General features: G+C 70.5%; 64 protein-coding genes (2 of these 64 only partly in view). 27 read left to right on the forward strand and 37 right to left on the reverse strand.

Annotated features, from left to right (window positions below):
• On the reverse strand, window positions 1-1,094 hold the 5' portion of the coding sequence (locus tag K1T34_RS03045) for a hypothetical protein (RefSeq protein ID WP_220242774.1). Its footprint begins 16 nt before the window's first position; only the first 1,094 of its 1,110 coding nucleotides appear in the window; the start codon lies at window positions 1,092-1,094; its stop codon lies beyond the left edge, outside the window.
• 280 nt (window positions 1,095-1,374) lie between these two features.
• On the opposite strand from K1T34_RS03045, the gene K1T34_RS03050 reads away from it, so the two are divergent.
• Both K1T34_RS03050 and K1T34_RS03055 read left to right on the forward strand, forming a co-directional pair.
• Entirely contained in the window at window positions 1,375-1,776 is a 402-nt protein-coding gene (locus tag K1T34_RS03050; protein WP_220242775.1) for a metalloregulator ArsR/SmtB family transcription factor, read from the forward strand.
• Between the two features lie 2 nt (window positions 1,777-1,778).
• Entirely contained in the window at window positions 1,779-2,222 is a 444-nt protein-coding gene (locus tag K1T34_RS03055) for a Fur family transcriptional regulator (RefSeq protein ID WP_255638274.1), read from the forward strand.
• Between the two features lie 6 nt (window positions 2,223-2,228).
• On the opposite strand, the gene K1T34_RS03060 is transcribed toward K1T34_RS03055, so the two are convergent.
• The 18 genes from K1T34_RS03060 to hrcA all read right to left on the reverse strand — a co-directional run bounded on the left by K1T34_RS03060 (window position 2,229) and on the right by hrcA (window position 17,248).
• A complete protein-coding gene (locus K1T34_RS03060) occupies window positions 2,229-3,008 on the reverse strand; it encodes a TIGR03943 family protein (RefSeq protein WP_220242776.1) in 780 nt (259 codons plus the stop codon).
• Window positions 3,005-4,024 carry a permease gene (locus K1T34_RS03065; protein WP_220242777.1) on the reverse strand — a complete coding sequence of 340 codons (1,020 nt, stop codon included), beginning with the start codon at window positions 4,022-4,024 and terminating at the stop codon, window positions 3,005-3,007. The genes K1T34_RS03060 and K1T34_RS03065 overlap by 4 nt, the downstream gene beginning before the upstream one ends.
• A 129-nt stretch (window positions 4,025-4,153) precedes the next feature.
• Window positions 4,154-4,570: a YbjN domain-containing protein gene (locus K1T34_RS03070; protein ID WP_220242778.1), complete on the reverse strand. Its 417-nt coding sequence runs from the start codon at window positions 4,568-4,570 to the stop codon at window positions 4,154-4,156.
• Entirely contained in the window at window positions 4,567-5,403 is an 837-nt protein-coding gene (locus K1T34_RS03075) for an isoprenyl transferase (RefSeq protein ID WP_220242779.1), read from the reverse strand. The genes K1T34_RS03070 and K1T34_RS03075 overlap by 4 nt, the downstream gene beginning before the upstream one ends.
• A 43-nt stretch (window positions 5,404-5,446) precedes the next feature.
• A complete protein-coding gene (gene recO / locus K1T34_RS03080) occupies window positions 5,447-6,208 on the reverse strand; it encodes a DNA repair protein RecO (RefSeq protein WP_220242780.1) in 762 nt (253 codons plus the stop codon).
• Between the two features lie 57 nt (window positions 6,209-6,265).
• A complete protein-coding gene (locus tag K1T34_RS03085; protein ID WP_220242781.1) occupies window positions 6,266-6,727 on the reverse strand; it encodes a CD225/dispanin family protein in 462 nt (153 codons plus the stop codon).
• A gap of 121 nt (window positions 6,728-6,848) precedes the next feature.
• The gene (locus K1T34_RS03090) at window positions 6,849-8,054 is read right to left on the reverse strand and encodes an RDD family protein (RefSeq protein WP_255638275.1); all 1,206 of its coding nucleotides are present in this window, start codon (window positions 8,052-8,054) and stop codon (window positions 6,849-6,851) included.
• Between the two features lie 195 nt (window positions 8,055-8,249).
• Complete coding sequence (locus K1T34_RS03095) at window positions 8,250-8,699, reverse strand: DUF2752 domain-containing protein (RefSeq protein ID WP_220242782.1); 450 nt, start codon at window positions 8,697-8,699, stop codon at window positions 8,250-8,252.
• Window positions 8,696-9,055, reverse strand: a complete 360-nt coding sequence (locus K1T34_RS03100) for a CD225/dispanin family protein (RefSeq protein WP_220242783.1) — start codon at window positions 9,053-9,055, stop codon at window positions 8,696-8,698. The genes K1T34_RS03095 and K1T34_RS03100 overlap by 4 nt, the downstream gene beginning before the upstream one ends.
• Before the next feature lie 61 nt (window positions 9,056-9,116).
• A complete protein-coding gene (gene era, locus K1T34_RS03105; protein WP_220242784.1) occupies window positions 9,117-10,016 on the reverse strand; it encodes a GTPase Era in 900 nt (299 codons plus the stop codon).
• Window positions 10,016-10,351 (reverse strand): cytidine deaminase, encoded by a 336-nt coding sequence (locus tag K1T34_RS03110; protein ID WP_220242785.1) that lies wholly within the window; start codon window positions 10,349-10,351, stop codon window positions 10,016-10,018. Before K1T34_RS03110 ends, era begins: the two co-directional genes overlap by 1 nt.
• Window positions 10,344-11,693 (reverse strand): CNNM domain-containing protein, encoded by a 1,350-nt coding sequence (locus K1T34_RS03115; RefSeq protein WP_220242786.1) that lies wholly within the window; start codon window positions 11,691-11,693, stop codon window positions 10,344-10,346. Before K1T34_RS03115 ends, K1T34_RS03110 begins: the two co-directional genes overlap by 8 nt.
• 9 nt (window positions 11,694-11,702) lie before the next feature.
• A complete protein-coding gene (gene ybeY, locus K1T34_RS03120; RefSeq protein ID WP_220242787.1) occupies window positions 11,703-12,275 on the reverse strand; it encodes an rRNA maturation RNase YbeY in 573 nt (190 codons plus the stop codon).
• Complete coding sequence (locus K1T34_RS03125) at window positions 12,272-13,351, reverse strand: PhoH family protein (protein ID WP_220242788.1); 1,080 nt, start codon at window positions 13,349-13,351, stop codon at window positions 12,272-12,274. The genes ybeY and K1T34_RS03125 overlap by 4 nt, the downstream gene beginning before the upstream one ends.
• A 90-nt stretch (window positions 13,352-13,441) precedes the next feature.
• On the reverse strand, window positions 13,442-13,798 hold the full coding sequence (locus K1T34_RS03130) for a histidine triad nucleotide-binding protein (protein ID WP_220242789.1): 357 nt from the start codon (window positions 13,796-13,798) through the stop codon (window positions 13,442-13,444).
• A 463-nt stretch (window positions 13,799-14,261) separates the two neighbouring features.
• Entirely contained in the window at window positions 14,262-15,014 is a 753-nt protein-coding gene (locus K1T34_RS03135; protein WP_220242790.1) for a 16S rRNA (uracil(1498)-N(3))-methyltransferase, read from the reverse strand.
• Between the two features lie 3 nt (window positions 15,015-15,017).
• Window positions 15,018-16,187, reverse strand: a complete 1,170-nt coding sequence (gene dnaJ / locus K1T34_RS03140; protein ID WP_220242791.1) for a molecular chaperone DnaJ — start codon at window positions 16,185-16,187, stop codon at window positions 15,018-15,020.
• A 35-nt stretch (window positions 16,188-16,222) separates the two neighbouring features.
• Window positions 16,223-17,248, reverse strand: coding sequence for a heat-inducible transcriptional repressor HrcA (hrcA, locus tag K1T34_RS03145; protein WP_220242792.1), 1,026 nt, complete (start codon window positions 17,246-17,248; stop codon window positions 16,223-16,225).
• A gap of 249 nt (window positions 17,249-17,497) precedes the next feature.
• On the opposite strand from hrcA, the gene K1T34_RS03150 reads away from it, so the two are divergent.
• Genes K1T34_RS03150 through K1T34_RS03170 form a run of 5 tightly spaced genes read left to right on the forward strand, consistent with a single transcriptional unit; the run spans window position 17,498 to window position 20,613 of the window.
• Entirely contained in the window at window positions 17,498-18,058 is a 561-nt protein-coding gene (locus K1T34_RS03150) for a YbaB/EbfC family nucleoid-associated protein (protein ID WP_255638276.1), read from the forward strand.
• Window positions 18,058-18,381 carry a type VII secretion target gene (locus K1T34_RS03155; RefSeq protein WP_220242793.1) on the forward strand — a complete coding sequence of 108 codons (324 nt, stop codon included), beginning with the start codon at window positions 18,058-18,060 and terminating at the stop codon, window positions 18,379-18,381. The genes K1T34_RS03150 and K1T34_RS03155 overlap by 1 nt, the downstream gene beginning before the upstream one ends.
• Complete coding sequence (locus tag K1T34_RS03160; RefSeq protein ID WP_220242794.1) at window positions 18,378-19,628, forward strand: hypothetical protein; 1,251 nt, start codon at window positions 18,378-18,380, stop codon at window positions 19,626-19,628. The genes K1T34_RS03155 and K1T34_RS03160 overlap by 4 nt, the downstream gene beginning before the upstream one ends.
• Window positions 19,625-20,122, forward strand: a complete 498-nt coding sequence (locus K1T34_RS03165) for a hypothetical protein (protein ID WP_220242795.1) — start codon at window positions 19,625-19,627, stop codon at window positions 20,120-20,122. Before K1T34_RS03160 ends, K1T34_RS03165 begins: the two co-directional genes overlap by 4 nt.
• Complete coding sequence (locus K1T34_RS03170; protein WP_220242796.1) at window positions 20,119-20,613, forward strand: hypothetical protein; 495 nt, start codon at window positions 20,119-20,121, stop codon at window positions 20,611-20,613. Before K1T34_RS03165 ends, K1T34_RS03170 begins: the two co-directional genes overlap by 4 nt.
• Here the strand turns inward: K1T34_RS03170 and K1T34_RS03175 are convergent.
• The 4 genes from K1T34_RS03175 to K1T34_RS03190 form a co-directional block, all read right to left on the reverse strand.
• Window positions 20,600-21,178 (reverse strand): TetR/AcrR family transcriptional regulator, encoded by a 579-nt coding sequence (locus tag K1T34_RS03175; protein ID WP_220242797.1) that lies wholly within the window; start codon window positions 21,176-21,178, stop codon window positions 20,600-20,602. The two genes, K1T34_RS03170 and K1T34_RS03175, sit on opposite strands and share 14 nt — an antisense overlap.
• A 16-nt stretch (window positions 21,179-21,194) precedes the next feature.
• Window positions 21,195-22,022: an oxidoreductase gene (locus K1T34_RS03180; RefSeq protein WP_220242798.1), complete on the reverse strand. Its 828-nt coding sequence runs from the start codon at window positions 22,020-22,022 to the stop codon at window positions 21,195-21,197.
• Window positions 22,019-22,885 carry an aldo/keto reductase gene (locus K1T34_RS03185; RefSeq protein WP_220242799.1) on the reverse strand — a complete coding sequence of 289 codons (867 nt, stop codon included), beginning with the start codon at window positions 22,883-22,885 and terminating at the stop codon, window positions 22,019-22,021. Before K1T34_RS03185 ends, K1T34_RS03180 begins: the two co-directional genes overlap by 4 nt.
• A gap of 115 nt (window positions 22,886-23,000) precedes the next feature.
• Window positions 23,001-24,491 carry a CoA-acylating methylmalonate-semialdehyde dehydrogenase gene (locus tag K1T34_RS03190; RefSeq protein ID WP_220242800.1) on the reverse strand — a complete coding sequence of 497 codons (1,491 nt, stop codon included), beginning with the start codon at window positions 24,489-24,491 and terminating at the stop codon, window positions 23,001-23,003.
• A gap of 146 nt (window positions 24,492-24,637) precedes the next feature.
• Between K1T34_RS03190 and K1T34_RS03195 the strand changes: the two genes are divergently transcribed.
• The gene (locus tag K1T34_RS03195) at window positions 24,638-26,287 is read left to right on the forward strand and encodes a PucR family transcriptional regulator (RefSeq protein ID WP_220242801.1); all 1,650 of its coding nucleotides are present in this window, start codon (window positions 24,638-24,640) and stop codon (window positions 26,285-26,287) included.
• A gap of 28 nt (window positions 26,288-26,315) precedes the next feature.
• A complete protein-coding gene (locus K1T34_RS03200) occupies window positions 26,316-26,687 on the forward strand; it encodes an SSI family serine proteinase inhibitor (protein WP_220242802.1) in 372 nt (123 codons plus the stop codon).
• Between the two features lie 15 nt (window positions 26,688-26,702).
• Here the strand turns inward: K1T34_RS03200 and K1T34_RS03205 are convergent, their stop codons facing one another.
• The 3 genes from K1T34_RS03205 to K1T34_RS03215 form a co-directional block, all read right to left on the reverse strand.
• Entirely contained in the window at window positions 26,703-28,262 is a 1,560-nt protein-coding gene (locus K1T34_RS03205) for a DUF4153 domain-containing protein (protein WP_255638278.1), read from the reverse strand.
• A gap of 71 nt (window positions 28,263-28,333) precedes the next feature.
• Window positions 28,334-29,380, reverse strand: coding sequence for a HAMP domain-containing sensor histidine kinase (locus K1T34_RS03210; protein WP_220242803.1), 1,047 nt, complete (start codon window positions 29,378-29,380; stop codon window positions 28,334-28,336).
• Window positions 29,377-30,072, reverse strand: a complete 696-nt coding sequence (locus K1T34_RS03215) for a response regulator transcription factor (RefSeq protein WP_220242804.1) — start codon at window positions 30,070-30,072, stop codon at window positions 29,377-29,379. The genes K1T34_RS03210 and K1T34_RS03215 overlap by 4 nt, the downstream gene beginning before the upstream one ends.
• A 230-nt stretch (window positions 30,073-30,302) precedes the next feature.
• Here K1T34_RS03215 and K1T34_RS03220 point away from each other — a divergent pair, with 230 nt between their 5' ends.
• Genes K1T34_RS03220 through K1T34_RS03240 form a run of 5 tightly spaced genes read left to right on the forward strand, consistent with a single transcriptional unit; the run spans window position 30,303 to window position 35,585 of the window.
• A complete protein-coding gene (locus tag K1T34_RS03220) occupies window positions 30,303-31,847 on the forward strand; it encodes an NCS1 family nucleobase:cation symporter-1 (protein WP_220242805.1) in 1,545 nt (514 codons plus the stop codon).
• On the forward strand, window positions 31,798-32,640 hold the full coding sequence (locus K1T34_RS03225) for a nitrilase-related carbon-nitrogen hydrolase (protein ID WP_220242806.1): 843 nt from the start codon (window positions 31,798-31,800) through the stop codon (window positions 32,638-32,640). The genes K1T34_RS03220 and K1T34_RS03225 overlap by 50 nt, the downstream gene beginning before the upstream one ends.
• Complete coding sequence (gene hydA, locus K1T34_RS03230; protein ID WP_220242807.1) at window positions 32,640-34,022, forward strand: dihydropyrimidinase; 1,383 nt, start codon at window positions 32,640-32,642, stop codon at window positions 34,020-34,022. Before K1T34_RS03225 ends, hydA begins: the two co-directional genes overlap by 1 nt.
• A 10-nt stretch (window positions 34,023-34,032) precedes the next feature.
• A complete protein-coding gene (locus K1T34_RS03235; protein ID WP_220242808.1) occupies window positions 34,033-35,031 on the forward strand; it encodes a TIGR03842 family LLM class F420-dependent oxidoreductase in 999 nt (332 codons plus the stop codon).
• 38 nt (window positions 35,032-35,069) lie between these two features.
• Complete coding sequence (locus tag K1T34_RS03240; protein WP_220242809.1) at window positions 35,070-35,585, forward strand: pyridoxamine 5'-phosphate oxidase family protein; 516 nt, start codon at window positions 35,070-35,072, stop codon at window positions 35,583-35,585.
• Between the two features lie 114 nt (window positions 35,586-35,699).
• On the opposite strand, the gene K1T34_RS03245 is transcribed toward K1T34_RS03240, so the two are convergent.
• The 4 genes from K1T34_RS03245 to K1T34_RS03260 all read right to left on the reverse strand — a co-directional run bounded on the left by K1T34_RS03245 (window position 35,700) and on the right by K1T34_RS03260 (window position 39,484).
• Window positions 35,700-36,920: a serine hydrolase gene (locus tag K1T34_RS03245; RefSeq protein ID WP_220242810.1), complete on the reverse strand. Its 1,221-nt coding sequence runs from the start codon at window positions 36,918-36,920 to the stop codon at window positions 35,700-35,702.
• Between the two features lie 10 nt (window positions 36,921-36,930).
• The gene (locus K1T34_RS03250) at window positions 36,931-37,746 is read right to left on the reverse strand and encodes a siderophore-interacting protein (protein ID WP_220242811.1); all 816 of its coding nucleotides are present in this window, start codon (window positions 37,744-37,746) and stop codon (window positions 36,931-36,933) included.
• 94 nt (window positions 37,747-37,840) lie between these two features.
• Window positions 37,841-39,040: an amidohydrolase family protein gene (locus K1T34_RS03255; RefSeq protein WP_220242812.1), complete on the reverse strand. Its 1,200-nt coding sequence runs from the start codon at window positions 39,038-39,040 to the stop codon at window positions 37,841-37,843.
• Window positions 39,041-39,076: 36 nt separating this feature from the next.
• On the reverse strand, window positions 39,077-39,484 hold the full coding sequence (locus K1T34_RS03260; RefSeq protein ID WP_220242813.1) for an SgcJ/EcaC family oxidoreductase: 408 nt from the start codon (window positions 39,482-39,484) through the stop codon (window positions 39,077-39,079).
• Window positions 39,485-39,580: 96 nt separating this feature from the next.
• Here K1T34_RS03260 and K1T34_RS03265 point away from each other — a divergent pair, with 96 nt between their 5' ends.
• On the forward strand, window positions 39,581-40,288 hold the full coding sequence (locus tag K1T34_RS03265) for a TetR/AcrR family transcriptional regulator (protein WP_220242814.1): 708 nt from the start codon (window positions 39,581-39,583) through the stop codon (window positions 40,286-40,288).
• Here the strand turns inward: K1T34_RS03265 and K1T34_RS03270 are convergent.
• Window positions 40,278-41,198, reverse strand: coding sequence for an NADP-dependent oxidoreductase (locus tag K1T34_RS03270; protein ID WP_220242815.1), 921 nt, complete (start codon window positions 41,196-41,198; stop codon window positions 40,278-40,280). The genes K1T34_RS03265 and K1T34_RS03270 overlap by 11 nt on opposite strands.
• A gap of 72 nt (window positions 41,199-41,270) precedes the next feature.
• On the reverse strand, window positions 41,271-42,479 hold the full coding sequence (gene hemW / locus K1T34_RS03275; protein WP_255638279.1) for a radical SAM family heme chaperone HemW: 1,209 nt from the start codon (window positions 42,477-42,479) through the stop codon (window positions 41,271-41,273).
• Between the two features lie 269 nt (window positions 42,480-42,748).
• Here hemW and K1T34_RS54595 point away from each other — a divergent pair, with 269 nt between their 5' ends.
• The 9 genes from K1T34_RS54595 to K1T34_RS03315 all read left to right on the forward strand — a co-directional run bounded on the left by K1T34_RS54595 (window position 42,749) and on the right by K1T34_RS03315 (window position 49,841).
• Window positions 42,749-42,835 carry a putative leader peptide gene (locus K1T34_RS54595; RefSeq protein ID WP_354874210.1) on the forward strand — a complete coding sequence of 29 codons (87 nt, stop codon included), beginning with the start codon at window positions 42,749-42,751 and terminating at the stop codon, window positions 42,833-42,835.
• Window positions 42,836-42,962: 127 nt separating this feature from the next.
• Window positions 42,963-44,654, forward strand: coding sequence for a nitrite/sulfite reductase (locus K1T34_RS03280; RefSeq protein ID WP_220242817.1), 1,692 nt, complete (start codon window positions 42,963-42,965; stop codon window positions 44,652-44,654).
• Window positions 44,651-44,809: an Insertion element protein gene (locus tag K1T34_RS03285; protein WP_220242818.1), complete on the forward strand. Its 159-nt coding sequence runs from the start codon at window positions 44,651-44,653 to the stop codon at window positions 44,807-44,809. Before K1T34_RS03280 ends, K1T34_RS03285 begins: the two co-directional genes overlap by 4 nt.
• A complete protein-coding gene (locus tag K1T34_RS03290) occupies window positions 44,806-45,501 on the forward strand; it encodes a phosphoadenylyl-sulfate reductase (protein WP_220242819.1) in 696 nt (231 codons plus the stop codon). Before K1T34_RS03285 ends, K1T34_RS03290 begins: the two co-directional genes overlap by 4 nt.
• 20 nt (window positions 45,502-45,521) lie before the next feature.
• Window positions 45,522-46,430, forward strand: a complete 909-nt coding sequence (cysD, locus tag K1T34_RS03295; protein ID WP_220242820.1) for a sulfate adenylyltransferase subunit CysD — start codon at window positions 45,522-45,524, stop codon at window positions 46,428-46,430.
• Window positions 46,430-47,692 carry a sulfate adenylyltransferase subunit 1 gene (locus tag K1T34_RS03300; RefSeq protein ID WP_220242821.1) on the forward strand — a complete coding sequence of 421 codons (1,263 nt, stop codon included), beginning with the start codon at window positions 46,430-46,432 and terminating at the stop codon, window positions 47,690-47,692. Before cysD ends, K1T34_RS03300 begins: the two co-directional genes overlap by 1 nt.
• Entirely contained in the window at window positions 47,689-48,417 is a 729-nt protein-coding gene (locus K1T34_RS03305) for a sirohydrochlorin chelatase (RefSeq protein WP_220242822.1), read from the forward strand. The genes K1T34_RS03300 and K1T34_RS03305 overlap by 4 nt, the downstream gene beginning before the upstream one ends.
• A gap of 188 nt (window positions 48,418-48,605) precedes the next feature.
• On the forward strand, window positions 48,606-48,914 hold the full coding sequence (locus K1T34_RS03310; RefSeq protein ID WP_370643613.1) for a hypothetical protein: 309 nt from the start codon (window positions 48,606-48,608) through the stop codon (window positions 48,912-48,914).
• 144 nt (window positions 48,915-49,058) lie between these two features.
• Window positions 49,059-49,841, forward strand: coding sequence for an enoyl-CoA hydratase-related protein (locus K1T34_RS03315; protein ID WP_220242823.1), 783 nt, complete (start codon window positions 49,059-49,061; stop codon window positions 49,839-49,841).
• Window positions 49,842-49,885: 44 nt separating this feature from the next.
• Here the strand turns inward: K1T34_RS03315 and K1T34_RS03320 are convergent, their stop codons facing one another.
• The 3 genes from K1T34_RS03320 to K1T34_RS03330 are packed head-to-tail and all read right to left on the reverse strand — an operon-like array spanning window position 49,886 to window position 50,921.
• A complete protein-coding gene (locus K1T34_RS03320; RefSeq protein WP_220242824.1) occupies window positions 49,886-50,251 on the reverse strand; it encodes a barstar family protein in 366 nt (121 codons plus the stop codon).
• A complete protein-coding gene (locus tag K1T34_RS03325) occupies window positions 50,248-50,712 on the reverse strand; it encodes a ribonuclease domain-containing protein (RefSeq protein WP_220242825.1) in 465 nt (154 codons plus the stop codon). Before K1T34_RS03325 ends, K1T34_RS03320 begins: the two co-directional genes overlap by 4 nt.
• An 11-nt stretch (window positions 50,713-50,723) precedes the next feature.
• Complete coding sequence (locus tag K1T34_RS03330; protein WP_220242826.1) at window positions 50,724-50,921, reverse strand: hypothetical protein; 198 nt, start codon at window positions 50,919-50,921, stop codon at window positions 50,724-50,726.
• A 60-nt stretch (window positions 50,922-50,981) separates the two neighbouring features.
• Between K1T34_RS03330 and K1T34_RS03335 the strand changes: the two genes are divergently transcribed.
• From K1T34_RS03335 to K1T34_RS03345, 3 genes are all read left to right on the forward strand, one after another.
• Entirely contained in the window at window positions 50,982-51,947 is a 966-nt protein-coding gene (locus K1T34_RS03335) for a zinc-binding dehydrogenase (protein WP_220242827.1), read from the forward strand.
• Between the two features lie 160 nt (window positions 51,948-52,107).
• Window positions 52,108-53,136, forward strand: coding sequence for an alpha/beta fold hydrolase (locus tag K1T34_RS03340; protein ID WP_220242828.1), 1,029 nt, complete (start codon window positions 52,108-52,110; stop codon window positions 53,134-53,136).
• A gap of 107 nt (window positions 53,137-53,243) precedes the next feature.
• Window positions 53,244-54,692, forward strand: coding sequence for an amino acid permease (locus tag K1T34_RS03345; RefSeq protein ID WP_220242829.1), 1,449 nt, complete (start codon window positions 53,244-53,246; stop codon window positions 54,690-54,692).
• Window positions 54,693-54,743: 51 nt separating this feature from the next.
• On the opposite strand, the gene K1T34_RS03350 is transcribed toward K1T34_RS03345, so the two are convergent.
• A complete protein-coding gene (locus tag K1T34_RS03350) occupies window positions 54,744-54,929 on the reverse strand; it encodes a hypothetical protein (RefSeq protein ID WP_220242830.1) in 186 nt (61 codons plus the stop codon).
• 26 nt (window positions 54,930-54,955) lie between these two features.
• Window positions 54,956-55,144, reverse strand: the end of a protein-coding gene (locus tag K1T34_RS03355; protein ID WP_220242831.1) for an amidase. The gene runs 1,191 nt beyond the window's last position; the window shows 189 of its 1,380 coding nt (coding positions 1,192-1,380); its start codon lies beyond the right edge, outside the window; its stop codon occupies window positions 54,956-54,958.

Raw genomic sequence — 55,144 nt, forward strand, 5'->3', positions numbered from 1 at the left:
CGCGCCGTGCGCCTGCGGCCCAGCCCGATCGCGAGCCCGCCGAACACCAGGCCGGCGACCAGCAGGCCGAGGCCCAGCGGCAGCCGGTAGTCGCTCGACGGGGCGGCCGCGGTCGTGCCGAGGTAACCGGCGGGGACCTCGGTGGGCACCGGCGGCTGCGTCGCGGTCGCGCCGTTGCCGTTGCCGCTGCCACCGGACACGGCGACGAAGTTCTTCGGGATCGAGCAGCTCACGCCGCCGAGCACCAGCGTGGTGCTCACGTCCGGCAGCGTCTCACCCGCATCGTCGCGCACGTGGGTGGTCACGTCGACGCGCCAGCCGGCCTGAGCCGTGACGTCGCCGTTGCGCCAGCCGTCCTGCCTGATCAGCTGGTCGAACGAGGACACGCGGGACACCACGACGTCCGAGAGCGACTTGGTGGGGTCGGCCCCGTCGATGACCCTGGGGGCGCCCATGCGCAGGTTCTTCACGCTCAGCGAGGCCGCGCCCGCGGGCATCGCGACCTGCTTGAGCGTGTCGTCCTCTCCGCGCACCCAGAGCCGGGTGAGTGTGGTGGTGCCGGTGGCCTTGTTCGGGGCCGAGCAGTCGGCGGCGCTGCGCGCGCTTTCCAGCACCAGCATCGTGTTGTCGACCGGGCGCGCCTTGCTGCGAGCGTTGTCGCGCAGGGCGTAGTTGGTCTCGGCGACGGCCGTCGGCACGTTCGTGGCCTGGAGGGCGGCGACGACGTTGTGGTCGCGGCTCGCGATCCCGGCCGGGTAGGGGCTCGTGGCCGCGGCGCCGAACTTGCCGAGGTCGACCTCCCAGTTGCCGCCGAACGTCGAGCTCTCGCCGTCGTTCTTCGGCACGGCCACGCGGTCGGCCGAAAGCTTCGACTGGCCGGGGGTGAGCGGTGAACGCTGCGTCTCGGTGATCAGCGAGCCGCCGTGCTGCGGGTCGGAGCCCAGCCGCACCGACGCCACGTTGGCGAACGACACGGGACCGGTCTTCTCGTCGACGGCCTTCACGGTCTGCGTCGTCTGGGCAGCTGCCACCGGAGCGAGCGCGGGCAACGCCGCCACCGCCAGGATCGCTGCCTTCGTAACGAAACGAGTCATTGTCTCCCCACTGCCTCCGCCTCGATTCGGGCGGATCGTCAGCGTACGAGAAGCGACGAAACGCCCCACGCCAACCTTGCACCGTCGGCCACCGGTTGCGAAGCCGAAGTGCCGATTCCTGACGAACTCACCCGATCGGGTGAGACTGGTGTGAGTGACCGGTGACCGACAGGGGCGACTGAGGGGAACACTACGATGACCGTGACCGTTGTCGACAATGACATCCGACTTCGGAACCCGCCGGCTCGTCCGGTGGCTTCGCGCGCAAGGGGAGGCAACGATGGCACCGGCCAGCACGGGCGCTCTTTCGGCCGGCACCGGCACGTCCGGTGATCCGGCGACGGCGCCGGCCGGCCCGCTCGAGGCTTCCGGTCCCTCGGCAGGTCCGCTAGGTCCGTCGGGCGCCGCGCTCGCCGACGCCGGCGACCTGCTGCGCGCGCTCGCCGCCCCCGTCCGGATCGCCATCGTGCTGCAGCTGCGCGAGGCCGACCGGTGCGTCCACGAGCTGGTGGACGCCCTCGACGTCGCTCAGCCGCTGATCAGCCAGCACCTGCGGGTGCTGAAGACGGCGGGTGTGGTGCAGGGCGAACGCCGGGGCCGGGAAGTCGTGTACCGCCTGGTGGACGACCACCTGGCCCACATCGTCGTCGACGCGGTCGCCCACGTGCAGGAAGGGAAGTGACCATGACCTCGACCCCCCACTCGGCGCCTCCACCGGCCCCCACCCCCAACTCCGCCCCCGTGCCCGGGCGCCGCTCGACCAAGCAGCGCACGGCGGTCGTCGACCTGCTCAACACGGTCGACGACTTCCGCTCCGCGCAGGAGCTGCACGACGAGCTGCGCAAGCGGGGCGACGGCATCGGCCTGACCACCGTGTACCGCACGCTGCAGTCGCTTTCGGAGGCCGGCGAGATCGACGTGCTGCGCACCGACTCCGGCGAGGCCATTTACCGCCGCTGCTCCACGCACCACCACCATCACCTGGTGTGCCGCGTGTGCGGGCGCACGGTGGAGGTCGAGGGCCCCGCCGTGGAGCGCTGGGCCGAGAAGATCGCCTCCGAGCACGGGTTCTCCGACATCAGCCACACCGTGGAGATCACGGGCACCTGCGCCGAGCACGCGAGCTGAGGTCGCTCAGTACTCGTAGGGGTCCTTCGGCTCGTCGATCCGCTCGACGGTCGCGGGCACGAAATCGGGCGTGTATGAGTTGTTCTCGTTGGCCGTGCCCGGCACGACCTGTCCGGTGACCCGCAGCCACGTGTCGCTCGGGAACCGGTCGGCGGCCCCGCCCTTCAGGTGCACGGTGACGGGTGCCGCGTCGGCGGCGCAGCAGCTGATCACCAGACGCGCCAGCAGCGTGGTGCTGCCCTCGTGCACGACGAACCCGGACATGCCGATGGTCCGGCCGTTCATCGTCCCGCTGGAATCCCAGCCCGCGCGCGTGACGACCTCGTTCATCGCCAGCTCCACGACCTTGCCCGCCGGCAACGGCGGGAACGCGGCCGCCGACGTGGTCGCGGCACTCTGCGGCACGCGAGCCGTGGTGCGCGTGACCGAGTCGGCGCCGAGCGCGGGTGGGGCCACCAGGAACACCGCGAGCACGGGCACCACCAGCAGCCAGGCCGAGCGCGCCGAATGGGCGTGCCCGTGGCCGTCGTCGACGTGGTCGTGTCCTTCAGAGGCTTCGTGGCCGGCTGTCTCGGACTCGAGCGCCGCCGCCTTCGCCGCGGCCCGCGCCGCCACGAGGTCACGCAGGATCGCGACCGTGCCGAGCACCAGCATCACCACGCCGCCCGCGATGATCCACGGCTGCTGCGCGGGTTTGACGTAACGCAGGTAGTCGCCGTTCACCGCGATCTTCACCAGCGCCCCGCCAAGGAGGATCAGCAGCACGTTCTGCGTCTCGCGCCTCATCGCGCACCACCCAGCAGCAGCGCGCCCACGACCGTGCCGCACGCGAGGGCGACCACGAACGTCGCCGGCGCGAACCGCACCGCGAACGACTTCCCGAACGTGCCGGCCTGCAGCGCGAACAGCTTCACGTCGATCGCCGGGCCGACCACGAGGAACACCAGCTTCGGCAGCAGCGGCACCGCGGTCAGCGAAGCGGCCACGAACGCGTCGGCCTCACTGCACAGCGCGAGCACCACGGCCAGCACCGCCATCACGATCACGCCGACCACGACCTGGTCCGCCAGCACCCCGAACCACTTCGCGGGCACGAGCACGTTGAGCGTCGCCGAGATCAGCGCGCCCAAGACCAGAAATCCGCCTGCCTCAACGAGATCCGTGCGCGCGGTCTCCGCGAAGACCTTCCAGCGTTGCCCCGGCTCGACGTCGGGCAGCCGCCGCAGCGCGCGTTCGGTGATCCACGAGAGCTTGCCCCAGCGGGCCCAGATCCAGCCCATCACCATCGACGTCGCGAGCGAGCCCAGGAACCGCGCCAGCACCATCTCCGGCCGCCCGGGGAACGCGACCGCCGTGGCCACCAGCACGACCGGGTTCACCGCGGGCGCCGCCAGCAGGAACGTGAGCGCCGCGGCCGGCGCGACCCCCTGGCCGATCAGCCGCCGCGCCACCGGCACGGACGCGCACTCGCACCCGGGCAGCGCGACGCCGGCGAGCCCGGCGACCCCCACCGCCGCGCTCGCGCGCTTGGGCAGCACGCGTTCCAGCACCCGCGCGGGCACGAACGCGGCGATCGCACCGCTGATCAGCACGCCGAGCACGAGGAACGGCAGCGCCTGCACGCACACGGCGACGAACACCGTGGAGCCGGTGCGCAGCGCGGGCACGTCGAACAGGTCCTGCAACCGGCCCTGCGCGAGGATCGCGACGAGCAGCACCGCGCAGAGGATCTCGATCGAGCTGACCCGGATCCGCCGCGCGCGCCGCTTCTGCTCGGGCGCGTTGTCGACAAGGGTTTTCACGAGGCCCGATGATGCCAGCCCGGGCCCGCCCGATCCCAGCGGGACACAGCACGAGGGGACCACTCGGACCGGTTTCGGCCCGAATCCGCCGTTCGCGCCCCCGTCAATCGGACAAGCCGGGCGCGAACCTCAGTCCAGACCCGGCAGTTCCGTCCGCAGCTGCGACGCGGTCGAGACCACGAGCATCAGCAACGTGCCCAGCGCCGACGGGTCCATGCCCTCGGCCGGGAACGCGTAGCGCAGCGTCACGTCGACTCCGCTGTCGGTGTGCCCGACGCCGAGCGTGCCGAACAGGCCCTGCCCCGCGCGTTCGGCCACGGCGACGGCGATCGCCGGGTTGTCCGGCAGATCCCACGCCACCACACAGGTCAGGCTCAGCACCGTGAGCCCGTCGGCCAGGCGCGTGGCCTGGATGACGCACGGGACCTCGGCGTGGCGGAAGGTGATCGCGCCGTCGTCGTCCACGTTGACGTCGAGGTAGCGCTCGAGGGCCTCGCGTGCGAGCCCGAGCAGCGCCGCCGTTTCGGCGGCCTCCGAGGTGCTCACGACGCTTCCCCGGCCGCGCGCTCGGCTTCCGCCTGGTCGACCGCGGCACCGAACCGGCGGTCGCGCTTGGCGAACTCGAGGCAGGCGTTCCACAGGTGCGTGCGGTCGAAGTCGGGGAAGAGCGTGTCCTGGAAGACCATCTCCGCGTACGCCGACTGCCACAGCATGAAGTTCGACGTGCGCTGCTCGCCCGAGGGCCGCAGGAACAGGTCGACGTCGGGCATTTCGGGCTGGTACAGGTACTTCGCGATCGTGCGCTCGTCGATCTTGTCGGCCTTGAGCTTGCCCTCGACCACGTCCTGGGCGATCCGGCGCATCGCGTCACCCAGCTCCGCGCGCCCGCCGTAGTTGACGCACATCGTCATGTTCAGCGCCGTGTTGTTCTTGGTCTTCTCTTCCGCGACCTGCAGCTCCTTGATCACGCTGGCCCACAGCTTCGGCCGGCGCCCCGCCCAGCGGATGCGCACGCCGATCGAGCCAAGGTAGTCGACCTGGCGCCGGATGGTGTCGCGGTTGAAGCCCATGAGGAAACGCACCTCCTCCGGGCTGCGCTTCCAGTTCTCCGTGGAGAACGCGTAGACCGAAAGCCATTTCACGCCGAGCTCGACGGCGCCGCTGGCGACGTCGATCATCACGGCCTCGCCGCGCTTGTGACCCTCGATGCGGGGCAGGCCGCGCTGGTTGGCCCAGCGCCCGTTGCCGTCCATCACCAGCGCCACGTGCTTCGGCACGAGATCCTTCGGGATCTCCGGTGGCCTGGCTCCCGACGGGTGCGGATCCGGTGCCCGCAGCTCGTACCCCGACGCCCGGACCTCGCGTCCCCTGCGCAGCACTTCGCGCCTCCTGGAAGAGTGAAAATTTCCTACGCGCAAGACCCTACTTGGCCGGTGTCACGGTCTCCCGGGCACGCCGTTCGACCAGTGGAAGCGAACGCAGCTGGCGTTCGAGGTGCCACTGCAGGTGAGCCGCCACCAGGCCCGACGCGTCACGCCGGGTCACGCCGTGCGAGGCCTCCGCCACCGGCCATTCGCCGTGCAACAGGGCCTCGAGCAGGGTGAGCACCTCGGGCGCGGGGTGCACGGAACCGGCGATGCGGCAGTCCGGGCACATCGAGCCGCCGGCGGCCACGTTGAACGCGGCGTGCGGGCCGGGCAGGCCGCAGCGGGCGCACTCGGTGATGGCGGGCGCCCAGCCGGCGTAGGCCATGGCCCGCAGGAAAAACGCGTCGAGGACGAGAGAGGCGTCGCGTTCACCGCCCGCGAGTGCGCGCAACGCGCCCACGACCAGCAGGTACAGCTTGAGGACCGGCTCGCCCTCTTCGGCCGAGAGCCGGTCGGCGGTCTCGGCGATCGCGCTGGCCGCGGTGTAGCGCTGGTAGTCGGCGACCAGCGGCAGCGCGAACGCGTCCACGGTCTCGACCTGGGTGATCACGTCGAGCGTGCGGCCGGTGTAGAACTGCACGTCCACGTGCCCGAAGGGCTCCAGCCGGGCCCCGAACCGCGACGAGGTGCGGCGCACGCCCTTGGCCACGGCACGGACCTTCCCGTGCCGGCGGGTCAGCAGGGTGATGATCCGGTCGGCCTCACCCAGCTTGTGCGTGCGCAGCACCACTCCGGTGTCGCGGTAGAGGTTCACCACCCCGACATCGTCCCACTTCCGGGCGATGCCGGGGCGGAGACACCCTGGTTCAGCGCGTCAGCAGCCGTAGTAGCCGGTGCAGTACGTGCTGACCGTGGTCGCAGCGACGATCCCGATGATCAGGAACGTGATCGCGAGGGCGTAGCCGATGCCGCCGACGATCGTGGCGATCAGGCACAGCGTCTTCGTGGTCTGCGACGCCTGCTGGGCCATCGCGTAGTTGCCCTGCATCTTGAAGGTGCGGACCTCGTTGGACTTCATGATCGCGAAGATCGCGAGGATCCACATCAGGAAGATGCAGCCGATCGCCCAGCCCTTGTACTCCTTGATGGCGTTGATGTCGCCGCCCGGCGGCATCCCCATGCCGGGGCCGAAGCCGGGCTGCCCGAACGGCGCCTGCTGGCCGTACTGACCCTGCTGGCCGTACTGGCCTTGCTGGCCATACGGCGTCGGCATCGGGCCGGACGGCTGCTGGCCGTAGGGCGGCTGCGGCTGAGGCTGACCGTACGGATTGGTCATGACTGGTTCCCCAAACTCCTCGTGCTTCCGGCGAGCTCCCCCCGCCGCGGGTCTTCGTCCGCACCCCTGCCCGATCGAAGCCGTGGCCCGGCGCTGTCGATCGGTGCAGCGGCTTCGCGGGTCAATGCTGCGGCGGCTGGCCGAACTCGCCCGGCTGGATCTTCTGCGTCTCTTCGGGCTGCGCGGGCGCTTCCGCGACCGGCGAACCCGGCTGCAGCATCTGCGTGCGCTCGGCTCCGTCGAACGCACCGCTCTCGGGCTGGGCAGCGCCGCCCGGCTTGAGCATCTGCGTGGGCTCGGCCTGCTCGAACGCGGTCGCGCCCGGCGACTCGGCGCCCGGCTGCGCGAACCCGCCACTGGCCGGGGCACCCGGCTGGCCGAAACCACCCGACGGCGCCTGACCCGGCTGCCCGAACCCGGGCTGCGCGCCGAACCCGCTCGGCTGCTGCCCGAACCCGGCGGGCTGCTGGGCGAACCCGGCGGGCTGCTGGGCGAACCCGCCCGGCTGCTGCCCGGCGGGCGGGAACCCGCCGCCGAAGGGCTGCTGCTGGCCGAAGCCCGGCTGCCCGAACTGGCCCGCGGGCGCCGCGTCGGCGGGCACCACGATCGTGCCGACGATCTTGTCCGAGAACGTCTGGGACTTGTCGTCCCACAGCGGCCACAGGTAACCGAGGGAGCAGAGGAAGCCGTCGAGGACGTGTGCGAGGTCGCGCAGGAACGCCATGCCGGCGCCGATGGGCTGGCCGGTGGCCTCGCTGACGAGCTTGATGCCGACGACGCGCTTGCCGAGCGACTGTCCCGTGTTTCCGGCCGTGATCCAGCGGTTGTAGATCTGCCAGCCGATGTTCCCGAAGATCGCGAGCCCGTAGATGATCGCCCCGGCGCTCCCCGAGGCGATCGAGACCAGCAAGGCGATGATGATGGCGGCGAGGAACGGCCCGAAGTCGATCAGGTAGGCGCCGGCGCGCTGGCCCCAGTTCGCGTAGGCGCCGCCGGGCGGGCCGTACGGGTTCGGCTGACCGAACCCACCGGGTTGCCCGAACGCGGGCGGCTGACCGAAACCACCGGCGGGCGGCTGACCGAAACCGGGCTGTCCGAAGCCCGGCTGGCCCTGCGCGTCCGGTTGACCGAAGCCCGGCTGCGCCTGACCTGGTTGCCCGAAACCGGGCTGTTGCCCGAAACCGCCGGGTTGCTGGGGGAACCCGCCCGAGGGCGGTTGCTGGCCGAAGCCGCCGGGTGTGCCGAACGGCTGCTGCCCTGAACCAGGTTGTCCGAAGGGCGGCTGGCCCTGCGGCTGCCCCATGGGCCGGCCGTAGGGATCGGTCATCGTGTTCTCCCCCTCGCTCGTCCTGACCCGCGCGCGGTGGCACGCGAGAACCGGCCGAGTCCGATGAGGACGGGCCGGTGCGCGGGAGCGTACCTGGTCCGGACGAGGTCGGCCCAGCTAGGCGTCCGCACCGGGTGGCGACCCGAAACCCGTACGACGAACGGGAAGCGAAGACGGTTCCGGCAGAAGGAAAACTCAGACCGACAAACCGGTGAACGGCGCGAAAGGCAGGTTCCGCACCACGAACCAGATCGCGAACACCACCGCCACCACGAGCGGCGTGCGGCGCCAGTGCAGCCACGACCGAACCGCCCGTCCGCGCAGCCGCCCGACGGTCCACGCGACACCGCTCCATGCGAACAGCGCCACGAACACGAGCGCCACCGCGTTGTAGTGCACGGCGCCGGCGAGGTCGCCGTGCATGAGGCTGTAGGCCATCCGCATACCGCCGCAACCCGGACAGTCGATACCGAAGAGGAACTTGGTGGGGCACACCGGCAACGGCCCGCCCGGCGTCGTCGGATCTCCTAGCCACACGGCGGCGCAGCACACGCCGAGCCCCGCGACCACGGCCGCCGGCCCTGCCAGCGCTCGCGCCGTGGCTCGCGCGCCCCGCACCGGGATTCCCGTGTAGACGGTGCTCACGACGACCAGAACCCGGCGGACGTGCCCGCGATCAGGAACACGAACAGCACCACCAGCAGGTACGCCACGATGCCGATGGGAATCGCCAACGCCGACCACATGGCCCACTTGCCCGCCTGGTCCGCGGCGTGCTGCGCTTCGGCGAAGCGGCCCTGGTACCACAGGGAGTTGACCTCATTGGCCTTCACGATGGAGACGATCCCGAGCGGCAGGCAGCAGAAGATCGTGGTGAGGATCCCCCACACGAGCCGGTTGTCCGGCGGCGGCGGGAAGTTCGGCTGCGGGCCGCCGTAGTAGTACGGGCCGCCGGGAGGCGGCGGGTACTGCCCGCCGGGTGGCGGGTACGGGCCGGTCATCGCGTCCCCCTGCTGTCCGTAGTGCGCTGAGGGTACTGACGCTACCTCCCGCGGCCGCCGCTCAAAAGCCGAGGCGGCGCAGCTGCTTCGGGTCGCGCTGCCAGTCCTTGGCCACCTTGATGTGCAAGTCGAGGTACACCTTCGAACCCAGCAGCCCCTCGATCTGCTTGCGGGCCGCGGCTCCGACCTCACGCAGGCGTTCACCCTTGTGCCCGAGGATGATGCCCTTCTGGCTGGGCCGCTCCACGTACAGGAACGCGTGCACGTCCACGAGGTCGTCGCGGCCTTCGCGCGGCAGCATCTCCTCCACCGTCACGGCGATGGAGTGCGGCAGCTCGTCGCGCACGCCTTCGAGCGCGGCCTCGCGGATCAGCTCGGCCACGAGCGTCATCTCGGGCTCGTCGGTGAGCTCGCCGCCCGGGTAGAGCTGCGGGCCCTCCGGCAGCCGCGCCACGAGCAGGTCGGCCACCGTCTGCACCTGGAAACCGTCCACAGCGGACACCGGCACGAGGTCGGCGAACTCCATCACGCCCTGCAGCGCCAGCAGCTGCTCGGCCACCTGCTCGGGCTTCACCAGGTCGGTCTTGGTCACCACGCCGATCACTGGCGTACGCCGCGCGATCTTCGTCAGCTCCGCGGCGATGAACTTGTCCCCGGGGCCGATCTTTTCGTTGGCGGGCACGCAGAACCCGACGACGTCCACTTCGGACCACGTCTCGTGCACCACGTCGTTGAGCCGCTGCCCGAGCAGCGTGCGCGGGCGGTGCAGGCCGGGCGTGTCGATGATGACCAGCTGCGCGTCCTCGCGGTGCACGATGCCGCGGATCGCGTGCCGGGTCGTCTGCGGCTTGCTGGAGGTGATGGCGACCTTCGAGCCCACAAGCGCGTTCGTGAGCGTCGACTTGCCCGCGTTGGGCCTCCCGACGAAGCACGCGAAGCCGGAGCGGTGCGCGTCGGCCATCAGCGCAGCACCTCGACGACGTCACCCGTCGGGTCGGCCAGGATGATCGGCGCGGTCTTCGCGACGTCACGCACGGCGTGCACCGAGGCCTCCTGCACCAGCACGTCACCCGTCACCACGGCCGCCGCCTCGAGCCCTTCGGCGCCGCTCGACAGCGCGGCGGCCACGGCGGCCTGCACGGCCGTGAGCTTGAACGAGGGCTGGTCGACGGTCACCGCGGTGTACGTCCGGCCGTCGGTGTCGCGCACGGCCGCGCCCTCCTCGGCGCCGACGCGGGCGCGCGACGACCGGGCCAGCGTGATGAGCTTCTGGTCCTCGGCGTCGAGGTCAGGCATGTTCGACTCTCCTGTCGCGTTCTTCGGGCTGGGGCACCCGGGTGCGCCGGCGCGTGCCGGACTCGGTCACGGCGTCCGCGTCGGCCGGGTGGACGACGACCGACGTGATCCGCATGCGGCCCCGGCGGTCCTTGCCCCCTTCGGCGAACAGCCGAAGACCGGCGACCTCGGCTTCGGCCCCCGGAAGGGGGACCCTACCCAGTCGTTCCGCGAGCAGCCCGCCCACGGTCTCCACGTCGTGGTCTTCGAGGTCGATGCCGAAGAGCTCACCGAGGTCGTCGACGCTCAGGCGCGACGACACGCGCACCGCGCCGCCCTCGAGCTCCTCGACGTCGGGCCGCTCGTCGGTGTCGGACTCGTCGGTGATCTCGCCGACGATCTCCTCGAGGATGTCCTCGATGGTCAGCAGGCCCGCGGTGCCGCCGTACTCGTCGACCGCGATCGCCACGTGGTTGTGGGTGAGCTGCATCTCCTTGAGCAGGTCGTCGAGCCGCTTGGAGTCGGGCACGAAGCTCGCCGGGTTCATCACCTGGTCCACGACCGTGCTCGGGCCGTCCGGGTCCATGTACGCCGGCATCAGGTCCTTGATGTTGACCACGCCGACGATGTCGTCCACGGACTCGTCGATCACCGGCACGCGCGTGAACCCGGTGCGCAACGCGAGCGCGAGCGCCTGGCGCACGGTCTTGGTGCGCTCGATCCACACGATCTCGGTGCGCGGCACCATCACCTCGCGCGCGACCGTGTCGCCCAGCTCGAACACCGAGTGGATCATCTCGCGCTCGGAGTCCTCGACCACGCCGCGTTCCTGCGCGAGGTCGACCAGCTCGCGCAGCTCGACTTCGGAGGTGAACGGGCCTTCGCGGAAGCCCTGACCGGGGGTGATCGCGTTACCGATCACGATCAGCAGCCGCGAGAGCGGGCCGAGGATCAAGCCGAGGACCCGCACGGGCCCGGCGACGATCGTGCCGACGCGGTAGGGGTGCTGGCGGCCGATGGTGCGCGGGCCGACGCCGATGAGCACGTAGCTCACCACCACCATCACCACGGCGGAGACGAGCACGGCGAGCCACAGCTTGCCGAACCAGGCGAGGAACGACACGGTGACGAGCACCGTGGCCGTGAGCTCGCAGCCGAGGCGCAGCAGCAGGAGCAGGTTGATGTGGCGGCGGCGTTCGGCGACGACGGCGGCGAGCTGGCGCGCACCGGCCCGGCCGATGCGCACGAGCCCTTCGGTGCGGGCCTGCGAGACGGTGCTGACGGCCGCGTCGGCGGCCGCGAACACCCCGGCCAGCAGCACGAGCGCCACCGCGACGACGAGCTGTGCCGTGGGACTGCCCATGATCGCTGCCTAGGGGGTTTCCTCGACCGGTTTCGGCGCCGCGGGCGCGGCCGACGCATCGAGGCCCGCGATGCCGAGCACGCGGTCGTCGGCGTTGCGCTGCGCGTTCTTCCGGTTCAGCTCGGCCACGGCCGACTGGAACTCGGTGAGGATGCGCTTCTGCAGGCCGAACATCTCGCGTTCCTCGGCCGGTTCGGCGTGGTCATAGCCGAGCAGGTGCAGCACGCCGTGGACAGTGAGCAGGTGCAGCTCGTCGGTCAGCGCGTGGCCCGCCGTCTTCGCCTGGTCCTTCGCGAACGCCGGGCACAGCACGATGTCGCCGAGCAGCGCCGGCGACGCGTCGGGCGCGTCGGGGCGGCGCGACGAGTCGAGCTCGTCCATGGGGAAGGCCATCACGTCGGTGGGCCCGGGCAGGTCCATCCAGCGTTCGTGCAAATCTTCCATGACCTCGAGCGTGACGAGCAGGATGGACAGCTCGGCGAGCGGGCTGACCTCCATCTTGTCGAGCGCGTAGCGCGCGGCCGAGACGATCGACGCCTCGTCGACGTCGACGCCCGACTCGTTGGCGATCTCGATGCTCATCGGCGGTTGCCCTTCCAGCCGCCCTGCTGCTGGTCCTGGGCGTCCTGCACCGCTTGCCACTTCTCGTACGCGTCGACGATGTCGCCGACGAGCCGGTGGCGCACCACGTCCTGGCTGGTCAGCTCGGCGAAGTGCAGGTCGTTGACACCGTCGAGGATGTCGCGGACCACGCGCAGGCCGCTCTTCTGGCCGTTGGGCAGGTCGATCTGCGTGATGTCACCGGTGACGACGATCTTCGAGCCCATGCCGAGGCGCGTGAGGAACATCTTCATCTGCTCGGGCGTGGTGTTCTGGGCCTCGTCGAGGATGATGAAGGCGTCGTTCAGCGTGCGCCCGCGCATGTACGCCAGCGGCGCGATCTCGATCGTGCCGGCCTGCATGAGGCGCGGGATCGAGTCGGGTTCGACCATGTCGTGCAGCGCGTCGTAGAGCGGGCGCAGGTACGGGTCGATCTTCTCGTTGAGCGTGCCCGGCAGGTAGCCGAGCCGCTCGCCCGCCTCGACGGCGGGACGGGTCAGCACGATGCGCGTGACCTGCTTGGCCTGCAGCGCCTGCACGGCCTTCGCCATGGCGAGGTACGTCTTGCCGGTACCGGCGGGGCCGATGCCGAAGACGATGGTGTGCTTGTCGATGGCGTCGACGTAGCGCTTCTGGTTGAGCGTCTTGGGCCGGATCGTCTTGCCGCGGCGGGAGACGATGTTGAGGCTCAGGACCTCGGCCGGGGACGCGTCGCCGGAGGACAGCATGCCGATGGTGCGGCGCACCGTGTCGGGGCCCACCTGCTGGCCGCCGGTGGCGAGCTGCACGAGGTCGGCGAAGACGCGTTCGGCGAACGCCACGTCGGCGGGCGCGCCGGTGAGGGTCACTTCATTGCCGCGGACGTGCACGTCCGCGGCGAGGAGCTCCTCGGCGACGCGCAGGTTCTCGTCACGCGAGCCGAGCAGGCTCAGGACGGCGGCTTCGGGGACGGGGAAGCGGGACTGGGCCACGGAGGTGGCGTCCTCGTTTTTCGACTGCGCCGCCTTGCCGGCGGTGGCGTCGGGTCGGGCGGCTCCACCCTGTGCGGTTCCGGCCACGTGGCCTCTGGCCTGCTTTCTGCTGCTTCGCCTGACGGACTTCTGACGTTGCCGATGCTACTTGCTCGCGCCTGGCCGCCGCAGGTCGGTTTAGGCGTGGCGCCCGAACAATCCGAGCTGCTCGCCGCCCAGCACGTGCGCGTGCACGTGGAACACCGTCTGCCCCGCGTCGCCGTCGGTGTTGAACACCACCCGGTAGCCGGACTCCGCGATGCCCTCGAGCTCCGCCACCTTCTTGGCCGCACCGATCACCGCGCTCAGCAGCTCGGGGTCCCCGGCGGCCAGCTCGCCCACGTTGCGGTAGCGCTTCTTCGGCACCACCAGCACGTGCACGTTGGCCTGCGGATTGATGTCCCTGAACGCGAACGTGTTCTCGTCTTCGTAGACAACGTCCGCCGGGATCTCGCCCGCGATGATCCGCTCGAACAACGTCTCCGCATCACTCATGGCCACACCCTACAAACCCGCCCACGACCACTCGCCATCAAGCGTCCCGAGCAAGACGGGATGGTCTGCCGTGCAGGTCGGGATGGTCTGCCATGCAGGTCGGCCGTGCAGGAATGGTCACCGATGGCACCGTGGGGGCTCCGGGGGCTCGGCCCCCGGGCAATATCCGCCTCCGCGCATCGGCGAAGGAGACCCGAAGGGTCTACGAAGTCGAAAGCGCCGCGGGGGCGGTGGACCCTGGGGGTCGGCCCACCGCGCCTCCGCGGCTCCGCCGGACCGAGGGGGGAGGTGCCCGGCGGGGTTCTTTTGGGTACGCGCGCCCACGGGTTACCCACCCAGTAGCGCGCCCAAACGTCTTTTTTGATGCCCAGTGTTGTCTTGCGCGTTGGTGACGAGCGTAGCTGCTCGGAGTGTGATCGCGCCATGACTCGCCGCAAAATGTGGCCGCATCCGTGTCCGGGGGCTACTTCCAGCGGCCGGTCAGCGCACCGAGGGCACCGAGGGCGACGGCGGCTGCGGTGGAGGTGCGCAGCACGGTCGGGCCGAGGCGGACGGTGGTGGCGCCGGCGGCTTCGAGGGTGCTGAGCTCGTTGTCGGTGATGCCGCCTTCGGGGCCGACGACGAGCAAGATGTCACCGGTGTCCGGGAGGTCGATCTCCGTGAGCCGGCTGGTCACGCCGGACTCGAGCACGAGCGTGCGGGACATCGTGGCAGCCAGCTGGGCGAGCTCCCGGGTGCCGACGGGTTCGATGACGTCGGGCACGTGTGCGCGTCGGGCTTGTTTGGCGGCGGCGCGGGCGGTCGCGCGCCAGCGGGCCAGTGCCTTGTCACCGCGGGTGCCGTCTTCCCAGCGCGCGACGCTGCGGGCGGCGCGCCAGGGCACGATCGCGTCGGCGCCGGCCTCGGTGGCGAGTTCCACGGCGAGTTCACCGCGGTCGCCCTTGGCCAGTGCCTGCGCGACGTGGACCCGCAGCGCCGGCGGCTCCTCCGTCCAGTGCTCGACGACTGTCAGGGTGAGGGAGGCGTCTCGCCCGGCCTGCACGGCGTCGACGGTGCAGCGGGCCATCGCGCCGGCGCCGTCGGAGAGCACGAGCTGCTCCCCCACGCGCAGCCGGCGCACGGTGGCGGCGTGCCGGGCTTCCTCGCCGTCGAGAACGGCCGAACCGCGGTCGGGCACGGCGGTGGCGAGGAAGACCGGCAGCGTGGTGTCGGGCACGGGTCAGCGGTGCTTCGTGCGCAGCTTGGAGAACAGGCCGCCGTGCTTGCTGCCGTTGGACGCCAGCGTGGGCACCTCTTCGCCGCGCTGCTGGGCCAGCTCCACGAGCAGGTCGCGCTGCGCCTCGTCGAGCTTGGTCGGCACCACCACGTCGATGTGCACGTGGAGGTCGCCGCGGCCGTCGACGCGCCCGGAGGAGCGCAGCCGCGGCATGCCCTTGCCGGTGAGCACGAGCTCGGTGTTGGGCTGGGTGCCGGGCTCGACGTCGAGCTCGTAGTCGCCGTCGACGAGCGTGCTGATCGGCACGGTCGCGCCGAGTGCCGCCGTGGTCATCGGGATGCGGAAGTTGCAGTGCAGCTCGTTGCCCTCACGCACGAACACCTCGTGGGGCAGCTCGTCGATCTCCACGTACAGGTCACCCGCGGGGCCGCCGCCGGGGCCGACCTCGCCCTGACCGGAGAGCCGGATGCGCATGCCGTCGCCGACGCCCGGCGGGATCTTCGCCGTGACGTTGCGGCGCGCGCGGATGCGCCCGTCGCCACCGCACTGGCGGCACGGGTCGGGGATGACCTCGCCGAAGCCGCGGCAGACCGGGCACGGGCGGGCCGTGACGACCTGGCCGAGGAACGAGCGCTGCACCGACTGCACCTCGCCGGCGCCGCCGCAGGTGTCGCACGTCTTGGTGGAGGTGCCCTCCGCGGTGCCCGCACCGCGGCACAGGTCGCAGACCACGGCCGTGTCGACGGTGATCTCGCGGTCGGCGCCGGTGGCGCATTCCTCGAGCGTGAGCGCCAGGCGGATCAGCGCGTCGGAGCCCGGCTGCACGCGGCTGCGCGGTCCCCGGCCACGGCCTCCGCCACCACCACCGGCGGCGCCGAAGAACGCGTCCATGATGTCGCCGAGCCCGCCGAAGCCGGCGAACGGGTCGCCGCCACCGCCACCGCCGCGCGCGCCCGAGTCCATCGGGTCGCCGCCGAGGTCGACGATCTTGCGCTTCTGCGGGTCGGAGAGCACCTCGTAGGCGGTGGTCACCTCGCCGAACTTGTGCTGCGCGTCCTCCGACGGGTTCACGTCGGGGTGCAGCTCACGGGCCAGCTTGCGGTACGCGCGCTTGATCTCCTGATCCGACGCGTTCTTGGCCACCCCGAGGATCCCGTAGTAGTCCCTCGCCACGTTTTCTGCCTTCTCCTTCTGCTCTGCCCGCGCCGTCAGCGGCCGGACAGGATCTGCCCCACGTAGTTGGCCACCGCGCGGACGGCCGCGATGGTGCCCGGGTAGTCCATCCGGGTGGGTCCGACGATGCCCATGCCTCCCAGCAGCATGTCGTCCCGGCCGTAGCCGATCGACACGACCGAGGTGCTGCGCATCTGCTCGTCTTCATTTTCCTCGCCGATGAGGACCGTCACCGCACCGGGGTTGCGAGCCGCGGCCAGCAGCTTGAGCACGACCACCTGCTCCTCGAGCGCTTCGAGGACCTGACGCAGCGAGCCGGGGAAGTCCGCGACGTTGCGGGTGAGGTTGGCGGTGCCGCCCAGCACCAGGCGTTCCTCCGGGTGCTCGACCAGCGACTCGACCAGCACCGTGCAGATGCGGGTGAGGCTGTCGCGCAGCTCGTTCGGCGCCACCTCGGGCAGCTCGGCCACCCTCGCGGCCGCCTCCACGAGCCGGCGTCCGGCGAGCGCGCCGTTGAGCACGGTCCGCAGGCGCAGCACGCTCTCCTCGGTGAGCACGTCGCCCAAGTCGACCGTGCGCTGGTCGACCCGGCCCGAGTCGGTGATGAGCACGAGCATGAGCCGCGCCGGCGTGAGCGGGACCACTTCCAGGTGGCGCACCGCCGCGTTGGTCAGCATCGGGTACTGCACCACCGCGACCTGCCGGGTGAGCTGCGCGAGCAGCCGCACCGACCGGCGCAGCACGTCGTCGAGGTCGGTGCCCGAGTCGAGGAACGTGGTGATCGCCCGCCGCTCGGCCGCCGAGAGCGGCTTGATCTCCGAGAGCTTGTCCACGAACAGCCGGTAGCCCTTGTCCGTGGGGATCCGCCCCGCGCTCGTGTGCGGCTGGGTGATGTACCCCTCTTCCTCGAGCGCGGCCATGTCGTTGCGCACGGTCGCGCTCGACACGCCCAGGTTGTGCCGCTCGACGATCGTCTTGGACCCCACCGGCTCCTGGTTCGAGACGTAGTCGGCCACGATCGCGCGCAGCACCTCGAAGCGACGCTCGTCCGTGTTCGCCACCGGCACCTCCCTGCTTTCGACCCGCTACTCACAACGAGTTTACGGAAGCCTGAGTGCCCGGCGCTCAACCCCGCGGACACGGTGGTGTCTCGGAGCGCTCCGAGACACCACCGCTTCAAGGTAAACGAATGGCAAATAGCCATTAATAACGGCGAACCGGACAAATCAAATCTTCGCTTGCTAGGGGAACCGTTAACCGGTTTGCTGCCTCAGAAGAACGTGGTGAATCCCCAAGAGCCGAGGGCAGTCGTGGACAATAACGGGCGCGCACCCGAAATCGCCGAAATCGGACAGCGAGCCGCGGAGGCCCAGGAGCGTCTCAAGCGCGTCGCCGCCACGGCGACGAGCAACGACGGGGCGGTCACCGTCACCGTGAACACCAGCGGAGCCCTGCAGCAGCTCAGCTTCGGCCCCCGCGCCGACGAGATCAGCCGCAGCGCGCTCGCCGCCGCCGTCGTCGCCACGGCGCACCGCGCCCAGGCCCACGCGGCCCAGCAGCTGCACGCCATCATGGCCCCGCTCATCGGCGAAAACAGCGACGCGATGAAATTCCTCGACGAGCAGATTCCCACGCCGGAAGTGCCCGAGGAACAACCGCCGGCACAGCAGGAAACGCGACAATTCTTCAATCGCGACGAGGATGGTGGCGCACCTCCGCCGGCCCCTCCGGCCCCTGGCATGCGCCCACCCGCACCCCCGGCCCCTCCGGCGCCCCCGGCCCGCCCCTCCCGCCCGGCCCGGCCCTCGGCCGACAACTCCGATGACGACGACTACTACAACGGCGGCTCGATCCTGGGGAGGGGTTACTGATGGCAGGCACGCAGCAGGTGAATCTCACGGCGTTGCAGACGCACAAGGGTGAGGTGCAGGACATCGGGGCGGGGGTGAAGACCGCCGCCGAGGCGACCGTCGAAGGCCAGGCGATGAGCGACGATGCCTTCGGGATCGTCGGTTCCCCGTTCGGCGCGGCGATGGAGCTCTGGACCGCCACCGCGTCGATCTTCATCAACGGTGTCGCCGACTCGGCGGAGGACATCGCCGACAAGCTCCAGCAGGCCCACGACGCGTACGACACGCACGAGACGAACTCGAAGAACACGATCAACACGCTCGGCAAGGAGCTCCCGGAATGACCGAGACGCAGGAGAACCCGCTCGTCGCCGAGTCCGAGTCGCCCAGCGGCTTCACCACGAACATGGGCACGTCGGACAACGAACTCGACAACCTCAACTCCCAGACTTCGGGCGCGGGCGTCTTCAACGACATCGCGTCGGGCATCACGGATTGGCGCAGCAAGGACTGGGCAAACCTCGCGTTCGACGGCGTGACGGTCGGCCTCGATCTGCTCGGCATAGCCATGGACCCGCTGGGCTCGCTGGCCAGCGCCGGCGTCGGCTGGCTGATCGAACACATCAGCTTCCTCAAAGAGGGTCTCGACAAGCTGGCCGGCAATCCCGAGGCGGTCACCGCGAAGGCCGTGACCTGGGACAACGTCTCAAAGCAGCTCGCGCAAAGCGCCACCCAGTACGACCAGGCGGCTGCGAATGTGGCCCCGGAGTTCCAGGGCGCCGGCGGCACCGCGTACCAGACCATGGCCAAGGGCTATGCCGCGACGCTGCGCGGCGCCTCCGGTCAGGCACACGCCGCGTCGATCGGGATGAACGTCGCCGCCGCGCTGGTCGGCACCGAACGCGGCCTGATCCGCGACATGGTCTCGTCGTTCGTCGGCGAGCTGATCGTCAAGGCGATCGCCGCGCTCGCCGCCTCGTGGTGCACCTTCGGAGGCACGGTCGCGGCCTTCATCGCCGACACCGTCATCGAGGGCGGGATCCTCGCCGAGAAGATCAGCGGCCGGATCGCCCAGGTCGTCGAGAAGCTCGAGAAGCTGATCCAGAGTGCTGGCAAGTCCCGCGGCGCTCTCGAAGAGGCCACCAACGCGCTCAAGAAGGTCGGCAAGACCGCAGACAAGATCACCGACAAGAGCGTCGACATCGCCGCGAACATGGAGAAGAAGGGCAACGACCTCACCGACGCCGCCCGCGCCGCCGGCCGGCCCCACGTGGACGAAAGCGCCGCCGCGAAGGCCGACCGCTGGGGCGAAGCCTGGGAAAACAAGGTCCCGCTCCGTGATCACCTGAAAGGGGCCGGTGACGCCGCTTCCGAGGACGGCCGCAGCTTCTTCAACCAGAAGGAGTGGCGGAAGAACGGCGGCGCACCCCCGAAGTTCGACCCCGCGGACGGAGTGGGGGTGGCCACGGAGGGGCGCCGGCAGGAGAACGAACAGCTCGCGCGTCAGCACGAAGCGAGCGAGGCATACGAGAAGGCACACGGCGAGTCCGAGTCCGAAGGCGCCGGATCCGAGGGTGGCGGAGGCGAGTGAAAGTCGACCAGTCCGAAGTCGACCGCTTCAACCGCGAAGGTCGGCTGCACCCCGCCCAGAACAGGCAGATCATCAACATCATTTTCTGGCTCGTGGTGATGACGTTCGCGATCGGCATCCTCGCCCTTGCCACCCTGCCCTACGGCACCACCGACATCATCGTCGCCGCCGTCGCGATCGGGGTCGGGATGGCGTTGTGCGCGTGGTACTGCCTCTACCGGCTCAACATCGTCCGGCGCGGCAAAGTAGTCACCTTCACCGGCTACACCCACGACGCCCAGGACCACCGGCCACTGCCCCCGACGGACCGCTACCCCATCCTCATCTACACCCAACGCAGCCGAGGCAACAACCCTTACTACTGGGCTGCCTTCGACGGCCTCCGACGCCCGCTGCTACCCGCGAGCCTCTACGCGCAGATCCGGCCCGACCAGGAGAACACGCTCGTCCTGATCCCCAACCGCAAGCAGATCGTCAACGTGATCCCTTCGTGAAAGCCGACCAAGCCGAAGTCGACCGCGTCAACCGCGAAGGCCGGCTTCACCCCTCACAGCGCTGGAAGATCATCGACGTCGCCTTTTGGCTTGTGGTCTTCATGCTCGTGATCGGCGTCCTCACGCTGGCCACGCTGCCCTACGGCACCACCGCCATCGCCGTGGCCGCCGCAGCGATCGGCGTCGGCATGGCGCTGTGCGCCGGCTATTGCCTCTACCGGCTGAGCCTCGTCTGGCGGGGCAAGGTGGTGCTGTTCTCCGGCTACACGCACGACGCCGCGCGGCAGCGACCGCTGCCTTCGCCGGAGGAGTACCCCATCGTGGTCTACGCCGAACACATCCGGGCGGGCCTGAACTATTGGGCGCGCTTCGACGGCCTCCGCCTCCCGCTCGCCCCCGGCCCCCTTCACACGCGGTTCCGGCCGGACCAGGAGCACACGATCGTGCTGATCCCCAACCGGAAACAGATCATCAACGTCATTCCCGCTTGAGCAGCCCCTCCAGAGCCGCCGACGAGATCGCGTCGGCTTCCGCCAGCGTCAGGGGCGCGTGGCCCGTCAGGCGGCGGAAGATCAGGGGGCCGAACAGAACGTCCGTCGCCGCTTCGACGTCCACCGTCGGCGAAGCCTGGCCGGCATCGACCAAACGATGCCACAGCACGGAAATGGCCGCTCGTCGACCGTCCAAAAAGAACTCGCGGAAGAACGGGGCCGCCGGAGGGTCCGTCACACAGGCGGCCAGCAGCTGGGCGAAGACCTCCCCCGTCGGCCCGGCGTAGAACGCCGAGACCCGACGCACCTGCTCGACCAGGTCCGCCCGCGGATCGCCAGTACAAGGCGAAGGAATGGCATCCGCCATCTCCCGGCCGAAAGCCTCGGCGGCCAACGCGGTACGGCTCGGCCAGTGCTTGTACAGCGTCGCCTTGCTCACCCCGGACCGGGCGCTGATCGCGTCGACCGTGGCGGCCGGGAGGCCGCCCTCGGCGAGCAGCTCGCGCGCCGCCGACAGCGCGCACGCGTGGGCGCGCGCGCTGCGGGGCGACAACGACTCAGACAACGACCCAGGCAAGGGCTCAGCCATGGTCCGTGGAGACCGAAAGCTCGCGCCAGCGGGAGAGTTCGTCGCGGACGAAGTCGAGTTTCGCTTCGACGCGGGCGACGGAGTCGGCGCCCAGCTGGAGGCGCAGGGGCGGCGAGGCGGAAGCCACTACGGAAGCAATAGCCAGCGCCGCCTTGCGCGGGTCGCCCGGTTGGGTGTGGTTGCGGGAATCCGCTGTCGCCCGCACGGCGCCGGCGGAAACGGCGTAGTCGGCGATCTCGCCCTCGGCGCGGTGCAGGCTCGACGAGTCGAGGAAGTCGGTCCGGAAGAAGCCCGGCTCGACCACCGTCACGTGCACGCCGAGCGGCGCCAGTTCCCCGTGCAGCGCCTCGGAAAGCGCCTCGACGGCGAACTTCGTCGCCCCGTACACGCCCCAGCCCGGGCCGGTCGTGAAGCCGCCGACCGAGCTGATGTTCACCACGTGCCCCGACCGTTGCCGCCGCAGCACAGGCAGCACCGCGCGCGTCACCGACAAAAGGCCGAAGACGTTGGCGTCGAACACCGCGCGCACAGCGGAGTCCGACGCCTCCTCCACCGCGCCCAGCAGGCCGCGGCCGGCGTTGTTCACCAGCACGTCGATGCGCCCGAACCGGTCCAGCGCGGCGCCCACCACAGCAGACGCAGCAGCCTCGTCCGTCACATCGAGCGCCACCGCCAGAACCGAAGGATTGCCCGGGAACTCCTTCTCCACGGCCGACGCCTGGCGAGCGGTGGCCACCACCTGGTCACCGCGCTCCAGCGCCGTCCGCGCGATCTCGAGGCCGAAACCCCGCGACGCACCGGTGACGAACCAGACGCTCACCGAGAAGCCGCCGCGCTCAGCGCCGCGAACTCGTCGTCGGTCAGCTCGATCTGGGCCGCCGCCACGTTGTCCTCGAGGTGCTCGACGCTGGAGGTGCCCGGGATCGGCAGCATCACCGGCGAACGCTTGAGCAGCCACGCCAGCGCGAGCTGCGAAGGCGACGCGCCGTGCTCCTCCGACACCTGCGAAAGCGGGCTGTCCGGACCCGCCAGCGACCCCGTGGCCAGCGGGAACCACGGGATGAACGCGATACCCGCGGCAGTCACGTGGTCCAGCAGCGGCTCCGAGTAGCGGTCGGCCAGGTTGAAGCGGTTCTGCACCGAGACGATCGTGGCCGTCTTCTGGGCCTCGACGAGATCCTCGACGGAGACCTCCGACAGGCCGATGTGCCGGATCTTCCCCTCCGACTGCAGCGTGGCGAGCTCCCCGACCTGGTCCGCCACGGGCACCTTCGGGTCGATGCGGTGCAGCTGCAGCAGGTCGATGCGCTCGAGGCCGAGGTGGCGCAGGTTCAGCTCCACCTGCTGGCGCAGGTACTCGGGCCTGCCGACAGGGATCCACTGGTTCGGCCCCTGCCGCGTGAAGCCGGCCTTGGTGGCGATCACCAGGTCGTCGGCGTACGGGTGCAGGGCCTCGCGGATGAGCAGGTCGGCCACGAACGGGCCGTAGGAGTCGGCGGTGTCGATGAGGTTGACCCCGAGCTCGACGGCCCTGCGCAGCACGCGCACGGCCCCCTCCGGGTCACGCGACTCGCCCCACACGCCGGGGCCGGGCAGCTGCATCGCGCCGAACCCGAGCCGCACGACGGGCAGGTCCCCGCCGATCGCGAACGTGCCGGACGACTTCGCGGGCTGTGCTGACATGGAACGTTCTCCTTCAAAAGTGAACTGAACGTACAGTTCACTTTACGCCCGTTCCGGCGAGCACGCCAACCTGGCCCGGGTGCAGCACCCCGCGAAGCTGCCCCGGGCCAGGAGATCAGGTGTTCTTCGGGAAGCCCAGGTTCACCCCGGCGTGCGACGTGTCCGGCCAGCGCGAGGTGACCACCTTGGTGCGCGTGAAAAAGTGGAAGCCCTCGGGCCCGTACGCGTGGGTGTCACCGAAAAGCGAGTCCTTCCAGCCGCCGAACGAGTAGTACCCGACCGGCACCGGGATGGGCACGTTCACGCCGACCATGCCCACCTCCACCTCGTTCTGGTATCGCCGCGCGGCCGCGCCGTCGCCGGTGAAGATCGCGGTGCCGTTGCCGTACGGGCTGGCGTTGACCAGGCCGAGCGCGTCGTCGAAGCTCGTCGCGCGCGCCACCGACAGCACGGGGCCGAAGATCTCGTCGGTGTAGACCGACATCCCGGGTCCGACGCGGTCGAACAACGTCGGGCCGAGCCAGAACCCGTCCCCCGCGATCTCGATGCCCCGGCCGTCCACCACGAGTTCCGCGCCCTCGGCGACGCCGGCGTCCACATAGGACGTCACGCGCTCGTGGTGCGCCTTCGTCACCAGGGGACCCATCTCCGACTCGGGTTCGCGGCCGTCGCCGACGCGCAGCCGGGACATCCGCTCGGTGATCTTCGCGACGAGCTCGTCGCCGACCGGGTCGACGGCCACCACCACCGACACCGCCATGCACCGCTCCCCCGCGGACCCGAACCCGGCCGACACGGCGGCGTCGGCCGCGAGGTCGAGGTCGGCGTCGGGCAGCACGACCATGTGGTTCTTCGCCCCGCCGAGCGCCTGCACGCGCTTGCCGTGGCGGGTGCCCGTCTCGTAGACGTAGCGCGCGATCGGCGTGGAGCCGACGAACGAGATCGCCTTCACGTCGCGGTGTTCCAGCAGTCCGTCGACCGCGGCCTTGTCGCCGTGCAGCACGTTGAGCGCGCCCGCGGGCAGCCCGGCCTCGGCGAGCAGCTCCGCGATGAACAGTGACGCCGACGGGTCTTTCTCGCTCGGCTTGAGCACCACGGTGTTGCCGCACGCCAGCGCGTTGGGTACGAACCACAGCGGCACCATCGCGGGGAAGTTGAACGGCGAGATCACGCCGACCACGCCCAGCGGCTGCGCGATCGAGTACACGTCCACGCCGGTGGAGGCGTTCTCGCTGAAGCCGCCTTTCAGCATTTGCGCGGCGCCGCACGCGTATTCGACGTTCTCGATCGCCCGCGAGATCTCGCCGGCCGCGTCGGACTCGACCTTGCCGTGCTCGCTAGTGATGATCTTCGCCAGCTCGTGCTTGCGCGCCGACAGCAGCTCTCGGAACGCGAACAGCACCCGCGTGCGCCCGGCCAGCGACGTGCCGCGCCACCCCGGCAACGCGGCCGCGGCAGCCGCCACCGCCTGGTCGACCTCGGCCTGGCCCGCGAAGTCCACCTTCGCGCGGACCTGGCCGGTCGCGGGGTCGTACACGTCGCCGGTGCGCCCGGCCGCGCCGGTGTACGGCTTGCCGTCGATCCAGTGGCTGATGCGGTCGGTCACAGCGTCGGCTCCTCGCTCAGGGGGCGCTTGTCTCTCCCGAGTCTCGGCTCGCGCGCCACGCGGACGCCATCGGCAACGTGTACGGAGTCCCGCGACCGGCCGTACAGTCTGTGCCTGCCGGTGTGCGAAAGAGGGGCGAGAACCGGATGTACCCGACCGTGTCCGAGGTGCTCGCGCTGCCGGCCCTGCGCCAGGGCCGGCCGCACGTCGTGGCGGGCAGCGCGGGGCTCGACCGGCCGGTGCGCTGGGCGCACGTGGCCGAGGTCGCCGACATCGCCCACCTCCTGCGCGGCGGCGAGCTGGTGCTCACCACCGGCGTCGCGCTGCCGGACGACGGCCCGTCGCTCGCCCGCTACGTCGCCGACCTCGCCGAGGTCGGTGTCTCGGGCGTGGTGGTGGAGCTGGTCCGGCACTGGAGCGACCGCCTGCCGAACGCCCTGGTCGAGGCGGCCGAGCACCGCGGACTGCCGCTGATCACGCTCTCCCGCGAGACCCGCTACGTCGCCGTGACCGAGGCCGTGAACGGGCTGATCGTCGACGCCCAGGTCGCCGAGCTGCGCGCGGCCGAGCGGGTGCACGAGACGTTCACCGCGCTCACCGTCGCGGGCGCCGAGCCCGGGGTGGTGCTCGGCGAGGTGACGCGGCTGACCGAGCAGCCGGTGGTGCTGGAGACGCTGGCCCACGAGGTGCTCGCCTACGACGCGGCCGGCACGGATCCCGCCGAGCTGCTCACGGGCTGGCCGGCGCGCTCGCGCGTGGTTCAGCTCGGCGAACGCACGGGCTACCACGCGAACGCGGGCTGGCTCGTGACCGTGGTCGGCGCTCGCGGCCACGACTGGGGCCGGCTCGTGCTCGTCTGCGCGGAACCGCCGCCGCACCGCCACCGCGTGGTGGCCGAACGCGCGGCATCGGCGCTGGCCGTGCACCGGCTGGTGGCCCGCGACTCCGACACGCTGGAACGCCTGGCGCACCGGGCGGTGGTCACGGAACTGCTGGCTTCGCCGGCGCCGTCGATGGAACTGCTCGCGCGGGCGTCGGCGCTGGCCGTGCCGCTGACCGGGCGGAGCCTGATCGGCCTCGCGGTGCGCCCGCGCATCACGGCCACCACGCGGCAGTCGCTGTCGACGCCGCCGCTGCTGCGGGAGCTGGCCGAGGCGACGGCGCTGGCCGCGCGGCGGGCGAAGGTGTCGGCGCTCGTCGCGACCGACGAGACGGGCGTGCGGGCCTTGCTCGCCCTTTCGCCCGAGGCACACGCCGACGCCGTGCTGCAGCGGCTGGCCGCCGACATCCACGAGGCCCGCGCGAGCGCGCCCGCCGTGCTCGCCGTCGGCACGACCGTGACGGGGCCCGCCGAGGCCCGGCGGACGCTGGTCGAGGCCGCGCAGGTGGCCGCGGCCGCGTTGAGCGAAGAAACCGAACGGCCGCTGCACCGGCTGCGCGACGTGCGGCTGCGCGGCCTGCTGCACCTGTTGGCCGACGACGAGCGCGTGACGTCGTTCGCCGCGCGCGAGCTGGGGCCACTGCTGCAGCGCGACGCCGCTTCGGGCAGCCGGCTGGTGCAGGCGCTGCGGCACTACTGCGCCCACGGCGGCAACAAGTCGGCGGCGGCCGTCGCGGCCCACACCTCGCGCACGGCGTACTACCAGCAGCTCGCGCGGATCGAGCAGGTTCTCGGCGTGCGGCTGGAAGACCCGGAGTCGATGTTGTCGCTCTACGTCGCGCTCCTGGCCCACGACCTGACCGGTGACCCCACCCTTTCGGGGGAGGAAAACTCACCCGGACGTGCAGCACAGTGATCAGCTTCCGGCTGCCGATAGCCGAAGTATGGTGTTTTCTTCCTTCGCTCCGATCGCCGCGTGCGTGCTCGGCCTCAGTGGTGTCGCGGCCCCTCAACTGCCCGCGTCCACGCTCCAGCTGAGCCTGCACGAGACGACGGGCCGCCTCAGCTCGGTTTCGCTCACCTGCGACCCGGCCGGCGGCAGCCACCCCGAGTCCGACGCCGCCTGTGCCACCCTCACGGGCGTCGACGGCGACATCGCCCACATCAAGCCGCGGCTGCAGCGCTGCACGATGATCTACTCGCCGGTCGACGCCGCCGCCTTCGGCACGTGGCACGGCAAGCCGGTCACGTTCCACGCCACGTTCTCGAACAAGTGCGCGGCCGATGCCCAGACCGCGGGCGTCTTTGGCTTCTAGAAACACAGTCGGCTTCTAGCAGTGTCCCGGCGGCGGTAGCTCGACGTCGAGTGCCATGGCCCGGCTGAGGTTCCAGCCGGGCCAGCTGTCGTCGTCCAGCCGCAGCAGCATCGGCCCCAGCACGCAGTCGGCGTCCGGCAGCCGTTCGGCGACCACGGGGAAGATGTCGGTGGAGAACCCCCGCAGGTACGCCAGGTCGAGCGATTTCCCGTGCTGCGCGCGGTCGATGTTCGCGCCCGCGATGCGCGCTTCCGGGTTCGCGACGGCGAGTGCCAGCAACGCGCCGGCGGCCGTCGCGATGGCCGCGCGCGGCAGCCACGACGAGCGCAGGGTGACCAGCGCCGCCCCGACGAGCAGGAACACGCAACCGAGCCAGAGCTCGCAGACCTCCACGAGCAGCCGCAGCACGGTGAAACCGTAGGCCTCCTGGTACGTCCACATGCGACTGAGCGCGGACACCACGAGCACGAGGCTCAGCGCCGCCAGCGCACCGAGCAACACCCGCTGCCGCAACCGTTCCGCGGCCGTCTCCCTGGGCGCCCAGCGCAACGCCAGCGCGATGATGCCCAACGTCAGGACCGTGCACGCGCAGAGCTGCCAGAAGCCGCCGCGAGCGTATTCGGCCGAGGTGAGGCCACCGGTGCGCAACACGTAGTCCGTGCCACCGAACAACTCCACGAGCCGGACCACGACGTAGGCGGCGAACAGCACGACCAGCGTCGCCAGTGGGACCGTCCACAAGAGACTGTCACCCTGGGCTTTGCGGTTGCCGTCGGTCGCCCGGCGCGGTGGCGCAGCCAGCACGTAGTACGCCCCCGCCGTGCCGAACGCGCCGGCGCAGAACAGGAATCCCCACTGCACGGCCGAATCCGCGCGCAGATCGGGCACGAGCGCCCCGACGAAGTGCGCGAACGTCGCGTCCGCGCTCGTCAGCAACGGCAGGAACACCGCCAGCACCGCGGCCGCGCCGAGTGTGGCCCCCAGCACCCGGCCGCGCTGCGTCCCCCGGCCCCGCAGCCCGCGCGCCACCCACGGGATCGCGTGGAACGCCTCCAGCGGCACGGCGAGCGCGTCGTAGAGCGCCGAGTTGACCGACCGCGGCCCCACCACCGCCAGCGACCCGGCCACCAACGCGGCCACGACGCACAACCCGAACAGCCACTCCGACGCCCGCACCGCCCCGACCGCCACCAGCGCGAGCGCCAGCGCCGCCCACGCGACGCTCGCCCGCCGGGCCGTCTTCTCCGCCCGCGCGCGGCGATCCACGACCACGATCAGCGCCGTCACCACCAGCGCCGCCAGCAGCCACCCGATCCCCGGCCGGTCCAATGGCACCAACGTCGCGGTCACCACGCCGGCCACCGCGACGGCCGGCAGCACCCCGGCCACGATCGGCACCACCGCCGACTTCGGCACGGGCCTCACCAGCATCGGCGTGAACGGCTCCGCGACGGCGACACCACCTCCCGAACCGGCCCCCGCGTGCGCGGTGAGTGGGGCAGCCCCCTCGACGGCCCCACCCACCGCGTTCTCCGGCGGTACCGCGTGGGCCGGTCTCGGCTTTTCCTCGGTCACGAAACAGCCTCCGTGTTCGCGTTGGCAAATCATCGAGCGCGGCAGCTTCCCCGAGGGAAGCGCCAGGAAGATCAGGCCGGCAACGTCACGCGGATCCGGCACCCCGGCGCCGCACCGGGCCCGACGCCGGCCGGGGGTTCGACAACGGCGATGGTCCCGCCGTGCAGCTCCACGACCCAGCGCGCGATGGCCAGGCCCAGGCCGGTCCCACCGCCACCGGCGCGTTCGCCGCGGGTGAAGCGTTCGAAGACGCGGTCGCGGTCGGCAGCGGGGATGCCGGGGCCTTCGTCGCGGACTTCGATGCGGGTCTCCCCCTCGTTCACGACCGCGCGGACCTCCACCGAACCACCCGCGGGACCGTGCCGAGCGGCGTTCTCCAGCAGGTTCACCACGACCTGGTACAGCCGCTCGCGATCCGCCCGCACGAACGCGCCCAGGGGCGACACGGACACGTCGAAGCGCACGCCGCGCCCCGCCGCCGCGGCCATGGCCTCCGCCTCGGCGGCGACCTCGGCCAGCAGTTCCTCCAGGTCCACGCGCGAACGGTCCAGTGACAACGTGCCGGCGTCGATGCGCGAGAGGTCCAGCAGCTCGGTGACGAGCCGGCCCAGCCGTTCGCTCTGGTGCAGGGCCGTGCGCAGCGTCGCGGCGTCGGGCGACGAAACGCCGTCGACCAAGTTCTCCAGCACGCCGCTCAACGCGGTGATGGGCGTGCGCAGCTCGTGCGAGACGTTCGCGATCAGCTCGCGCCGCTGCTGGTCGGCAGTGGCGAGGTCGGCGGCCATCTGGTTGAACGCGTGGGCGAGCGACCCGACCTCGTCGCGGGCCGTCGCGCGGATGCGGCGCGTGTAGTCGCCCTTCGCCATCGCGCGGGCCGCCGCGGTCATCTCGCGCAGCGGCCGCGTCATGCCGTGGGCCAGGATCTGCGACGTGACCAGCGCGATCAACATGGCCGTGATCGTGGTCGCGGGCGGCAGCCAGCCGATGCGGGACCAGAAGAAGAGAAACGCGATCGCCCCCGCGGCCAGCATGAGGATCGCCAGCTTGAGCTTGATCGACCGGATCGGATCGAGCGGCCGCGGCAGGAAATCGACGGCCTTCGACAGCAGCGCCTTCACGCCGGCACCTCCAACGCATACCCGACCCCGTGGACAGTGCGGATGAGGTCCGCGCCGAGCTTGCGCCGCAGTGCCTTGATGTGGCTGTCGACCGCGCGCGTGCCGGCGCCGCCCGTCGGCACGTCCCAGTCCCACACCTCGCTGAGCAGCCGTTCCCGTGGCTGGACCGCACGCGGCCGGCGCGCGAAGTGCACCAGCAGGTCGAACTCGATGGGCGTGAGCTGCGCGGGCACGCCGCCCCGGGCCACCCGTCGCTGGTCGATGTCGATCTCCAGGTCGCCCAGCACGATCCGCTCCGCTGTCGTGACCTGCGCCGACCGTTCGACCCGCCGGAGCAGTGCGCTCACGCGGGCGCTGAGCACGCGCATCGAGAACGGCTTGGTCAGGTAGTCGTCGGCACCCACGCCGAGCCCCACGAGCAGGTCGGTCTCGTCGGCGCGCGCGGTGAGCATGAGCACCGGCACCGGCCGCCGCGCCTGGATCCGGCGGCACACCTCGAGCCCGTCGAACCCCGGCAGCATCACGTCGAGCACCACGAGGTCCGGACCGAACTCGGCTTCGCCCGCCACCGCGGCCGGACCGTCGTGGGCCACGTCCACAGTGAACCCCTCGGCCCGCAGCCGGGCCGCGATCGACGCGGCGATCGTGAGGTCGTCCTCGACGACCAGCACCCGCCGTCCCCCTTTGTCCATGCCGCTGACTCTAGGGAACCAGCGTGGAGGCCATCCGGGTGAGCTGTGGAGATCTTGTGGAGAACTCCCGTCGTGTTTCGGTCACTTTGCACCGAAGATACGAGCAGATTGTGACGCACGTCATGCACTGCCGGGCAGCGAAACGCAATCGACAGTCTGCGCCGAGCGCACGCGAAGAGTGAACAGTCTGCCTCTGCCACCCGCCCTCGACCGGCGCGCACGATTCCGCAATGGAGCCGACGACACGCGAACACGCCGACGGCCGCGTGGAACTCGCCGATGTGCGGTCCCTCGCGGGCAGCCGGTTCTTCAACGAGGAACTGGCCCCCGTCCCCGTCGCCAAACGCACCTGGACCACGTACAACTACTTCGCGCTCTGGATGGGGATGGCGCACAACATCCCCAGCTACGCCCTGGCCGCGTCGCTCATCGCGCTCGGCATGAACTGGGTCCAGGCGCTCATCACGATCACCATCGGCAATATCGTGGTGCTCGCGCCGATGCTGCTCAACAGCCACGCCGGCACGAAGTACGGCATCCCGTTCCCGGTGTTCGCCCGCGCGTTCTACGGCCTGCGCGGCGCGAACCTGGCCGCGCTGCTGCGCGCGTTCATCGCGTGCGGCTGGTTCGGCATCCAGACGTGGGTGGGCGGCGAGGCGATCTACGTGATCATCGGGCGCCTCGCCGGCTCCGGCTGGCGCGACGCGACGGTGGTGTGGGGCCAGCACTGGACGCTGTGGCTGAGCTTCGCCGTGTTCTGGATCGTGCAGATGTTGATCATCTGGCGCGGCATGGATGCGGTGCGCAAGTTCGAGAACTGGACGGCCCCGCTCGTGTCGGTCGGGTTCCTCATCCTGCTCGGCTACGTGCTCGTCAAGGCCGGTGGTCTGGGCCCGATCCTCGAAGACGGGGGCAAGCTCGGCTGGGGCAGGGACTTCTGGAAGGTGTTTGCGCCGTCGCTCATGGCGATGATCGCGTTCTGGTCCACCCTCTCGCTCAACATGCCGGACTTCACGCGCTTCGGCGGCAGCCAGCGCAAGCAGGTGCGCGGGCAGATCCTGGGCCTGCCGACCACGATGACGTTCATCGCGATCGTCGCGATTCTCACGACGTCGGGCGGCCACGTGCTCTACGGCGAGGACATCTGGGACCCCGCGCAGCTCGCCGACCGCTTCGCGAGCCCGGTCGTGGTGGTCGTGGCGCTGGTGGCACTGGTGCTGGCCACGATCTCGGCGAACCTGGCGGCCAACGTCGTGAGCCCGTCCTACGACTTCTCCAACGCCTTCCCGAAGCGCATCACGTTCGCGATCGGCGGCCTGATCACAGGCATCCTGGGCATCGCGATCCAGCCGTGGCGGCTCTACTCCGACCCGAGCATCTACATCTTCGCGTGGCTCGGGTTCTACGGCGGCCTGCTCGGCGCCGTCGCCGGTGTGCTCGTGGCCGGCTACTGGGTGATCAACCGGACGCGGCTTCGGCTGCGCGACCTCTACACCCGCGACGGGATCTACTGGTTCCGCGGCGGCTGGAACTGGCGTGCCCTCGTCGCGACGCTGGTGGGCGCGGTGCTCGCCGTCGGCGGAGCCTACGGCGGACCGTTCCCCGCGGACGGTCTCATCCCGTTCCTCAAACCGCTCTACGACTACAACTGGGCGATCGGCTTCGCCAGCGCATTCCTCGTGTACGTGCTGCTCGCCCTGCCCCTGAAGAAGAAGGAGGAGACAAGTGAGCGACCTGGTTCGAGCCGGATTGATCCAGCAGCGGTGGACGGGTGACAAGGACTCGATGATCGCGAACGCCGTCGACGCCATCGGCAAGGCGGCCTCGCAGGGCGCCCAGGTCGTGTGCCTGCAGGAGCTGTTCTACGGCCCGTACTTCTGCCAGATCCAGGACGCAGACTACTACTCCTACACCGAGGGCATCCCCGACGGGCCGACCACGAAGCTCATGCAGGAAGTGGCCGAGCGCCACGGTGTGGTGCTGGTGGTGCCGATGTACGAGCAGGAGCAGTCGGGCGTCTACTACAACACCGCGGCGGTGATCGACGCGGACGGCAAGTACCTGGGCAAGCACCGCAAGAACCACATCCCGCAGGTGAAGGGGTTCTGGGAGAAGTTCTACTTCCGGCCCGGGAACATGGGCTACCCGGTGTTCGACACGGCAGTGGGCCGCATCGGCGTCTACATCTGCTACGAGCGCCACTTCCCCGAGGGCTGGCGCGCGCTGGGCCTGGCGGGGGCGAAGATCGTGTTCAACCCGTCGGCGACCAGCCGCGGCTTGTCTGAGTACCTGTGGCGCCTGGAGCAGCCGGCGGCCGCGGTGGCAAACGAGTACTTCGTGGGCACGATCAACCGCGTCGGCGTGGAACCTTTGGGCGACAACGACTTCTACGGCCAGTCGTACTTCGCGGACCCGCGCGGGCAGCTCGTGGGCGACCCCGCGTCGGACACCGAGGAGGAGATCGTGGTGCGCGACCTCGACATGGGCCGCCTCGCCGAGGTGCGCGACCTGTGGGCGTTCTACCGCGACCGCCGCCCGGACAGCTACGGACCCCTGACGGAGGCCTGATGACCACGCTCATCCAGGGGGGCCAGGTCGTCTCGCCGTCGGGCGCCGTGCTCGCCGACGTGCTGGTGGACGGCGAGCGCATCGCCGCCGTCGCCGCGCCCGGCGTGCTCAGCGCCGACGAGACGATCGACGCCACCGGAAAGTACGTGCTGCCCGGCGGGATCGACGCGCACACGCACATGGAGATGCCGTTCGGCGGCACGCACTCGGTGGACACGTTCGAGACCGGCACCACCGCCGCGGCGTGGGGCGGGACGACCACGATCATCGACTTCGCCGTGCAGGCCAAGGGCACGTCGTTGCAGTCCACACTGGACAAGTGGCACTCGAAGGCCGACGGCAACTGCGCGATCGACTACGGGTTCCACATGATCATGTCGGACGTCAACGACTCCACACTGAAGGAAATGCAGTCCTGTGTGGACGCGGGCGTCGGTTCGTTCAAGATGTTCATGGCCTACCCGGGCGTGTTCTACTCGACCGACGGCGAGATCCTGCTCGCGATGCAGCAAGCGCGTGAGGTCGGCGCGACGATCATGATGCACGCGGAGAACGGCATCGCGATCGACCAGCTGGCCGCGCAGGCGGTGGCGGCGGGCAACGTCGACCCGTTGCAGCACGGCCTCACGCGGCCGCCGCAGCTGGAGGCCGAGGCGACGTCGCGGGCGATCACGCTCGCGGCCGTGACGGGCGCGCCGCTCTACATCGTGCACCTCTCGGCGTCGCAAGCGCTCGCGGCCGTGGCGGAGGCGCGCAGCGACGGGCAGAACGTGTTCGCCGAGACGTGCCCGCAGTACCTGTACCTGTCCATCGAGGACCTGGCGCGGCCGGGCTTCGAGGGCGCGAAGTTCGTGGCGTCGCCGCCGTTGCGGGACAAGTCGCACCAGGCGGACCTGTGGCGCGGGCTGCGGACCAACGACCTGTCGGTGGTGTCCACGGACCACTGCCCGTTCTGCTTCAAGGACCAGAAGGAGCTCGGCCGCGGCGACTTCCGCGCCATCCCCAACGGGATTCCGGGCGTCGAGCACCGGATGGACCTGCTGCACCAGGGCGTGGTCGCGGGCGAGATCACGCTGGGCCGCTGGGTCGAGACGTGCTCGGCGACGCCGGCGCGGATGTTCGGGCTATATCCGCGCAAGGGCGTGATCGCGGCCGGGTCCGATGCGGACATCGTGGTCTACGATCCCGCGGCGACGCAGACGTTGTCGGCTTCGACGCACCACATGAACGTGGATTACTCGGCGTACGAAGGGTTTTCCCTGACCGGGAAGGTCCACACTGTCCTGTCGCGGGGCCGGGTCGTGGTGTCGCCTTCGGGCTTCAGTGGGTCGGCCGGGCACGGTCAGTTCTTGTCCCGTGGGCTGAATCAGTACCTTCGTTAGGGAGTGCGCCTTGGATTTCGGGATCGTGCTGCAGACGGACCCGCCGGCGTCGGACGTCGTGCGGCTGATGAAGGCCGCGGAGGACCAGGGGTTCCGGTACGGCTGGACGTTCGACTCGTGCGTGCTGTGGCAGGAACCGTTCGTGATCTACTCGCGGATCCTGGCGGAGACGTCGTCGCTGGTGGTGGGGCCGATGGTCACCTCGCCGGCCACGCGCGACTGGTCGGTGATGGCGTCGACCTTCGCCACGCTCAACGACATGTACGGCAACCGCACGGTGTGCGGCATCGGCCGCGGCGACTCGGCGCACCGGGTCGTCGGCAACCCACCGTCCACTTTGGCCACGGTGCGCGACTGCATGCGCGTGGTGCGCGACCTCGCCGAGGGGCGCGAGGTCACCATGAACGACACGGCCGTGCGCATCCCGTGGATCCGCAACGGGCGGCTGGAGATGTGGATGGCCGGGTACGGGCCGAAGGCGCTGAAGACCGTGGGCGAGCACGCCGACGGCTTCATCCTGCAGTGCGCCGACCCGGCCATCGCACGCTGGACGATCGGCGCGGTGCGTGAGGCCGCGCGCGCCGCCGGGCGCGACCCGGGTGGCATCACGATCTGCGTGGCCGCGCCCGCGTACGTCGGCGAAGACCTCGCCCACCAGCGCGAGCAGCTGCGCTGGTTCGGCGGCATGGTCGGCAACCACGTCGCGGACCTCGTCGCGCGCTACGGCGATTCCGGCCCGGTGCCACACGAGCTCACCGACTACATCCGCGCCCGCACCGGCTACGACTACAGCCACCACGGCCGCGCCGGCAACCCGTCCACCGACTTCGTGCCCGACGAGATCGTCGACCGGTTCTGCCTGCTCGGGCCCGCCCCCGCGCACATCGCGCGCCTGCAGGAGCTCGCGGAGCTGGGCGTGAACCAGTTCGCCCTCTACCTGATGCACGACGAACGCGAGAAGACGCTCGCTGCGTACGGCGGACAGGTCGTCGGCGAGCTCACGGCTTAGGGCTGTCGATTCTCGGTGTCGCCGTTCGACGCGTTGACATGACTGAACCCAAACGCACCCGAAACCTGGACATCTACGGCCACGCCGAACTCCCCTGGAGCCGCGCCCGCGACGCCCTCATCCCTTCGCCGAGTGCTGACCTGACCTTCTTCCTCACCACCGTCCGCCCCGACGGCCGCCCCCACACGGCCGGCGTGGGCGCCATCTGGGACTCCGACGCCCTGTACTTCACCAGCGGTCCGGGCACCTTGAAGTCGCGTCTCGTGGCATCCCGTGCGGCCTGCAGTGTGGGCGTCCGCTTGCAGGGCATCGACTTGACGTTGGAAGGCTTCGCCGGCCGCGTTACCGACGCCACCACCGTCGCCCACCTCGCCGCCGTCTACCACGCCAACGGCTGGCCGGTCACCGCGGACGGGGACACCTTCACCGCGCCGTACAGCGCGCCGAGCGCGGGTCCGCCGCCTTGGTACGTCTACCGTCTGGACCTGCGCACCGCCGTGGGCGTCGCGACGGCCGAGCCTCATGGCGCAACGCGGTGGGATTTCGCCCAGTGACCCAGCCAACGCACGGTTTGCCGGCGGAGCGCCGAAGCGGCCCGCCGGCAAGTCGCGAACCGGCGCGGGGAGCGTGAACCAGGTCGAGGCCCGGCGGCGGTCAAAAAACGCCGGTCAGTCGACCAGCGCTTGATACACCAACTGCCGCAACTGCTGCCGAATCGGATGTGTGCTCGACGGCAGCAGCTGCGTGTAGAACGCCACCGTCAGATCCTCGTCCGGATCCACCCAGAACGCGGTCGACGCGGCCCCGCCCCACGCGTACTCGCCGGCGCTCGACAGGGTCTTCGCCTTCACCGGGTCCTCCAGCACCGAGAAGCCCAGGCCGAACCCGAAGCCGTCGAACGGCATCTCCGCGAACAGCGGCCGACCGTAGGACTCCAGGTCGACGTGGCCCGGCAGGTGGTTGCTCGCCATCATCGACACCGTCCGCGGCCCCAGGATCCGCGCACCGTCCAAAGCGCCGCCGCGCAGCAGCATCTGGGTGAAGCGGTGGTAGTCGGCGGCAGTGGACACAAGGCCGCCGCCACCCGAGAACGAGTCCGGGCGCGCAACGCCGATGGAGCCGAAAGCCTCGTTCCGGGTGGGCATCTTGGTCCGCGGATGCGCGACGTACAGAGCAGCCAGCCGGTCCGTGTCCTTGGTGAAGAAGCCCGTGTCCGTCATGCCCAGGGGCCCGAAGATCCGCTCCGCGAAGACCTCGTCCAAGGGCTTGCCCGCGAGCACCTCCACGAGGCGGCCGAGGACGTCCGTGGACACCGAGTAGTTCCATTCGCTGCCCGGCTGGAAGACGAGCGGGAACTCGGCCAGGGCGCGGGTCGCGGCGGCCAGGTCCAGACCGGGCGGGGTGCCCCATTCGAAGCCGGCGGCGCGGTAGATCGCGTCGATGGGGTGTGTGTGGTGGAAGCCGTAGGTCAGGCCGCTGGTGTGGGTGAGCAGGTGCCACAGGCGAATGGGCTCGGTCGCCGGCACCGTCATCGGGCTCAGCGCCGAGCCCTTCACGTACACCTGCGGCGCCGCGAACTCCGGCAGCCAGCGGGAAATCGGGTCGTTGAGGTCGATGGCGCCTTCCTCGACGAACGTCATCGCCGCCACCGAGGTGATCGGCTTGGTCATCGAGAAGATGCGCCAGAGGGTGTCGTGCTCCACGGGTGCGCCCGATTCGACGTCCCGCTTGCCGTGGGAAGCGACGTGGACGATGCGCCCGTGCCTGCTCACCACCGCGAGGTAACCGGGCAGCCGCCCGTCGTCCACATAGGCGTCGAACAGCCGGTCGATCCGCTTCAGACGGTCAGCGTCGAACCCCGCCGAAGACGGGTCGGTCTCCAGGTTCATGCCGGCGACATTACGCCCTTTCGCGCGCCCGCTCGGCCGCCTTCTCCTCGCGCCACGCCTCGTCGTTCTTGCCTTCGCGCCAGTACCCGGAGATCGACACCGACTCCTTCGGCACGCCGCGATCGGCGAACAGGTAGCGCCGCAACTCGCGGACGAACCCGGCCTCGCCGTGGACGAACGCGTGCACGTCCTTCGCCGGCCACGGCAGCGCCTTCACGGCGGCCGCGAGGTCCGCACCGGACGACCGGTGCAGCCACGTGATCTGCGCGTCGGCCTTCGTCACCAGCGGCTGCTCCTCCGAAGCGTCGGACACGAGCAGGAAGACGTGCGCCCGGGCGCCGGCCGGCATGACCTCCAGCGACGCGGCGATGGCCGGCAACGCGGCCTCGTCGCCCACGAGCAGGTGCCAGCCCGCGTCGGCGCGCGGCGCGTACACGCCACCGGGGCCCGAGAGCAGCAGCTCGTCGCCCGGCTGTGCCCGCATCGCCCACGGGCCGGCCAGCCCCTCGTCGCCGTGCACCACGAAGTCGAGCACGAGCTCGCCGGCCGCTGCGTCGTAGGACCGCACGGTGTACGAGCGCATCCGCGGGCACTGCTCACGCGGCAGCTCCGCGCGGATGCGCTGCAGGTCGAACGGCTCCGGGTACTCGACGCCCGGCACCTTGAAGATCACCTTCACATACGCGTCGGTGAACGCGTTGGGCTGGAAATCGCGCAGGCCTTCGCCCCCGGCCACGATCCGGATCATGTGCGGGGTCAGGTTCTCCTTGCGCAGAACCGACAAGCGCACGCCCGGGTTCCCCTTGCGCGCCGGAGCATCGGCCATCGGACACCACCCAATCACTAAGGCTTACCTAATCTTGCTCCCACCGTACGCGCCCGTCCCCGGTCCCGACCAGCGGCACTGGTCACGCCGCAGGTCACAGAACGGCGAGCCCCTCGGCCACCACCACGCCGTCGTGCAGCACCGTCCGGTCCCGGCCGCGGTCCATCACCGCGCTCGTCGGCGTCTCCCCGTCCACCAGGACGAGGTCCGCCCTGTCGCCCGCCGCGAGCCCCGGGCGGTCCGACACCCCGGCCAGGCGGGACACGTCGTGGCTCATGATCGACGCCCCGCCCATTGTCGCCACGGCCAAGGCCAGCTCGACGTGGTCGTCCCGGCGGAATCCGCGCGTGAACGCCAGCTGCCAGGTCCGGTCCAGCAGGTCGCAGTTGCCGTACGGGCTCCAGTAGTCACGCTGCCCGTCCTCCCCCAGACCGATCCGCACGCCGGCGGAAACGAGGTCCAGCAAGGAAAGCTGTCCGGCGGAAGACGGGGCCACGGTGGTCATCGCGACGTCCAGCTCGGCGAAGTCGTCGATCACCCGGCGGCTCACCGACTCGGAAATCGAGCCCAGGTCGTACGCGTGCGACATCGTGACCTTGCCGCGCAGGTCCAGCGCCCGGACGCGCTCGAGCACCAGGTCCGTCGAGAACAGGCCGAGGTGGCCCGGCTCGTGCAGGTGGATGTCCACTTCGACCTGGTGCTTCTCTGCCAGGCCGAACACCGCGTCCAGGTGTCCCTTCGGGTCGCGGTCCAGCGTGCACGGGTCGATGCCGCCGATCACGGTCGCGCCGGATCGTAGGGCCGCGTCCAGGACGTCCAGCGTGCCCGGTTCGCGGAGGATCCCCGCCTGGGCGAACGCCATCACGTGCACTTCGGCCTGGTCCGCGAACTTCTCCTTCGCGGCCAGCACGGCGTCGAGCTTCTCGAGCCCGCAGTCGACGTCGACCTGGGCGTAGCTGCGGACCCGCGTGGTGCCGTGCACGATCATCCGCTCCAGCGTGCCCGCCACCCCGTCCGGCAGCGGCACCTCCGCCGACCGCCAGTTCTCGCGGTCGTTCGTCATCATCGCCCACACGCCGGGGCCGCCGGTGTGGGGACGGAACGGTAGGCCGATCCGCGTCGAATCCAGGTGCACGTGGACATCGCTGAACGACGGGAACAGCAGCCGGCCCCGGCCCTCGACGGCACCGGGTGCCGGCGCCGGGTCGTGCGGGCGGACCGCCGCGATGCGGTCGCCGGTCAGCTCGACGTCGCTGCGCTCGCCGCCCCAGGGCCGGACATCACGGATCAACACAGGCAAGACCGTAGCGCGGCCGTCCGGCGAAACGCGTCACGCCGCCGCGCGCGGATCGCTCACCCGGGTGTTCTGGAACGCCGTGATCAACCAGCCCGCTTCCGAGCGGACCAGCACGAACGTCACCGTGCTCTCGCGCCCCTGGGCCACGGCGTCGCCCCCGTCGAGCGCCGAACCGCCGCCGGACACGACGATCGCGACGTCCTCGCGCGGGAAGCGCACCGACGCGTCGCCGGGTCCCCCGATCGTCGAACCTCGCAGCGGCCCCTCGAACAACGCGCGGTGCAAGCTCTCGATCAGCTCCCGGCCGGGCAGCTGCATCCCGAAGAACGTCACGTAGTCGGCGTCCTCGGTGAACAGGCTCGCGTACGCGGCGGCGTCGCCGCTGTTCCACGCGTCGGCGAGACGGCTGAGCACGGCGAGGACTTCTTCTCGGTCGGTCATGGTGAGCCCCTTGTCGAACGGCGTTCGTTATAACGAACACCGTTCTATCGACGAACGGCGTTCGAGTCAAGGCCCGATTCGTCTAGGCTGCTGTCCATGACCGTCCCGCCCCCGCCGTGGCGCCGTAGCCCGAGCCCCCGCCGGCGCGCCGAAAAGCCGGTGCTGTCACGGGATCTGGTGGTGAAGACGGCGCTGCAGATGCTCGCCGCCGAGGGCTTCGAAGCCGTGTCGATGCGACGGATCGCGCAGCAGCTGGAGACCGGACCCGCGTCGCTCTACGCACACGTGGCCAACAAGGAGGAGCTCGACGAGCTCATGCTCGATGCGGTCCTCGGCGACGTGCCCGTGCCGGAACCGGATCCGGAAAACTGGACCGAGCAGGTGAAAGAGCAGGTGCGGCAGCAGGTCCGCGCGATGGTGGCCTACCCGGGCATCGCCAAGGTCGCGTGGAACACGCCGGTGCCCGTCACGCCCAACTCGCTGCGCCAGGGCGAGGCGATGCTCGCGATCCTGCGCGCCGGGGGCCTGGATCTGAAGCAGGCGGTGTACGCGGGCGACGCGTTGAGCTTGTACGCCAAGGCCTACGCCTACGAGGCGAGCAGCTGGACGTTCGGCGACTACGACGAGGCGGAAGTCGCCGAACGCGGCCGTCAGATGGCCGACTACATGCGGTCCCTGCCGGCCGGTGCGTTCCCGAACCTGTTGCAGTCCGGGCAGTTCTTCACCGGCGAGACGAGCAAGGACCGCTTCGAATTCGCGCTCGCGATGTTCGTGGGCGGACTGCAGAGCCTCGTCAGGGCTTGAGCACGATCTTGCCGCGCGTGTGGCGCTGCTCCAGCTCGCGGTAGGCGTCCTGCACCCGCGCCAGCGGGTACGTGGCCGCGACCGGCACGTCGAGCAGGCCCTTGTCCACCAGCGCGGCGAGGTCGCGCATGACCTCGGCGCTCGCGGCGGCCATGTTGCCGTCGGTCTTCACGTTGTACTTCTGCGCGGCGGCGAAGTCGATGACGGTGTCGATCCGTCCCGTGTAGACACCCAGGCGCAGCGCCAGCTCGACGTACCCGTCGCCGTAGGTGTCGATGAACGCGTCCACCTTGCCCTCAGCCACCTCGCGGATGCGCTCTTCGAGGCCCTCGCCGTAGGCCACCGGGAGCACGTCCTGCTCCTTCAGCCACGCGTGGTTGGCCTCGCTCGCGATCCCGACCACGGTCGCGCCGGTGAGCTTCGCCAGCTGCACGACCAGGGAGCCGACGCCGCCCGCGGCACCGGATACCACGAGGGTGTCGTCCTCGTGCAGGCCGGTCGCGCGCACCGCGGCGTACGCGGTGGTGCCGGCGACGAACAGCCCGCCCGCCGCTTCCCACGACACGCCGCTGGGCTTCGGCGTCAGGTTTTCGGCGTCGACCAGCACGAACTCGGCCTGGCTGGCGCGCGTGTGCACGAAGCCGATGACCTCGTCGCCGACCTGGATCTCTTCGACGTCCGCACCCAGCTCGGCGACCACGCCGGCGAGGTCGCTGCCCTGCCCGGACGGGAACGTCGAGGGGAACTGCTGTGCGAACACGCCTTCTCGGATGGCGGCTTCACCGGGGTTGATCCCGGCGGCTCTGACCTCCACGAGCACCTGGCCGGGGCCTGGCACCGGACGCGCGACTTCTTCCACCCGCAGGACGTCGATCCCGCCGTGTTCGCTGTACCTGACCGCCTGCGGCATGCGCGACTCCCTCGCTCGTCGATACTTCGACCAACGAACCATCCGCCGGGTTTATGCCCGCTGAGCGAAAATTCAGCCGGCCAGGCGCCGGACCACACCGTCGGCGAGCAGCCGCCCGCGGTCCGTCAGCACGGCGCGGCCGCGACTGTCCAGAACGGACGGTTCCAGGAGTCCTTCCGCCGCCGCGGCACGGGCTTCGGCGATGCCCGCGGCGTCGAGCGCGTCGAGCGCGAGTCCTTCCGCGACACGGAGTTCGAGCATGATGCGTTCGAGGTGGCGGTCGGATTCGGTGAGCAGTTCACGGCCGGCTTCCGGGCTGTTTCCCTCGGCCAGCAGCGACGCGTACTTGGCCGGGTGCTTGACGTTCCACCAGCGCACGCCGCCCACGTGGCTGTGCGCGCCGGGGCCCGCGCCCCACCAGTCGCCGCCCTGCCAGTAGCCGAGGTTGTGCCGGCAGCGGGCCGCGTCGTCCGTGGCCCAGTTGGACACCTCGTACCAGCGCAGGCCGGAGGCCGAGAGCACGGAGTCGATCATCTCGTAGTCGGTGGCGAGCACGTCGTCGTCGGGCGCGGGCAGCTCGCCGCGGCGCACACGGCGGGCGAGCGCGGTGCCCTCCTCCACGATCAGCGCGTACGCCGACACGTGGTCCACGCCCGCGGACAGCACCGCGTCGAGTGAGGCCCGCAGGTCCTCCGGGCGCTCGCCGGGCGTGCCGTAGATCACGTCGAGGTTCACGTGCTCGAACCCGGCGGCCCGGGCCTCGCGCGCGGCGTCCACGGGCCGGCCGGGCGTGTGCACGCGATCGAGCACCTGCAGCACGTGCTTCGCGGCCGACTGCATCCCCAGCGACACCCGCGTGTACCCGGCCGCCCGGATGCGCTCGAAGAACTCCGGCGAGGTCGACTCGGGGTTGGACTCGGTCGTCACCTCGGCGCCCGGCGCCAGCCCGAACGCGCCGCGCACGACGTCCAGCACCTCCGACAGCCCGTCGGCCCCCAGCAACGACGGCGTGCCCCCGCCCACGAACACCGTGTCGGCCGCCGGCGGCTCCCCCAGCACCCGCGCGGCCAGGTCCAGCTCGCTGCGCAACCCGTCGAGCCACGACTTCGGCGACGCCGCGGACCCCAGCTCACCGGCGGTGTAGGTGTTGAAGTCGCAGTACCCGCAGCGCGTCGCGCAGAACGGCACGTGCACGTAGACGCCGAACGGCCGCCGCCCCAGCCCCTCCAGGGCGCTTTCGGGCAATCCGGTCTCGGCAGGCAGTTCGGCTACGTCAGGCACGACGTCCATTGTCCCTCGCGCTTCGCCGGTGTTCGCCCGGCCCTGGGCCACCCGGGCGGAAGTTCGGCGGCCGAACGAACCACACCGGCACCTCACCCGGCCCGAACCCCGGCCGAGCGGCCGCCCAGAGCATCCACGCTGTGCCACAAAACCGCAGGCAGCGAGCCCGCTCACCCACACCGGCGACCGACACGCAAGCCCCCCGACAGGGCCCTCCCACCATCCGGACGCGTTTGAACCACGTTCTGAAGGCGTGGTTATCTGGGCCGGTGAGTCCTGCCGGTGTCCTTCTCGTGGCGCGCCGCCACGTCGACCTTCTGCGGGTCGCGAGCGCGCTCTGCCGGCCTGCCCGCTGACTCCCGACGCCCGACCCCAGCCCACCACATCTGGACCGCAGGCGCCGGACCCGCCGCGATCCCCGTTGCCCGCCACGAAGCGGCACAACCGGAACGGCGTCCGGAGCCACTAACCGGAGGACTCCTCATGGCCTCACCCACGCGCGAAACCCCCGCGAAGAGCCGGCCGCGGCAGAAGCGCGGCGAGGGACAGTGGGCGCTCGGCTACCGAGAGCCGCTGAACCCCAACGAGCGGTCGAAGAAAGACGACAACCCGCTCAACGCCCGAGCGCGCATCGAGAACATCTACGCCCACGGCGGCTTCGACTCGATCGACCCGGGTGACCTGCGCGGCCGCTTCCGCTGGTTCGGCCTCTACACCCAGCGCAAGGAAGGCATCGACGGCGGCCGCACGGCCACGCTCGAGCCCGAAGAACTGGACGCCCGCTACTTCATGATGCGCGTGCGCCTCGACGGCGGCCTGCTCACCACGCAGCAGCTCGCCGTGCTGGCGGAGATCTCGCAGACGCACGCGCGCGGCACCGCCGACATCACCGACCGGCAGAACATCCAGTACCACTGGATCCGGATCGAGGACGTCCCCACGATCTGGCAGAAGCTCGAGAACGCGGGCATGACCACCATGGAGGCGTGCGGCGACAGCCCGCGCGTGATCCTGGGCTCGCCCGTCGCCGGGATCGCGGCCGACGAGATCATCGACGGCACCCCCGCCATCGAGGAGATCAAGCGCCGCTACATCGGCGACCCGCAGTACGCGAACCTGCCGCGCAAGTTCAAGACCGCCGTGTCGGGTCAGCAGGACGTGGCGCACGAGATCCACGACGTCGCGTTCGTCGGCGTGAACCACCCCGAGCACGGCCCGGGCTTCGACGTCTGGGTCGGCGGCGGCCTGTCCACCAACCCGATGATCGGCCAGCGCCTCGGTGCCTGGGTGCCGCGCGACGAGGTGCCGGACGTGTGGGAAGGCGTGATCAGCGTCTTCCGCGACTACGGCTACCGCCGCCTGCGCTCGCGTGCCCGCATCAAGTTCCTGGTCAAGGACTGGGGCGCCGCGAAGTTCCGCGAGGTCCTGGAGGAGAAGTACCTCAAGCGCCCGCTGCTCGACGGCCCCGCACCGGAGGTGCCGTCCGCCCCGATCGACCACGTCGGCGTGCACAAGCAGGTCGACGGCAAGTTCTACGTCGGCGCCGCGCCCGTCGCGGGCCGGGTGAACGGCGAGACGCTGCTGGCCGTGGCCAAGGCCGCCGAACGCGCGGGGTCCCAGCGCGTGCGCCTGACGCCGCAGCAGAAGCTCGTGGTCCTCGACGTCCCCGAGGCCGAGGTCCCGGGCCTGGAGACGGAGCTGAAGGAGCTGGGCCTGCACACCAAGCCCTCGCCGTGGCGGCGCAGCGTGATGGCGTGCACCGGGCTGGAGTTCTGCAAGCTCGCGATCGTCGAGACGAAGGCCCGCGCGCTGGCGCTGGTCACCGACCTCGAGAAGCGCCTCGCCGACGTCCAGGGCGATCTGGAGAACCCCGTCAGCGTGCACCTCAACGGCTGCCCCAACTCGTGCGCCCGCATCCAGACCGCCGACATCGGGCTCAAGGGCCAGATCGTCACCGACGCCGACGGCCGCCAGGTCGAGGGGTTCCAGGTGCACCTCGGCGGCGGTCTCGGCCTCGACGCCGGGTTCGGCCGCAAGCTGCGCGGGCACAAGGTCGTCGCCGACGAGCTGGTCGACTACGTCGAGCGCGTGGTCCGCGCCTACCTCGACGGGCGTGAGCCCGGCGAGCGTTTCGCGCAGTGGGTCGGGCGTGCCGACGAGAGCCTGCTGCAGTGACCTCGGCGGAACGAGCGGTGCCCTACTATTGCCCGTTCTGCGGTGACGAGGACCTGCGCCCCGCCGAAGACGGCGGCTGGCTCTGCGGTGCGTGCCGGCGCGGGTTCTCGGTGAAGTTCCACGGACTGTCCCTACCGGAGGAGACGCTCGGATGACGGCCACAGCTGACTACCGGACCCTGGCCGAACGCGCGGAGAAAGAGCTGGCCCAGGCCACGGCGACCGAAGCCCTGCGCTGGACGGTCGAGCAGTTCGGCGACGACTTCATCGTCGCGTCGAACATGCAGGACGCCGTGCTCATCGACCTGGCCACCCAGGTCAAGTCCGATGTGGACGTTTTGTTCCTCGAGACCGGGTACCACTTCCCGGAAACGATCGGCACGCGCGACGCCGTGCAGACCGTCTACCCCGACGTGACGATCGTCAACGCTCAGGCCGAGCAGAGCGTGGCCGAGCAGGACGCCGAGTACGGCAAGAACCTCTTCGAGCGCGACGCCACCCAGTGCTGTTTCCTGCGCAAGGTCGTGCCGCTGCGCGACACGCTGGTGAAGTACTCGGCGTGGGTCACCGGCGTGCGCCGCGTGGACGCGCCGACGCGTGCGAACACCCCGATCGTCACCTGGGACGAGCGCAACGGCCTGGTGAAGGTCAACCCGCTCGCCGCGTGGACCGACGACGAGTTCAACGGCTACATCCACGACCACGGCGTGCTCGAGAACCCGTTGGTGTCGGTGGGTTATCTGTCCATCGGCTGCGCGCCGTGCACGGCGAAGGTCGAGGCCGGGCAGGACCCGCGCAGCGGCCGCTGGGCCGGCCAGTCGAAGACCGAGTGCGGACTGCACGGCTGATGGCGAACACAGAAGGACCGATGACCACCCTGGAACCCGCAGTCGACAACCTGGTCGCGCTGGAATCCGAAGCCATCCACATCTTCCGCGAAGTAGCGGGTGAGTTCGACCGGCCCGTGATCTTGTTCTCCGGGGGCAAGGACTCGACGCTGCTGCTGCACCTGGCGATCAAAGCCTTCTGGCCGGCGCCGGTGCCGTTTCCGTTGCTGCACGTGGACACCGGACACAACTTCGACGAGGTGATCGAGTTCCGCGACCGCGTCGTGGAGAAGTACGGCCTGCGCCTGGTGGTGGCCAAGGTGCAGGAGTGGATCGACGACGGCCGCCTCGAAGAGCGCGCCGACGGCCTGCGCAACCCGCTGCAGACGACTCCGTTGCTGGACACGATCGCGGCGAACAAGTTCGACGCGGTGTTCGGCGGCGGCCGCCGTGACGAGGAGCGGGCGCGCGCGAAGGAACGGATCTTCAGTCTCCGCAACTCCTTCGGGCAGTGGGAGCCGCGCCGGCAGCGCCCGGAGCTGTGGAACCTCTACAACGGCCGGCACCGCCCCGGTGAACAGGTCCGCGTCTTCCCGCTGTCCAACTGGACCGAAGCGGACGTGTGGAACTACATCGCGCGAGAGAAGGTCGAACTGCCGTCGATCTACTACGCCCACCAGCGCGAGGTCTACCAGCGCGACGGCATGTGGCTGGCCGAAGGCCCCTGGGGTGGCCCGCGCGCGGACGAACAGGTGCAGGAGCTGTCGGTGCGCTACCGCACCGTGGGCGACGGCTCGTGCACGGGTGCGATCGAGTCGACCGCGGTCACGGTGGCCGAGGTGATCGCCGAGGTGTCCGCGTCGCGGCTGACCGAGCGTGGTGCGACCCGGGCGGATGACCGGATGTCGGAAGCGGCCATGGAAGACCGCAAGCGGGAAGGCTACTTCTGATGAGTTCGCTGCTGAGGCTCGCCACGGCGGGCAGCGTCGACGACGGCAAGTCCACCCTGGTCGGGCGGCTGTTGTACGACACGAAGTCGGTGCTGGCCGACCAGCTTGACGCCGTCACCCGCGCGTCGGTCGACAAGGGACTGTCCACACCGGACCTGTCCCTGCTTGTGGACGGCCTGCGTTCCGAGCGTGAGCAGGGCATCACCATCGACGTCGCCTACCGCTACTTCGCCACACCCCGGCGCTCGTTCGTGCTCGCCGACACGCCAGGACATGTGCAGTACACGCGCAACACCGTCACCGGTGCCTCGACCGCACAGCTGGCGGTGCTGCTGGTGGACGCGCGCAAGGGCGTCGTGGAACAGACCCGCCGCCACGCAGCGGTGCTCGCGTTGCTGGGAGTGCCGCGGCTGGTGTTGGCGGTGAACAAGATCGACCTCGTCGACTACGACGAGGAGACCTTCTCCGTCATCGCCAAGGAATTCGCCGCCCACGCCGAATCTCTGGGCTACGACCACGGCACCGTCGTCACCATCCCCGTCTCCGCACTGGAAGGCGACAACGTCGCCACCACGTCCGAGCGCACCCCGTGGTACGACGGCCCGACGCTGCTGGAGCACCTCGAGACCGTGCCCGCCGCGCCGGACCCGCACGAGGCGGCGTTCCGCTTCCCGGTGCAGTACGTGATCCGGCCGCGCACGCCCGAGTACCTCGACTACCGCGGCTACGCCGGGCAGATCGCCGCCGGCACCATCCACCCGGGCGACGAGATCGTGGTGCTGCCCGCCGGGCTGCGCAGCACGGTCGAGCGCATCGACACCGCCGACGGGCCGCTGGACGAGGCGGGCGCCGGCACGTCCGTGACGCTGCTGCTGGCCGACGACCTCGACATCTCCCGCGGCGACCTCATCTCCACGGCCGACCGTCAGCCCCGCGTCACCGACGAGCTCACCGCGACACTGTGCTGGCTCTCGTCGAAGCAGCTCAAGCCGGGCGCACGCGTGCTCGTGAAGCACGGCACGCGCACGGTCCAGGCGATCGTCACCGAGCTCACCGCCCGCTTCGACGAGCAGACATTGTCCAGTGTGGACGATCCGGGCTCGTTGGACCTCAACGACATCGGCCGAGTGGAGCTGCGTCTGGCCGAACCGCTGGGCGTGGACGACTACACCGACAGCCCCCGCACCGGCGCGTTCCTCGTCATCGACCCGAAGGACGGCGACACGCTCGCCGCCGGGCTGATCGGCGAACGGTTCCCGTGACAGCTCCTCTCGTCCCCGTCGCGCACGGCAGCCGCGACCCCCGCTCGGCCGCGACCGTGCGGGGGCTCGTGGAGCGCGTGCGCGCGCAGGCGCCGGGGATCGAGGTCTACGAGTCCTTCCTGGACCTCTCGGAACCGCGGGTCACCGACGTCCTGCGGCGCCTCTACACACAGCGGCACCGCGCCGCCGTCGTGGTGCCGCTCCTGCTCGGCAGCGCGTTCCACGCACGCGTGGACCTGCCCGCGCTCGTGGCCGAGGTCCGCGCGGAGTGCCCGGGGTTCGACGTGCGCGTGTCCGACGTCCTGGGCGTCGACCCGGTGCTGGAACGCGTCGCGCTCGACCGGCTGTCCGGAGCCGGTCTGGGCCCCGGCGACGGGGTCGTGGTGAGCGCCGTCGGTTCGTCGAACGCCGGAGCCAACGCGGCCGTCGCCGATCTGGCCGCCCGCTGGGAAGGCGAGCTGGGGCTGCCGGTCACCGAGGCGTTCGCGAGCGCGGCGCAGCCCGCCGTGCCCGCCGCCGTGGCGCGGCTGCGGGCGCGGGGCGTGCGACGGATCGCCGTCGCGTCGTGGTTCCTCGCGCCCGGCTTGCTGCCGGACCGCATCGCGGTGCACGCCCGCGAGGCCGACCGCGCCGTGTTCGTCGCCGAACCGCTGGGCACCGACCCGCGCGTGGCCGCCGCCGTGCTGCACCGCTACGCGGACGTCGTGACCCGGATTCCGCTTTAGTAGCACGCTCCTGCGCAGGTCAGCGTATAAAGATGAATCCGATACGCGTTTTGGGTGGCACTGGTTGCCAGATCTTCACCGTCCGCGCATGGGAACGGGAAATTCTTGACGAGCTACGTGACTCGCCGGTAACTATCTAAGCGTCGCGCGACTTCCCCCCGTCCTCGCACCGGAAAAAGGTGGAGCACATGAAGTCAGCCCTGCGCAAGATCGTTCCCGTGGCCGCGCTCGCCGCCGTCGGCGTGCTCGGTTTCGCCGTCCCCGCCTTGGCTGCCACCACCGTCTCGTTCGACTGTCAGGCCGACGCGCCGATCGTCGGCCCGCAGCAGGTCAGCCTCACCCAGGACGCCGACGTGACGGCGCCCGCGACCGTCGCCCCCGGTGGTGCACTCGACGTCGTGGTCGACCCGGCGGCGAGACCCTGGCCTCACCTTCACCGCCGTGGTCAACCAGCTGATCGACATCTCGGCGCCGACCGCGTGTTTCCCGTCGCCTAGCCCGATCTTCACGACCACCACGATCGGCTGACCCGCCGGAGGTTGACGCGCCGGAGGTCGAACACTGTCGGGGGCCGCCCCCATCGCGGCGGCCCCGACGCACGTCACAGGCCCCTTCTCCGGCCCGTGTGCGATTGTGGTGCCATGGTTGACGAACTGGTGCACTACGACGTGGTGGGCGGCACCGCCACGATCACCCTCGACTCCCCTCACAACCGCAACGCCCTGTCCGCGCAGCTGCGCCGCGAGCTCTCCGGTTCGCTGGACAAGGCCGTCGCCGACGATGCCGTGCGGGTGGTGCTCCTGACGCACACCGGCCCGGTCTTTTGCGCCGGCATGGACCTCAAGGAGGCCCGCGGCGCCGGGGCCGGTGACCAGGGCGTGAACGAGTTCCCGAAGATCCTCGAGCAGCTCTGGACCAGCCCGAAGCCCGTGGTCGCGCGCCTGGCCGGCCCCGCCCGCGCCGGCGGCATCGGCATGGTCGCCGCGTGCGACATCGCGGTCGCGGTACCCGAGGCGACGTTCGCGTTCTCCGAGGTCCGCATCGGCGTGATCCCGGCCGTGATCTCGTTGACGGTGCTGCCGCGACTGAACCCCCGCGCCGCGCACGAACTGTTCCTCACCGGCGACGTGTTCGACGCGCAGCGGGCCGTGGAGATCGGCTTGCTCAACGCCGCAGTGCCCTCCACCGAGCTCGACGAGACCGTGGAGCGGTACCTGAAGTCGCTGACGCTCGGCGGCCCGAAGGCGTTGGCAGCGACCAAAACCCTGCTGAGCAAGCCACGTCCGGCCACGCCGTCGGAAGGCTTCGCCGCGATGAACGAGCTGTCCGCCGGGTTCTTCGCCAGCGAGGAAGGCCAAGAAGGCATCCTCGCCTTCGCCCAGAAGCGCAAGCCGAACTGGGTCCCCGAAGACCACACAGCCTGAGCAGGAGCGTCTCGATCCCCGTTCCCCCGGCGGGGATCGAGACGTTACGAGTTGGCCAGAACGACCGTCAGCTGCCAGGAACCCGCTTTGCCGTCCGCCGGGCCGAGCGCCCGCTGAGCGTCGGACAGCACGCTGCGGATCGCCAGGTAGTTCTTCGGTTCGGCCTGGCGCAAGGCTTCCGAGCCGCTCCAGATCAGCACGTGCTCACCCGCGGGCAGCCACGACAGGTCCGTGAGCATGTCGTACAACGCGTCGAGGTTGCGGCCGAAGTAGTCCGGAAAGGACATCGCCTTCGCGATCGCGTCGAGCGTGGAGGCCTTGTCCACCGTGCCGCCGTTGACCAGGTGGGGATACGCGCCCCGCGCGAAGGCCTCGTCCGCGGCGGCCTTCGCCTCGTCGGCCGGCGTCACCGGCTCGGGTCCACGACGACGAAGGACGCGTAATGGTCGTCGGTGTAGAACAGTTCCTTGGCCTGCCCCGTGACCAGGCGGCGCGGGCCGCGGTCGGGGCTCTTCGGCGTGGTCACCGTGAACTCGTGGTAGTAACCCGATTGCTTCCGCGGCAGCACTTTCTCACGATTCTCGAACACGACGTCGTCGTTGCGCGGATAGGGGTACGGCCCGCCCGCCTCGATCAGCTTCCACGTGTCGCGTGCCTGCGAGGGCAAGCCGGACAACGGTTTCACCGGCAACCCGGAGTCGCCGCCGGGCAGCTTCGCGGCGACGCCCGAAGCGCCGGCCGGGGCGGAGGTGCTCGGCGTGGCGGGGGCCGACGAGGACGAGTCCCCGACGTTCTCCTTCACGAGCCAGCCCGCGAGCACCAGCACGAGGAGACCGACGAGTGCGGCGGTGATCCGCCTACGGTTGACCATGGGGAGTGAGCCTAAGAGGGCGGGTTGTCGTCGTCGCGGGCCGGGCCGAACCAGCGGGCGAAGCGGCCCACGAGCTTGTCGATGACCCACGCGAAGAGCAGGCACAGCGGTACCAGCACGACCATGACCAGCACGAACTGGACGGGGAACCAAGCCTGGGCGAGCCACAGCTCGACCCCGTCCCACCAGTCGGCCAGCCCGTTGAACACGAGTGTGAGCCTACGCGCGCCAGGCTGCGTCGGCGCGCCCAGGGGCGGTAGGTTGCTGCCATGTTCGCCGTATACGCGAAGGAACCCAACGCCGAGGCCCCGCTCGACTCTCTCGTCGCCGGCGAGCGGCCCGAGCCCGAGGTGCCCGAAGGCTGGGTCCGGGTGCACGTCAAGGCCGCCAGCCTCAACATGCACGACCTGTGGACGCTGCGCGGCGTCGGCATCAAGCCCGACCAGTTCCCGATGATCCTGGGCTGCGACGGTGCCGGCACGCTCGACGACGGCACCGAGGTCGTCCTCCACTCCGTCGTCAACGCGCCGGGGTGGCAAGGCGACGACACGCTCGACCCGAAACGCACCCTGCTGACCGAGAAGCACCAGGGCACGTTCGCCGAGCAGGTCGTGGTGCCCGCGCGCAACGCGGTGCCCAAGCCGGCCGGCCTCACGTTCCCCGAAGCGGCGACGATGGGCACGGCCTGGCTCACCGCGTATCGGATGCTGTTCGTGAAGTCCGGCCTGCGCCCCGGCCAGACGATGCTGGTGCAGGGCGCCTCCGGCGGCGTGTCCACGGCGCTCATCGCGCTCGGGCGCGCGGCGGGCTTCCGCGTGTGGGTGACCGGCCGCAGCGAGGAGAAGCGCGCGGTGGCCGAGAGCGTCGGCGCGCACCAGACGTTCGAGTCCGGCGCCCGGCTGCCCGAGCGCGTCGACGCGGTGTTCGAGACCGTGGGCAAGGCCACGTGGGCGCACACCCTGAAGTCGCTCAAGCCGGGCGGCATCGTGGTGGTGTCGGGGTCCACGAGCGGCCCGGACCCGTCCGCGGACCTGCAGCGCGTGTTCTTCCTGCAGTTGCGCGTCGCCGGCTCGACCATGGGCACGCGCGACGAGCTGGCCGACATGCTGAGCTACCTCGACCTCAAGGGGATCAAGCCCCGGATCGGCACAGAACTGCCCCTCAAAGACGCCGCTGAAGGCTTCCGCGCGATGCTCGACGGCGAGACCGCGGGCAAGATCGTCTTCACCCGCTGAGTCGACAGAACTCCTCCGGCCTGGGCTTTTCCGTCACGGATCAGCCCGGGCCGGTGCTTGTACGCCGCATTCCGTTAACCGTCAACACCCCGAGTTCGCAATCGGCTTGTTACCCCCAAAGTTCGACCGGAACTCGACCTTGAACGGTTAACCTGTAGACATGACCGCATCGAAGCGGCCCGCACCCGCTGTCCGGGGCGGCCGGCCCAGCAGCGAACCGGATCCCGTCCGGGTCACCTTCCGGCGCTTCGCCGGAGTGCGGACGCGAGTGCTCGAAGTCGGTCCGCCGGTGGTGGAAGCCGAGGCGCCCAAGCGGTCGCGCAAGCGCGGCACCGAGAAGCCCCGCGCACCCCGGCTCGTTCTTCTCCACGGCTACTGCGACAGCGCCGACACCTGGCGTCCCGTGCTGGCCGAGCTCGCCTCCGCAGGCATCGCGGCCGTCGCCGTGGACCTGCCCGGCTTCGGCGACGCCCAGCCCCTGCGCCCGGGCCCCATGCTCCCCCAGCTCGACGCGTTCGCCGCCGCCGTGGTGCGCGAGCAGGCCGTACTCGGCCCCGTGGTGCTGGCCGGCAACTCCCTCGGCGGCACGCTCGGCCTGCGCGCGGCGCAGAACCCCCGGCTGCCGCTCGTCGGCGTCGTGTCGATCGCCGCGCCCGGCTTCGTCGACTCGTGGCTCGTCCGTACCGTCGCGCGCAACCCGTTGCCGCTGCGCCTGTACTCCGCGCTCCCCCTGCCCGTGCCTGGCTTCCTGGTCCGCGCGGTCGCCGAGCAGGTCGTACCCCGCCTGCTGTATGCCGACGCGGGCACCGCCGACGCCGGCCAGGTAAGCCGCTTCACCACGCTCTTCCCCGACTACCGCGCCACCACCTCCCGCCTCGAGCAGGCGCGCCAGCTCGTCACCGAGCTCGCCGACGCTTACCAACTCGACCGCGTGCACGTCCCGCTCCTGGTCGTGGCCTGTGGCAAGGACAAGCTCGTGTCCTCGGCCGCCGGACGCCGCCTGCACACCCTCGTGCCGCACAGCCGCCTGCTCGTCCGCGAAGACTGGGGCCACTGCCCCCAGCTGGACGACCCGCCCGAGATCGCCGAGCTCCTCACCTTCGCCGCCGCCGGCGCCGTCCGCTCCGGCGACGTGAAACACCCGGCCCGCGCCGCTTCGCAGGCCGCGGAGGACACGGCGGCGGGCTGAGATCCCGCCCGCGTCGGAACATCGGTGACACAGTGGACACGGCCTAGTACGGTGCGTTGCCAGAGCCCGTGACCCGGGCTCGGTTCACGACGTATGAGGAGACAGCGATGTCCGCTCCGCGCAGCCTGGGATCAGGGTCCGGCATCTTCCGGCGCAAACCGATCGAGACGATCGAGAGCGGCGGTGACGGCCTGCAACGCACACTGGGGCTGCGCCAGCTGACGGCGATCGGTGTCGGCGGCATCATCGGTGCCGGGATCTTCTCGCTGGCGGGCGCGGTGGCCAACCAGACGGCCGGCCCCGCCGTGCTGATCTCGTTCCTCATCGCGGGTATCGCGAGCGCGGCGGCGGCGTTCTCGTACGCGGAGTTCGCCGGGCTGATCCCGCGCGCCGGCTCGGCGTACACCTACGGCTACGCGGTACTGGGCGAGATCGTCGGCTGGTTCATCGGCTGGGACCTGCTGCTGGAGTACACCGCGATCGTGGCGGTGGTGGCCATCGGCATCTCCGGCTACTTCAACGACCTGCTGGGCTTCCTGCACGTCTCGCTGCCGCAGTGGATGTCGGGCGCGCCGGGCACCGAGCCCGAAGGCGTGGCGCACGGTTCGTACGTGGTGAACCTGTTCGCCGTGGTGCTGTGTCTGCTCATCGCGTTCATCCTCAACCAGGGCATGAAAAACGCGGCGCGGTTCGAGACGCTGCTGGTGTACCTGAAGGTCGCGCTCGTGGTGCTGGTGATCGTGGTCGGCGCCTTCCACATCAAGACGGGCAACTACAGCAACTTCTTCCCCTTCGGTGTCAGCGGCGCGTTCACGGGGGCGGCCACGGTCTTCTTCGCCGTCTTCGGCTACGACGCCATGTCGACCGCGGCCGAGGAGTCGAAGGACTCGCAGAAGCACATGCCGAAGGCGATCCTGTACTCGCTCGCGATCTCGATGGTGCTGTACGTGCTCGCCTGCCTCGTGCTCACCGGAATGGTGAACTTCAAGGACATCGACCCCGAGGCGGCGTTCTCGAGCGCGTTCGCATCGGTGGGACTGGGCTGGCTGGGCGCGGTGATCGCGGTCGGCGCCATCATCGGCATCCTCACCGTGCTGTTCACGTTCCTGCTCGGCGCCACGCGCGTCGGCTACTCCATGAGCCGCGACGGCCTGCTGCCGAAGTGGTTCGGCAAGACGCACCCGGTGCGCAAGGTGCCCACGCGCACCACGTGGATCCTCGGTGTGGCGTCGGCGATCATCGCCGGGTTCCTGCCCATCGGCGAGGCCGCGGAGTTGACGAATATCGGCATTCTGCTGGCGTTTGTGGTGGTGTGTATCGCAGTGATCGTGTTGCGGTACAAGCGCCCCGACCTGCCGCGCACGTTCCGCACGCCGGGCATGCCGGTGGTGCCGATCATCGGCGTGGTGTTCTCGATCTGGCTGATCACGTTCCTGAAGCCGGAGACGTGGCTGCGCTTCGCGATCTGGTTCGTGATCGGCATGGGCGTGTACTTCGGTTACAGCCGCCGGCATTCGGTGCTGGCGCGCGGCGAGAGTGAGTCCATTTCGGACTGACGCGCACGGAGACTCGCCACGCCCGGACGACGGTCCGGGCGTGGCGGGCGGCTACGGCTCGGCGCGGAAGATCAGGCCCGGCTCCTCATACCGTGCCTCCGGCACCTCGTAGAGCTTCTCGATCGCTTCGGCGCGGGAGGGGAAGTCGGCGATCATGAGGGCGGTTTCCTCGGCCGACGGGGTCAATCCGGCGGCAGCGAGCAGGGCCGGGACGACGGTGGCGGGATCGGGTGTCACGGGATTGTCCTTTCCTGGTGCGGGGTTCACGACAGCGGGGGAACGTGGCGGTGCCAGGAAGTGCGCTGCTGGTAGGCGTATCCGGCCGCGAGCACGGTGGCCTCGTCGAACGGCTTGCCGACGATCTGCAGGCCGAGCGGCAGCCCGTCGGCGGTGAAGCCCATGGGGACGGACATCGCGGGGTTGCCGAGGGCGTTCCAGTACGGCGTGTGGAG

This window comes from Amycolatopsis sp. DSM 110486 (assembly GCF_019468465.1).
GTDB lineage: Bacteria > Actinomycetota > Actinomycetes > Mycobacteriales > Pseudonocardiaceae > Amycolatopsis.

Excerpts from the sequence above, each read along its gene's own strand:
- K1T34_RS03310 (WP_370643613.1), top strand. The coding sequence starts at position 48,606 with ATGAAGTCAGCCCTGCGCAAGATCGTTCCCGTGGCCGCGCTCGCCGCC.
- ybeY (WP_220242787.1), bottom strand. The coding sequence starts at position 12,275 with ATGAGCATCGAGATCGCCAACGAGTCGGGCGTCGACGTCGACGAGGCG.
- K1T34_RS03280 (WP_220242817.1), top strand. The coding sequence starts at position 42,963 with ATGGCCTCACCCACGCGCGAAACCCCCGCGAAGAGCCGGCCGCGGCAG.
- K1T34_RS03260 (WP_220242813.1), bottom strand. The coding sequence starts at position 39,484 with ATGACCGACCGAGAAGAAGTCCTCGCCGTGCTCAGCCGTCTCGCCGAC.
- K1T34_RS03090 (WP_255638275.1), bottom strand. The coding sequence starts at position 8,054 with ATGACCGATCCCTACGGCCGGCCCATGGGGCAGCCGCAGGGCCAGCCG.
- K1T34_RS03195 (WP_220242801.1), top strand. The coding sequence starts at position 24,638 with ATGTACCCGACCGTGTCCGAGGTGCTCGCGCTGCCGGCCCTGCGCCAG.
- K1T34_RS03185 (WP_220242799.1), bottom strand. The coding sequence starts at position 22,885 with ATGTCAGCACAGCCCGCGAAGTCGTCCGGCACGTTCGCGATCGGCGGG.
- K1T34_RS03240 (WP_220242809.1), top strand. The coding sequence starts at position 35,070 with ATGACTGAACCCAAACGCACCCGAAACCTGGACATCTACGGCCACGCC.
- K1T34_RS03335 (WP_220242827.1), top strand. The coding sequence starts at position 50,982 with ATGTTCGCCGTATACGCGAAGGAACCCAACGCCGAGGCCCCGCTCGAC.
- K1T34_RS03270 (WP_220242815.1), bottom strand. The coding sequence starts at position 41,198 with ATGCCGCAGGCGGTCAGGTACAGCGAACACGGCGGGATCGACGTCCTG.
- K1T34_RS03130 (WP_220242789.1), bottom strand. The coding sequence starts at position 13,798 with ATGAGTGATGCGGAGACGTTGTTCGAGCGGATCATCGCGGGCGAGATC.
- K1T34_RS03160 (WP_220242794.1), top strand. The coding sequence starts at position 18,378 with ATGACCGAGACGCAGGAGAACCCGCTCGTCGCCGAGTCCGAGTCGCCC.
- hydA (WP_220242807.1), top strand. The coding sequence starts at position 32,640 with ATGACCACGCTCATCCAGGGGGGCCAGGTCGTCTCGCCGTCGGGCGCC.
- K1T34_RS03155 (WP_220242793.1), top strand. The coding sequence starts at position 18,058 with ATGGCAGGCACGCAGCAGGTGAATCTCACGGCGTTGCAGACGCACAAG.
- cysD (WP_220242820.1), top strand. The coding sequence starts at position 45,522 with ATGACCACCCTGGAACCCGCAGTCGACAACCTGGTCGCGCTGGAATCC.
- K1T34_RS03050 (WP_220242775.1), top strand. The coding sequence starts at position 1,375 with ATGGCACCGGCCAGCACGGGCGCTCTTTCGGCCGGCACCGGCACGTCC.
- K1T34_RS03315 (WP_220242823.1), top strand. The coding sequence starts at position 49,059 with ATGGTTGACGAACTGGTGCACTACGACGTGGTGGGCGGCACCGCCACG.
- K1T34_RS03200 (WP_220242802.1), top strand. The coding sequence starts at position 26,316 with ATGGTGTTTTCTTCCTTCGCTCCGATCGCCGCGTGCGTGCTCGGCCTC.
- K1T34_RS03340 (WP_220242828.1), top strand. The coding sequence starts at position 52,108 with ATGACCGCATCGAAGCGGCCCGCACCCGCTGTCCGGGGCGGCCGGCCC.
- K1T34_RS03110 (WP_220242785.1), bottom strand. The coding sequence starts at position 10,351 with ATGCCTGACCTCGACGCCGAGGACCAGAAGCTCATCACGCTGGCCCGG.
- K1T34_RS03055 (WP_255638274.1), top strand. The coding sequence starts at position 1,779 with ATGACCTCGACCCCCCACTCGGCGCCTCCACCGGCCCCCACCCCCAAC.
- K1T34_RS03325 (WP_220242825.1), bottom strand. The coding sequence starts at position 50,712 with ATGGTCAACCGTAGGCGGATCACCGCCGCACTCGTCGGTCTCCTCGTG.
- K1T34_RS03300 (WP_220242821.1), top strand. The coding sequence starts at position 46,430 with ATGAGTTCGCTGCTGAGGCTCGCCACGGCGGGCAGCGTCGACGACGGC.
- K1T34_RS03115 (WP_220242786.1), bottom strand. The coding sequence starts at position 11,693 with ATGGGCAGTCCCACGGCACAGCTCGTCGTCGCGGTGGCGCTCGTGCTG.
- K1T34_RS03265 (WP_220242814.1), top strand. The coding sequence starts at position 39,581 with ATGACCGTCCCGCCCCCGCCGTGGCGCCGTAGCCCGAGCCCCCGCCGG.
- K1T34_RS03060 (WP_220242776.1), bottom strand. The coding sequence starts at position 3,008 with ATGAGGCGCGAGACGCAGAACGTGCTGCTGATCCTCCTTGGCGGGGCG.
- K1T34_RS03290 (WP_220242819.1), top strand. The coding sequence starts at position 44,806 with ATGACGGCCACAGCTGACTACCGGACCCTGGCCGAACGCGCGGAGAAA.
- K1T34_RS03085 (WP_220242781.1), bottom strand. The coding sequence starts at position 6,727 with ATGACCAATCCGTACGGTCAGCCTCAGCCGCAGCCGCCCTACGGCCAG.
- K1T34_RS03100 (WP_220242783.1), bottom strand. The coding sequence starts at position 9,055 with ATGACCGGCCCGTACCCGCCACCCGGCGGGCAGTACCCGCCGCCTCCC.
- K1T34_RS03215 (WP_220242804.1), bottom strand. The coding sequence starts at position 30,072 with ATGGACAAAGGGGGACGGCGGGTGCTGGTCGTCGAGGACGACCTCACG.
- K1T34_RS03220 (WP_220242805.1), top strand. The coding sequence starts at position 30,303 with ATGGAGCCGACGACACGCGAACACGCCGACGGCCGCGTGGAACTCGCC.
- K1T34_RS03345 (WP_220242829.1), top strand. The coding sequence starts at position 53,244 with ATGTCCGCTCCGCGCAGCCTGGGATCAGGGTCCGGCATCTTCCGGCGC.
- K1T34_RS03245 (WP_220242810.1), bottom strand. The coding sequence starts at position 36,920 with ATGAACCTGGAGACCGACCCGTCTTCGGCGGGGTTCGACGCTGACCGT.
- K1T34_RS03250 (WP_220242811.1), bottom strand. The coding sequence starts at position 37,746 with ATGGCCGATGCTCCGGCGCGCAAGGGGAACCCGGGCGTGCGCTTGTCG.
- era (WP_220242784.1), bottom strand. The coding sequence starts at position 10,016 with ATGGCCGACGCGCACCGCTCCGGCTTCGCGTGCTTCGTCGGGAGGCCC.